Genomic DNA, 57,671 nt, shown 5'->3' with positions numbered 1-57,671 from the left:
GCTGATATCGGTCGACGCCGTCGCGGGCGCCGTGACGCATCTGTTGACCCGTCCCATGCCGCCGCGCCCAACCTACGTCCTGGGCGATGCTTCGCCGGTTGCCATGCCTGAAATCATCGCCGCCTTCCGGCGCGGATACGGCCGGCCGGCCCGGCTTCTCCCCACGCCGGCCTGGCCGTTCCGCCTGACGGCCACGCTGTTTGGCAAGCAAGCGTCCTGGCAAGCCTTGGTGGCGACGCAGACCTGTGACCCGACGCTGCTGGCCTCGGAAGGCTGGACGCCGGAAAGCGATACTCTCGGCCGGCTCGAGGAGCTGGCGCGGCGGGCCGGTTAGAGCAATTCCAGGAAAAGCGTAAGCGGTTTTCCATCCGGAATTGCGTCAAACAAGGAAAATAGAGCGGTTCGCCGTTCTGCGCGAACGGTGAGACGCTCTATGCGCGATAGAACGTGCCCAGCAGTATCTTGAGGTCCAGGCCGATGGAGGCGGCCTTGATGTAGGCCGCATCGGTCTCGGCGCAGAGTTTTGGATCCGACATGTCGATCCCCTTGATCTGCGCCAGGCCGGTGATGCCCGGCAGCACGGTGAGCACGCCCAATTCCCGGCGCCGTTCGATCAGTTCCGTCTGCGTCGGCAGGCATGGACGCGGCCCGACAAGGCTCATCTCGCCCTTGAGCACATTCCACAGCTGCGGCAACTCGTCGATCTTGGTTGCGCGCAGCGCCCTGCCGATTGCGGTGACCGAACCGGCCGGCGCCTCGTGGGTGGGCAATGACGGCGTTTCGCGACGCATCGTTCGCAATTTGTGGCAGGCAAAGAGGGCTCCTCCCCGGCCGACGCGGATTTGCGAGAAAATGGCCCGGCCGGGCGACGTCGCCCGGATTGCCAGCATCGCGACAAGCAGGACGGGAGCCGCCACCACCAGCATCGGGAGGGCGACCGCCAAGTCGAGCGCGCGCTTCGCCGTCACGGTTCAGATCCCAAGCGTAACAGGAGCGGCGCATCCCGCTTATATTCGGTTACGCTTGGGTGGCTGCGCTTATGCAAGACAGGCTAAGCCGTTTGCCCTGCCACTTTCGGCATGTCGCGCTCCGGAATGTTCTGGTCCTGATGCAGTTCCATCAGCACCGCGAGCGCCGCTGCCTTGTCCTGATCGCGGATGGCGGCCTGCAGCGCGGTCAGCCCGGCCTGGATTTTCGCCCAGCGCACGACCTCGGTCCTGAGGCCGAAAATCTTGGCGATATCGAGCTTGACCACTTCTTCGTTCTCGCCGTGCAGCGTCTCATGCAGCTTCTCGCCCGGCCTGACGCCGGTGAAGCGTATCTGAATGTCGGTATACGGGTTTTTGCCGGCCATGCGAATCATCGTTTCCGCGACTTCGAGAATCGGCACCGGCTTGCCCATGTCGAGCATATAGATCGCGTAGTCATCCGCGCCCTGGCGCTGCTCGGCATCGGCGGCGGACATGATGACCAGGTCGACGGCCTCGGCCACGGTCATGAAATAGCGGGTCATGCGCCGGTCGGTGATGGTGAGCGGGCCACCGGCCTCGATCTGTGCCTGGAAGATCGTCGCCACCGAGCCGTTGGAGCCGAAGACATTGCCGAAGCGCACGGCGATGAATTTGGTGCCTGGATGGCGGCTCGCGACGTCATGGCCGTTCAGCCCGCCGCCATTCGACATGGACGGGCGCGCGGCGTGCGTCTCATGCAGCGAGGCAACGATCTGCTCGGCCGCCCGCTTGGTGACGCCAAGCACCGATGTCGGATCCACCGCCTTGTCGCTGGAGATGAGCAGGAACTGCGGGACACCGCATTTGGCGGCGACCTCGGCGCAGGCAAGCGTGCCAAACACGTTGGTTTCGATCGCCGCCTCCCAGTTTTCTTCAAGGATCGGCACATGTTTCAGCGCCGCGGCGTGGAAAATGATCGCGGGCTCGAACTCCCTGACAAGGCGCATCATCTGGCGCCGGTCGGTGACGTCGGCGATGCGGCTGGTCAGACGATCGCGCTCCCTTTCCTCGACCAGCTGGTCGAGTTGGAAAATACCGAATTCGGAATTGTCGGCCACCAAAACCGCCTCGGCGCCCAGCTGCAGCGAGCGCTTGACGAGCACGCGGCCGATGGAGCCGGCGCCGCCTGTCACCAGGACGCGCTTGCCTTCGACAAAAGCCCCGATGCGCTCGATGTCCGTGGCGACGGCCGAACGGCGCATGATCGTTTCCATCTCGACCGCGTCGAGAACCAGCTTGCCGCCCTGCCCCAGTTCGGAGAGTCCGGAGAACTGGACGACGGTGATGCCGCTGTGACGGGCAACGCGCACCAGCTCCGCATAGTCCTCGATCTCGCGCTCGACACCCTTGCCGAAGATGACGAAGTCGAGATTCTTGGTGCCTCTGACATATTCTTCCAGAACGTCGACCAGGCGCGGGCGGACCGCCACCACGGGAACGCCTTGGATCTGCGTGCCGAGCGGCGCATCGCCTTCGGTCGCCATGATGCCGGCGATGGCATATTCCGCCGGCATTGCCGTGCGCGTAAAGCGGACGATCACGTCGGCTTCGCTCAGCCGGCCGATGAAGAGCGCCTGCCTGATCGGCGCGTCGCCGGCGGCACGGCGCAGGATGCGCCAGCTGGCGCCGTCGCGAAGAAAGCGGTAGTAAAGTCTCGGCGCCGAAATAATGGTGAAGGAGACGAGGAAGAAAACTATGAACTGGCGTTCGTTGAGACCGGCGACAGGCTGGAAAAACAAGCGGAAGGCGAGCGAGGTCAAGTAAAGGACCACTGTCAGTATTCCGCAACCCTTCAGGATGTTGAAGAAATCGGGCGTGGAAGCAAAGCGCCAGACGGTGTTGTAGAGACCGCAATATCTGAACAGAAGATGGGCGACGAGCACGATGACCAGCCAGCAGGCCAGTCCGGCATAGGACAGTGCATCGAACGAAAGTCGCGACTGCGACAGAATCAGGCTCAACGCCACGGCGACCAGGACCATAAGGAGATCCTGGATCATGATGATGGCGCGCCGCATCTTCGGCCGGAGTCCCGATACGGCTTCTACATAGGACGTCATAGGGTGGCACTGAACTCCAGGCACGGGACTCACCACCCGAATGGCACCGGATCAGATAGCATCCGCCGCCACTCTAGATTGCAAGTCCCTGACCCCTTACCCCGCTACCGCAATAGCGCGGAGTCGGGCGTATCGCCAGAAGTTTTTTCTTCCCATTGCATGGTAGAGCTGGCGAAGCGACAGGGCGCGGCCATCCGCCGGCTTCGTGTCCGCCTCGGAGATCGCGCATTCGGCGCCCTTCCTGGCTTGCTTATCTTTGACCTATTGCGCGTGAAGTCCCTGGCCAAGGCTTTCGACTAGCGTGCCGAGACGGGACTATCGGCGACAATACGACTTATGACAGTTCGGCTCGACTCCCGCCAATCCGGCGCGGTCCAGCCGAACGCAGCTGCGAATTTCGCGCTCGACAGCCGAGAGTTGGCCGGGCGCCTCGCTTTTGTCGGGTAGTCGGCGGTCGCGATATCGCGGATGCGGCCATGCGGACCGCCAAGCGCCCGGCTCGCATCCAGGATGTGACGAGCAAAGCCGCTCCAGTTGGTCTCGCCGCCGCCGGCCAGATGATAGACGCCGAAGGCGGTGCGCTTGTCCTGACCAAGGACAGCCGCCGCGTGCAGGATCGCGTCGGCTATGTCGAGCGCCGACGTCGGATTGCCCCATTGATCGGCGACGACCGAAATCTCGTCGCGGTCGCCAGCCAGCCTCAGCATGGTCTTGACGAAGTTCTTGCCGAAGGGGCTGTAGACCCAAGCGGTGCGCAGGATGAGGTGGCGCGGGTTGGCCACCGCCACCGCTTGTTCGCCGGCGAGCTTTGAGGCGCCGTAGACGCCGAGCGGCGCGGTCTGGTCGGTCTCGACATAGGCGCCGTCCTTGGCGCCGTCGAAGACATAGTCGGTCGACAGATGGATGACGGGAACGCCGAGCCGCGCCGCGGCCTCCGCCACCTTGCCGGCGCCGGTCTCGTTCACCGCGAAGGCCAGGTCCTTCTCGTCCTCGGCCTGGTCGACGGCGGTGTAGGCGGCGGCCGAGACGACGATGTCGGGCCTTGCCGCTGCCAGCGCCGAAAATACGGTCTGCGGCCGCGCCAGGTCGAGCGTCGGCCGGCCGGCGGCGACGACTTCGACATCGCCGCGGCCTCGCGCCACCTCGATGAGACTCAAGGCAACCTGGCCCTCGCGTCCGGTAACGACAAGCCTCACGTGGCCACCTTCGCGCTGTCGGCCCGCCGGCTTTCGGCCGGTTCGGCTTCGGTCTTTCCGGCGTGAGCAGGGCCATGGCCCAGCCGCTCGCCGGCGTAGCGCTGCTCGCGGATCGGCCCCCACCACCATTTGTTGTCGAGGTACCAGTCGACGGTCCTCGCCAGGCCGCTGTCGAAATTCTCGCGCGGCGCCCAGCCCAGGTCGCGCGCAATCTTGGAGGCGTCGATGGCGTAGCGGCGGTCATGTCCAGGGCGATCGGTGACGAAGGCGATCAGATCGCGGTAGCTTTTGCCGCCCGCGCGCGGCCGCCTCAAATCGAGAAGATCGCAAATCGTCTCGACGACTGCGAGATTGGTGCGCTCGGAACTGCCGCCGACATTGTAGCTCTCGCCCGGCTGTCCCTTGGTGGCCACCAGCTCAAGGGCCCGCGCGTGGTCCTCGACGAACAGCCAGTCGCGCACATTGGCGCCGGCGCCGTAGACCGGCAGCGGCTTCTCGTCGAGCGCGTTGAGGATGACCAGCGGGATCAGCTTTTCCGGGAAGTGGTACGGCCCGTAATTGTTCGAGCAGTTGGAAAGCACCACCGGCAGGCCGTAGGTCTCGTGCCAGGCGCGCACCAGATGGTCGGAGGCGGCCTTGGAGGCCGAATAGGGCGAGGACGGCGCATAGGGCGTCTCCTCGACGAACATGCCGCCGTCGAAGGGCAGGTCGCCGAACACCTCGTCGGTCGAGACATGGTGGAAGCGGAAGCGGCCTTGGCGAGCCTCGGGCAGCCCGCGCCAGTATTCCAGCGCGGCGTTGAGGATGCGGTAGGTGCCGACGATGTTGGTTTCGATGAAGGCGCCGGGGCCATCGATCGAACGGTCGACATGGCTTTCGGCGGCCAAGTTCATGACGATGTCGATGTCGTCGCGGCGCAATATGTCGAGCACTGCGCGCTCGTCGCGGATGTCGGCCTGCTCGAAGCGATAATTGTGGGCGTTCTCGATCGGCCGCAACGATGCGAGATTGCCGGCATAGGTCAGCTTGTCGAGATTGGTGACGCGGTAGGCGGGGTTGGTGCACAGATGCCGGCAGACCGCCGAGCCGATGAAGCCGGCGCCGCCGGTGACCAAGAAATTCAGCGCGCCCTCTTGCCTCACGCGAAAACCTCTGCACTGCCGAGCAGCGGCGCCTTGCGATCCTTGTCGGAAAGCTGGAAGGCGCCGGCGAGCGACGGCCAAGCGATGCCGACGGCGGGGTCGTCGAAACGGATCGACCGGTCGTGCTCCGGCGAATAGGTATCGGTGACCTTGTACAGAATCTCGGTGTCCGGCACGAGCGTGACAAAGCCGTGCGCATATCCCTTCGGCACCAGAATCTGGTTTCCCTTCTCGGCCGAGACCTCCAATGCCGACCATTTTCCGAAGGTCGGCGACGAACGGCGGATGTCGACGACGACATCGAAGACACTGCCCCGAACGACGCGTAGCAGCTTGTCCTGGGCGCGCGGCGGCAATTGGTAGTGCAGGCCGCGCAGGACGCCGGCGGCCGCAGAGTAGGAATGGTTGTCCTGCACGAAGGTCAGATCGATGCCGGCCTGCGCAAAGCGCTCCGCATTCCAGGTCTCGCAGAAATAGCCGCGGGCATCGCCGTGCCGCTTCGGCACGATCTCAAGCACACCCTCCAGATCGAGCGTCCTGACCTCAAGCACCCTGATCCTCCATCAGATCGGCGACGCGCCTGCGCAGATAGGCGGCATATTCATTCTTGCCGAGGCGCGCCGCGCGTTCCAGCACCTTGTCGGCGTCGAGCCAGCCCTGCTCGAAAGCGATTTCCTCGGGGCAGGCGACCTTGATGCCTTGGCGATGTTCGATGGTGCGCACAAAGAATGACGCTTCGTGCAGGCTGTCATGCGTGCCGGTATCGAGCCAGGCATAACCGCGGCCGAGGCGGTGGACCTGCAGTTCGCCGCGCTCGAGATAGGCGTTGTTGACCGCCGTAATTTCTAGCTCGCCGCGCGCCGAGGGCTGGATAGTGGAGGCGATGTCGACGACCCTGTTGTCATAGAAATAGAGTCCGGTGACGGCCCAGTTGGATTTCGGCTTGAGCGGCTTTTCCTCGATCGTCAGTGCCTTGCCGGTAGCCTTGTCGAACGAAACCACGCCGTAGCGCTCCGGGTCCTCGACATGGTAGGCGAAGACCGAAGCCCCGCTTGCGCGCGATGCCGCGGCCCGGCAGAGCTTGGACAGCCCATCGCCGAAATAGATATTGTCGCCGAGGATCATCGAAACATTGTCCCTGCCGATGAAATCGCGACCGATGATGAAAGCCTCGGCCAGGCCATTGGGCTGCGGTTGTTCGGCATAGGAAAGCTCTAAGCCGAATTCAGAGCCGTCGCCGAGCAGAGCCTGGAAGACCGGCAAGTCACGCGGCGTCGAGATGACCATGATCTGACGTATTCCCGCGAGCATCAGCACGCTCAGCGGGTAATAGATCATCGGTTTGTCGTAGATTGGCAGGATTTGCTTGGAAACCGCTATCGTGAGCGGATAGAGGCGTGTTCCACTCCCCCCGGCCAGGATTATTCCTTTCAACAGGCTCTCCGTCGAACTGCCGGGGCATGCCCGGATATCGAGCTGCCCGCGGGTCGAGTTTCGTGTGTCGGCTCGTTAGTTATATCCCCGCATGTACTAACATCGGATTTAATGGCGCCACTTGCAGCCTCGTCGGGCTGGAGGAACTGGCCAGGCGGCCGATTGCGCACACAGAAAGCCGGACACGAAAAAGCCGGCGGGTTTTCGGGCCGCCGGCCGTTTTCCATTTTGCTCGAGCTCAGCCGCGCTTGAGCAGCGCCCACACGGCCGGCACGAGGCTGGCGGCCAGAGCCACCTTGATCAGGTCGCCGGCGATGAAGGGCAGGACGCCGAACTGCCAGGACTTCTCCGGTCCGATGAGCATGGCCAGCCAGGCAAAGCCCATGGCCATCATCAAGACCTCGGCCGTCAGCATGGCGCCGAACAGCTTGAAGGGATTGCGGTCCCAGCCGCGATCGGCGGCCCAGCCGGCGATCGCCGCCATGACCACGAAGCCGGCGAGGTAGCCGCCGGTGGAGCCCAGCATATAGGCGATGCCGATGCCCTTTTCCGGCGTGCCCTGGAAGACGGGCAGGCCCGCGGCGCCCTCGGCGAGATAGAGAACGAGCGTCGCGACGGCCAGCCGCAGGCCGAACGCCGAGGCAATCAACAGCACGGCGAGCGTCTGCAGCGAAATGTCGACCGGGCCGAGCACCACTTTCGTCTTGGCCGAAAGCGTGAGCAGCAGGGTTCCGGCGAGCGCCAGAAAGAGCTGCGTGGCGAGCCGGGCAGCGCCCCGATCCGGCAGAGTGAGAGAAACAAGCGGACGCATCGTGGTTGCAGTTACCATGGTCTTCCCCGTTGTGGCTGATTTGCTGGCTCTGATTTTCCTATATTGGCTTCCGCATCGAGCGGCAATCGTTTTGCCGCATTGCAACGGAGCCGGGCATGGCCCTTGAATTCGACACCAGCTTCGACCCGGCCTATGGCCAGGCGGTCACGGTTGCGCCGGACGTGCTGCGCATCACCGCCAGAAATCCGAGCCCGTTCACCTTCCACGGCACCAACAGCTATATCGTCGGACGCGATGCGCTGGCGGTGATCGACCCAGGGCCGGAAGACGACGCCCAGCTCGAAACACTGCTGGCGGCGATCCGCGGCAGGCCGGTCAGCCACATCTTCGTCAGCCACACCCATCGCGACCATTCGCCTTTGGCGGCACGGCTGAAAGAGCGCACCGGCGCTCCTTTGCTTGCCGAAGGCCCGCATCGGCCGGCGCGCGCCTTGCGCATCGGCGAGGTCAATCCGCTCGACGCCAGCGCCGATCTGGGCTTCATTCCCGATGTCGCGCTGGCCGACAATGATCTCACCCAGGGCGATGGCTGGGCAATCCGCACCGTGCTTACGCCCGGTCACACCGCCAATCATGCGGTGTTCGCCCTCGAGGGAACCGGAACCCTGTTTTCAGCCGACCATGTCATGGCCTGGTCGACCTCTATCGTCGCGCCGCCGGACGGCGCCATGGCCGACTATATGAGTTCCCTCGACAAGCTCCTCGCGCGCGACGACCGTCTGCTGTTGCCGGGCCATGGCGGGCCCGTGACCAGGCCCGGCAGCTTCATGCGCGGCCTGAAGACCCACCGCAAGATGCGCGAAAGGGCGATCCTGGAGCGCGTCCGCGCCGGAGACAGGACGATCAAGGAGATGGTCGCGGCGATCTATCGCGACACCGATCCCCGCCTGCACGGCGCTGCGGCCCTGTCGGTGCTCGCCCATCTCGAGGACCTCGTCGCGCGCGGCCTGGTCGCGACCGAGGGCGAGCCCGCAATCGACGGCATTTTCACGCCCGCATAGCTATTGCGCGGGCGCCGGGCCTACCTGCCCCGCCACTTCCTGATCGAGCTCGCCCAGGAATTCGGTGATGCGCGCGGCATTGTCGCCGAGGTCATAGCGGCCGTAGCGCGAGGCCGAGCGCATGTCGACGGTCACCGATTCGCCGTCGTCGGTTACGCGGATAGCGACGTCGGCCGGCAGTCCGAGCACGAAACCTTTGGCCAGAGCATTGATCGTCGCCTCGCTTTGCCCGTTGATGTCGGGATAAGGCGCCGTCAGCTGCCAGTCGCGGCGGTCGAGCACGGTTTCGACAGCATCGACGACGGTCTCGAACGGCAGATTGTAGCTGCGCCCGCTGACCAACGGATAGGCATCGGCCTGCAGGCGCTGCTCACCCGGCGTCGGCGGCGACAACTCGTTCATGTCGCCGGTGCGGTCGCTGATGTCCAGCGCCGGCGGATCGTCGAGATCGGTCGAGATGTCGCGCAGCGGCGGATAGATCGTCGCCCAGTAGACGGCGACGCCGTAGGGCGCGAGCACCAGAAGCGCCAGCAGCGCGCCGACGCTGAGATCGCGGCCGCCGCGATCGCCAAAACTCCAGACCCGCGAAAGGCCAAGGCCAGCGAGCAGCAGGGCCTGCGCCGCAAGCAGCGCGACGAGCGCAAGCACCCACAGGAAAGGCAGTGTCTCGACAAGATCGAGCCGGTAAGCGGTCACAACAGTCAGCAAAAGGACGAGCGAAAATACCCCGATCCGCCGCGACCAGCCGGCCGCCCTCGACGTCTGTCGTTCAGGAATTGTCGCCATCGTGTGCCGCATTACCCCAGTCCGAACCGAGACTTAGAGGTTTTTGGCGCCGGCTTGAAGCCGAAAGATCGAACATTTTATCAATCGGTCGGCAGGCGATAGTCCCTGAACTGGTCGCGCAAGCTGGTCTTCTGGATCTTGCCGGTAGCCGTATGTGGAATTTCGCCGACGAAGGCGACGTCATCGGGCATCCACCACTTCGCAACCTTGCCGCTCATGAAGGTCAGGATGTCTCCCTTGCTCGGCTCTCGGCCGGGCTTGCGCACCACGACGAGCAAGGGCCGCTCGCCCCACTTGGAATGCGGGACGCCGATCGCAGCCGCCTCCGCAACGTCCGGATGGCTGACGGCCAGATTTTCGAGATCGATGGTCGAGATCCACTCGCCGCCTGACTTGATGACGTCCTTGGCGCGATCGGTGATCTGCATGTAGCCGCTGGCGTCGATATGGGCTACGTCGCCGGTGTCGAACCAACCATCGGCATCGAACTGATCGGCGCCGGCGCCCCCGTAATAGGCGCACGCCACCGCAGGGCCGCGCACCTTGAGATGCCCGAAGGTCTTGCCGTCCCAGGGCAGCGCGTTGTCGGCGTCGTCGGTCACTTTCATTTCGACGCCGAAGGGCGGAAAACCCTGCTTGCCCTGGATGTCCAGGCGCGCCTCGCCTGTCAGTGTCTCGTATTGCGGCTTCATGGTGCAGAGCGTGCCGAGCGGCGACATTTCGGTCATACCCCAGGCATGCACCACCTGGACATCGTAATTGTCATGGAACTTGGCGGTCATGGCGCGCGGGCAGGACGAGCCGCCGATGACGACCTTCTTCAGATAAGGCAGCTTCTTGCCCGTCTCCTCCAGATATTGCAGCAGCATCATCCAGACGGTCGGCACGGCGGCGCTGAAGCTCACCCGCTCGGTATCGAGCAGCTCATAGATCGAGGCGCCGTCCATCCTGCAACCCGGCATCACCAGCTTGGCGCCGATCATCGGGCCGCTCTGGCCGAGACCCCAGGCATTGGCGTGGAACATCGGCACCACGGGCAGGATCACATCCCGGGTCGACATGCCCATGGCATCGGGCATGGCGGCCATCATGGCATGAAGAACATTGGAGCGGTGGCTGTAAAGGACGCCCTTCGGGTCGCCTGTCGTGCCCGAGGTGTAACACATGCCGGCGGCGGTGTTCTCATCGAACGTCTTCCAGGCAAAGGCGCCATCGGCCTCGGCCAGCCATTCCTCATAGGCTACGGCATTTGCCAGCGACGTTTGCGGCATATGCGCCCGGTCGGTCAGCACGATCACCTGTCTCAGCGAGCGAACCGCGCCGGCGATCTTTTCCAGGATCGGCACGAAGGTCAGGTCGACGAAGATCGCCTTGTCCCCGGCATTGTTCATGATCCAGGCGATCTGCTCGGGAAAAAGCCGCGGGTTGAGCGTGTGGTAAATCGCGCCGATGCCCATGATGCCATACCAGGCCTCGATATGGCGGGCCGTGTTCCAGGCAAGCGTGGCTATGCGGTCGCCAAGCGCGAAGCCGTCACGCTCCAGCCGTTGCGCCACCTTGAGCGCCCTGCGATGAATTTCGGCATAGGTGGTGCGCACGATCGGCCCCTCGATCGAGCGCGAAACGATCTCGCGGCTACCATGTTGACGTTCGGCATGGTCGATCAGCTTGTGGCAAAGCAGCGGCCATGGCTGCATCAGTCCGAGCATCCGTTCCTCCCGTTGCGCTTTCGCGTCGTTGTTTCACGCATTGTGAAACGATCCGGCAGATTGTCCAGCGGCGATAAGTTCAAGACGGTGGATGGAATGAAGACCCTGCGAAAACCGCCATAATCCGGCCATCGTCGCCGTTAAGTTTCATTAACGGGCTGGGTGAGATTGGCGAATGGAGTAATTCGCATGGACGCGCAGCTCGACGAAAAGACCCTCGAAAGCACGCTTGCCGAAAGTCTGGACGATCTGACGCCGGACACCAAAACCGTTTCCGAAGATGAGTTTGCCGAAGTCGTTGGCGGCGCGCTTGAGGCCGTCGGCGGAACCTTGCTGTTCAAGATGCGCGTTGAAAACGGCGCCGAGGGCGAGCATGTCGCGGCCGCCTGCATTGGCGACGCCGGCAATCGCCAGTTCCTGCTGCTCACACTGCCGACCTCCGGCGGCGCGCTCAAGGTCGAAACCGCGGCGAGAAGCACCAATCCAGTCGCAGGCATTGCCGCCGCCTATGCCGGCCTCATGGATGCCTTCAAGACGGCCGCCTGACGGCTGGGCGACAGACGTTCAAGGAATGGTGATGAGGCCTCGCGCCGCGCGAGCTTGCGCGGTGCGCTTGCCCGACACATCTAAATCTCCCGCAAGGAGACCTTTCATGGACAAGCTCGCCAACCCCGCCCCCGGATTCCAGCGCAACCCGGACAAGGTAATCACCATCGAACCCTATCGCGGCACTGTCACGGTGCGCGCGGGCGACACCGTCATCGCCAGATCGACCCGGGCCAAGGTGCTGTCGGAACCGCCATATCCGGCAGCCTTCTATATCCCGTTCGACGACATCGATTTTAAAAGGCTCGTCGGCACCGAGCACTCGACGCATTGCCCGTACAAGGGCGATGCCAGCTACTGGAGCGTCCAGGCCGCCGGCGAGGCCGGCAAGGACGCGATGTGGGCTTACGAGCAGCCATTCGACGAAATGATCGAGATCCGCGACCACGGCGCGTTCTACACGAACAAGGTGACGGTCGAAGCCAAGCCCGACTGAGCGATAGGCTGGATTATTGCAGACGTTGAGATTGGCCGAAACGCCATTCGGTCGTCATTCCAGGGCGGAGCAGGAGCGAAGCTCCGTCGCGAAGACCCTGGAATGACGACGCTACGATCCTCGCGCGCCGCGTCGTCAATCCGTCGTGCCGTCGTTGCCCACGCCTTCCGCATCGTCCAGGCGAACGAAGGTCATGCCCTTCTGCTTCAAGGCGAGCAGCCCCTGAACCACCCCCTCGCCGGCCGCATGGGTCGGCTGGTTGATGTGAGCGATGATGACGTCGCCGTCCTTGGCGGCGGCGATGCGGTGTGCCGTCTCCTTCGCGCCGAGTAGCGAGCCGCCGTCGGCATTGACCGAGAAACCCGCGATCTTGAAGCCCAGCTTGCGGATCATGGCGATCGCCGAGGGGCTGTATTCGGCGGTGGCGCCGCGAAACCATTTGGGCGCCGGCCCGCCCGCGCTGGCCAGGGCGGCGGCGCCGGATTCAACCTCGGCCTGCACGGCGTCCGGACTGCCGGCACTGCGGATGCCGTAGATCTTCCGCGGCGTATCGACCGCCGGAATGTGGTGGCCACCATGGTTTTCCAATTCGAACAGATCAGGATGCGCCCGCATGATCTCGACGGCGGCGGCGTTGCGCTTGAGCCAAATGCCGGTGACGAAAATCGTCGCCGGTATTCCGTTGTCGACAAGTGCCGAAAGTATCCGTGTGTCGGTCTTGCCGCCGCAGGCGTCGAGCGTAAGGGCGACGCGGCCGGCGCCTTCAACGCCCTGCGGTTTCAGATGCAGCGTCGGCTCGACCAACGTCGCGGCATTGCCTGCCGACGCGGTGAACAGCGACAGCGCCATCGCGCAAAGAGCGTTTCTAAGCAAACCCATCATCCATTCCAAGCCGGGGCGCCCGGGCATTCGCCGCGACGCGCCAAGAACGCCTGCCCTACAAGACTTGTCTCAACAGACTGGCATCTAGGCAAAAATAGGGACGGCAAACAGCGCAAAAGGCAGCAGTCGCGAAAAATTGCTTAGGCCTTAGACCGCGGTTTGCTGGACCGTCTCCGTCCGCGCCAGCAATTCGAGCGCGGCGTCGACGACCGGATCCACCTCCAGGCGCCAGACGCAACAAGCCTTGTTGGGGTCGGGCCGTTCGCACAGGTCACCGCCAACGCAGTCGCAAGGCATGGCCGGGCTCATCGAGATGCTGGGGGCGCCGACCGGTCCCCAGCGGGTCGGGCTCTGCAGGCCGAACAGGCCGACGACAGGAGTGCCGGCCGCGGCTGCCATGTGCATGGGCCCACTGTCGTTGCCGAGAAACAGCCGCGCCTGCTTGAACAGCGCCGGCAAGGTTTCGAGCGGGAGCGCTCCAACCAGATTGACGATCGGCGTCTTCGCGGTCGCCATGATCGTTCCGGCCACATCTTTCTCATCCGGACCGCCGACAAGAGCGACGTCCAGGCCGGTTTCGGCCGATATACGGTCGATTGCGGCGGCAAAGCGGTCGGGCTGCCAACGGCGCCCGGGGAAGCTTGCCCCAGCGTGCACCGCGACGAAAGCGTTCGGCCGAAGTTGGAACTTGTCCATCAGCGCCAAGGCTTTCGTCGTCTCAAACGGCGGCGGCTGGATGGCTGGAACCGGCAGGCGCAGGTCTATGCCAAGCGCCTCCAGCGGCGAAAGATAACGGTACAGAAAGTGCCGCTCGCCATAGCCGAACGGCTTTGCCGTGACATTGGCCGGTCGGAGCTGGAGCCAACGCATCAGTCCATCGGGCGGCTGATATCCCACGCGGACCCGTGCACCGACCACCCCTGAGATGAACCGCGACGTCTTCGTATCGGTGATGTCGATGGCCATGTCGAAATGGTAGCCGCGCAATCTAAACAGCGTGAGAACGAGTTCCTGCGCGCGTCGCAGCGGCGTGCCGCGCATATGGGAACGGCGGAAGGTCACGACCTCCGAGGCGATGTCGTTGGCCGTAAGGAGACCGGCGAAGCGGCCGTCGCAGAGGAAGACGATGCGGGCGCCGGGATATTCGAGTTGCAGATTGCTCGCCAGCGCAGAGGCAAGAACGAGATCGCCAATCTGTTTCGTCTGCAGGATCAGGATCGAGCGGACGGGACCGGAGCGAACCGGCAACATCTTTGCCTGGGCGCCGGCCGGAGCGGAGTCCACCAAACTGGGCTGAGACGTCGACATGTGGGACCACCGCGCTTATGTGCACGCGATCGTATATACAGGACGATCAGGCCCTGGACCATAACGACACTCGCGTGCCGCCAAAAGGCGCGAGGCGGCCGACGGGCGGCACGGAATTTCAGACCGCGGCTTCCAGGACCATCTCGGTGCGCGCCAGGAGTTCCAGCGCCGCGTCTACCACCGGATCGACCTCCAGTCGCCAGACACAGCATGCCTTGCTCGGGTCGGTCCGCCGGCACAAGTCGCCGCCGACGCAGTCGCAAGGCATGGATGGCCGCAACGAGATGCTTGGCACGCCGACCGGTGCCCAGCGAACCGGATTGGTCAGTCCGAACAGGCCGACGACCGGCGTTCCCGCCGCGGCCGCCATATGCATCGGGCCGCTTTCGTTGCCGAGAAACAGCCGCGCCTCCTTGAGCAATGCTAGCAGCGTTTCCAGCCGCAGCGTACCCGCCAGGTTGACGATAGGCGTCTTCGCGGCGGCAACGATCCTGTCAGCCGCTTCGCTTTCATCGGGGCCGCCGACCAGAACCACGCGCAGGCCGGTCCCGCCGGCGATCCTGTCGATCGCCTCGGCAAAGCGCTCCGGCTGCCAGCGGCGCCCGGCGAAACTTGCTCCGGCGTGAATAGCGAAGAAGGCGTTTGGCTGGATGCGGTGCCTGGCGAGCAAAGCCAGCGCGTGCGCCGTCTCGAAGGGCAGCGGTCGGATGGCCGGCACTTTGACGCGCAGGTCGACGCCGAGCGCCTCCAGCGGCGACAAATAGCGGTAGAGATAATGTCTTTTGCCAAATCCGAAGGGCTTCATCCTGACATTGGCGGGCTGGCGTTCATGCCAGCGCAGAGGCCGGTCCGTCGGGAAATACCCGACCCTGACCGGAGCGTTGACCAGTCCGGAAATGATCCGCGAGGTTTTCGAGTCCGTGATGTCGATGGTCATATCGAAGCGATGGCGCCGCAATGTGCGTACCATGCGGAAAAGCTCGCGTCCCCGCTCGAGCGGCGAGCCGCGCATCTTGGCGCGGCTGAAGGCAACGACATCGGAAGCTATCCCGTGAGCGGTCAGGAAGCCAGCGAAATGCGCCTCGCAGAGAAACACGAGCCTGACGCCCGGATACTGAAGCTGCAGGTTCTTCGCCAGCGCCGAGGCAAGCACGATGTCGCCGATGAACTTGGTCTGCAGGATCAGGATCGACCGGAATGCGGTTGGGGAAATCTGCAACATGGGTATCCGACACCAATAAATTCGGTGTCGGATACTTCCTTGGAACGATGTCGAGATTCAGGGCCGTCACGCGCACGTTCACGTGACATTCCATACAAAATCGTAAGATAGCCCGAGCCGCTCTCGGAATGACCTCAGGCGCGTTTTGCGGAGCTCTTCGCCGCCGCCACTGCCGCCTGCGCGGCCGCCAGCCTGGCGATCGGCACACGGTAGGGCGAGCACGAGACGTAGTCGAGGCCGACCTCCTCGCAGAAGCGGATCGATGCCGGATCGCCGCCATGCTCGCCGCAGATGCCAAGCTTGATACCCGGCCGCGCCGCCTTGCCTTTTTCGGCCGCGATCCGCACCAGCTCGCCGACGCCGTCGACATCGAGCGACACGAACGGGTCCTGCTCGATGATGCCCTTCTGCCGATAGGTTTCGAGGAAGGAGGCGGCGTCGTCGCGCGAGATGCCAAAAGTCGTCTGGGTCAGGTCGTTGGTGCCGAAGGAGAAGAATTCCGCAGCTTCGGCAATGACATGGGCGCGGATGGCCGCGCGGGGCAGCTCGATCATCGTGCCAGTCAGATAATCGATCTTGGTGCCGGTCTCCTGCATGACGCTTTGCGCCACCGTATCGATGCGCGCCTTGACGTATTCGAGCTCCTTCACGAGGCCGACCAGCGGCACCATGATTTCCGGCACGACCAGCGCGCCCGCCTTGCGGCCGGCCTCGACGGCCGCCTCGAAGATGGCGCGCGCCTGCATCTCGGCAATCTCGGGATAGGAGACGGCAAGCCGGCAGCCGCGATGGCCGAGCATCGGGTTGAACTCGTGCAGCGCTTCGGTGCGCTGCCGGAGCTTATCGGCCGAAACGTTCATGGCCGTCGCGACCTCGGCAAGTTCGGCTTCGGTCTTGGGCAGGAATTCGTGCAGCGGCGGGTCGAGCAGGCGGATCGTCACCGGCAGGCCGGCCATGATCTCGAACAGCTCGAGGAAATCCGAGCGCTGCATCGGCAGGAGCTTGTCGAGCGCGGTGCGCCTGTCCTTCTCGGTGTCGGCCAGGATCATCTCGCGCATGGCGACGATACGGTCGCCGTCGAAGAACATGTGCTCGGTGCGGCAGAGCCCTATGCCTTCGGCGCCGAAGGAGCGCGCCATGCGCGCGTCGAGCGGGGTTTCGGCATTGGTGCGCACCTTCATGCGGCGTGCCGCGTCCGCCCATTCCATGATAGCGGCGAAGTCGCCGGAGAGCTCGGGCTGCAGCATGGCGACCGCACCCTTGAGCACCTGGCCGTTGCCGCCATCGATGGTGATGATGTCGCCCTTGCGAAACGTCTGGCCCATCGAAAGCAGCGTGCCGGCCTTGTAGTCGACGCGCAAAGAGCCGGCGCCCGACACACAGGGCTTGCCCATGCCGCGCGCCACCACGGCGGCATGGCTGGTCATGCCGCCGCGCGTGGTGAGGATGCCCTCGGCGGCATGCATGCCGTGGATGTCCTCCGGGCTGGTCTCGATGCGCACCAGGATCGCTTTGCGTCCCTGCGCCCTGGCGTCCTCGGCATCGGCGGACGAAAAGACGATCTCGCCAGTGGCGGCGCCAGGCGAGGCCGGCAGGCCCATGCCTATGACATCCCGCGCGGCCTTCGGATCGATGGTCGGATGCAGCAGCTGGTCGAGCGACGCCGGATCGATGCGGGCGACCGCCTCCTCCTTGGTGATCAGCCCATCCTTGGCCATGTCGACGGCGATCTTCAGCGCCGCCTTGGCCGTGCGCTTGCCGGAGCGCGTCTGCAGCATCCACAATTTGCCGCGCTCGATGGTGAATTCGAGGTCCTGCATGTCGCGATAGTGCTTTTCCAGCCGGTCGGAGATGTCGACGAAAGCCTGGAAGGCGTCGGGCATGAGCTTCTGCAGCGACGGCTTGTCGGAGCCGGCGGCGATGCGCGCCGACTCGGTGATGTTCTGCGGCGTGCGGATGCCGGCCACCACGTCCTCGCCCTGCGCATTGACCAGGAATTCGCCGTAGAGCTGCCTGTCGCCGGTCGAGGGATTGCGGGTGAAGGCGACGCCGGTGGCCGAGGTATCGCCCATATTGCCGAACACCATGGCTTGGACATTGACGGCCGTGCCCCAGCTTTCGGGAATGTCGTGCAGGCGGCGATAGGTGATGGCGCGGCTGTTCATCCAGCTCGAGAACACGGCGCCGATCGCGCCCCAGAGCTGCTCGCGCGGATCCTGCGGGAACGGCTTGCCTAGCTCTTCCTCGACCTTGGCCTTGTAGAGCGAAATCACGCCTTGCCATTCCTCGGCCGTCAGCTCGGTGTCGAGCTCGTGACCGAGGCTCGCCTTCTGGTCCTCGAGGATTTCCTCGAACACTTCATGGTCGAGGCCCATCACGACGTCGGAATACATCTGGATGAAGCGGCGGTAGCTGTCATAGGCAAAACGCGCATCGCCGGAATCGGCGGCCAAAGCCTCGACAGTCTCGTCGTTGAGGCCGAGATTGAGCACCGTGTCCATCATGCCGGGCATCGAGGCGCGGCCGCCGGAACGCACGGAGACCAGAAGCAGCTTCGAGGGATCGCCGAAGCGGCGGCCGGTGATCCGGCCGATATGGTCAAGCGCGGAGACGACATCGGCTTCGAGCGCGGCAGGATAGGTGCGGCCATTGGCGTAGTAGGCGTTGCAGACCTCGGTGGTGATGGTGAAACCTGGCGGCACCGGCAACCCGAGGCTGCACATCTCGGCCAGATTGGCACCCTTGCCGCCGAGAAGGTTGCGGTCGCCGGCACGGCCTTCAGCGGCGCCGTCGCCGAAGGTGTAAACCCACTTGGTCATGCTTGCCCTCCAATTCGTGGAAGATGGAAAACATCCGGACCATGGCCCGGTTCCCGCCGTCCCCGACCGAGCGATAGGGTGCTGCAGTGCGAAAGGCAAGGCACCGGCAAAGCAAGCGCGGCCGCTACAATCGATTAAGCAAAAGCTGCGTCAAAAAGACTTGCCGGAGGGTGCGGCGCCGTTCTAGAACATAACGGGAACATAGTGGAGTATCGCGATGAAACTCAACGGAAAACTCGACTATCTGGAACTGCCGGCGACCGGCGGCACGCTGGACAGCGTCAAATCCTTCTACAGCGCTGCCTTTTCATGGTCGTTCACCGATTACGGCCCGACCTACTCGGCCTTCGCCGAAGGGCTCGACGGCGGTTTCCAGGCCGATGCCGGCGAAGCGCCGGCCAAGCCACTTCCCGTGCTCTACTGCGAAAATCTCGAGGAAACGCTGGACGCGGTCGAAAGTGCCGGCGGCACCATCGTCAAGCCGATTTTCGCCTTTCCCGGCGGCAGGCGGTTTCATTTCACCGATCCGGCCGGCAACGAGCTGGCTGTCTGGGGATATTAGATCTGGGGATATTAGAAAAGACGCGGATTTCGAGGTATTTTTTTGCTGTTGACAGTCGGGCTCACTCCAATAAGTAGCGGCGATCTTCCAACGGCAAAGCAGACTGATGAAATTCGGGTCAAGCGGCGTTCGAGGTTTGGCTTCCGAATTGGTTGGAAGGCCAAGCGGACTTTACAGCGAGGGTTTTGCCCGGCGCTTGCGGGCGACCGGATTTGAGCAAGGCAAGATCTTCGTCGGGCGCGACTTGCGCGACAGCAGTCAGAGGATTGCCGAGGATTGCATGGCCGCAGTGGCCGCAGCCGGCTTCCAGCCGGTCGATTGCGGTCCTATCCCGACACCCGCGCTTGCCTTTTACGCCCGCCAGCACGGCGCCGCGGCCCTGATGGTGACCGGATCGCATATTCCGGCCGACCGCAACGGCATCAAGTTCTATGCGCCGAAGGGCGAGATCGACAAGGCCGATGAAGCCGCGATCACCTTTTATGTCGATGAACTGTCGCCCCGATATCCCTGGCCGCCGGCCCGTGCGGATTGGCAGGCCGGCCATGAACAGGCGCTCGCGGCCTTTCGGGACCGGGTCGGCTCCATTCTTCCGCCGCGCGCCCTTTCCGGGCTGAGGCTCGGCGTCTACCAGCACAGTTCCGTGGCGGCGGAGCCGCTGGTCGAGGCGCTGCGATCCTATGGCGCCGACGTTATCCCCGTCGGGAAGACAGAAACCTTCGTGCCGGTCGACACGGAGGCGGTCGGCCAGGAAACCATGGCGAAGGCGAAAGACTGGGTGCGCGAGTTCGATTTCGACGCCGTGTTGTCGACGGATGCCGATGCCGACCGCCCTCTCGTCATCGACGAAAACGGCGAGCTGTTTCGCGGCGACCTGATCGGGCTGGCCACGGCCCTGTTTGTGCGCGCCGACGTCGTGGTGACGCCGGTCACCTCCAACTCGGGCATCTCCGAGGCTTTCGGATTCAGCGTCAAGAGAACGAAGGTTGGATCGCCTTTCGTCATAGAAGGAATGGAGGCCGCGCGGCAGGCAGGTGGCATCGTTGTCGGCTTCGAGGCCAATGGCGGGGTGCTGCTCGGATCGGACTGCCTTTTGAACGGCAAGACATTGTCGGCGCTGCCGACGCGGGATTCGTTTCTGCCGATCCTGGCGGTGCTGGGCACGGTCGCATCGACGGGAAGATCGCTGTCCAGCCTGCGCGAAACCTGGAACCTTCCGGTCTGCGCCAGCGAGCGGCTCGAAAACTTCCCGGTCGAGAAATCGCACGGCCTGATGCGCAAGCTCACCGACCGCGACACATTGCAGAAATTCCTTGCGCCCTTCGGCGCCGTCGCGGACGTTGATGAGACAGACGGCCTCAGGGCGCGAATGACCAGCGGCGAGATCATCCATCTGCGGCCTTCCGGCAACGCTCCCGAATTTCGTTGCTACGCCGAGGCTGGCAGCCATGACAGGGCAACCGAAATTGTGGCAATAGCCCTCGAACGGGCGCGGGACACCGGACTGGCAGACGAGCGAGAGGTCGTTGAATGAAAGTGGTTCCCGTCATCATCAGCGGTGGCGCCGGGTCGCGGCTGTGGCCGGCGTCCAGGCAATCGCACCCGAAACCCTTCCTCAAGGTTGCGGATGGGCGCTCGCTGATCCAGCACACCGTGCTGCGGGCGGCCTCGCTGAAGGACGTCGCGGCGCTCGTCGCGGTAACGTCGAAGGATCATCTTTTCCTGACAAAAGACGACTTCGACGAACTTTCTCCGGCGGTTCCGCCGCATACTTTCCTGCTCGAACCGGAAGGGCGGGACACCGCCGCCGCGGTTGCCGCGGCCGTCATCCATGCCAACGCAACGCAGGGTCCGGACGCAATTCTGTGCGTTTTCCCGGCGGACCATATGATCGGCGACCTACCCGCCTTCACGAACGTCATGGACCGGGCCATCGAGCATGCGCGGCAGGGGCTGATCGCCACTCTTGGCATAAGGCCCAGCCGTCCGGACACCGCCTTCGGCTATATCGAGGCCGATGGCGAGAAGGTCATCCGTTTCGTGGAGAAGCCGAACCTCGACACGGCCAAGGCTTACCTGGCATCGGGGCGTTTCTTCTGGAACGCCGGCATCTTCTGCTTCAAGGCGCGGACCATGCTCGATGCCATGGCCGCGCACTGTCCAGCCGTTCTCGAGGCGGTTGCAGCAAGCTATGAGCACGGCCAGTTCAACAACAATGGGGATACCGACAGGATCGATCTTTCGCCTGAGCATTTCGCGCTGGCGCCCCGCATCTCGCTCGATCACGCGGTGATGGAGAAGACGCGCAACCTTGCGGTGGTTCCCTGCGAGATGGAGTGGAACGACATCGGGTCGTGGAATGCGATGGCGGAACTGACCCCGGCGGACGGCCGCGGGAACAGGATACGCGGGGACGTCCACACGGTCGACACGGCCGGCAGCTACATCAGCTCGGACAAGCGCGTCATCGGCACCGTCGGCGTCAGCGACCTGGTGATCGTGGATTCGCCGGACGCGTTGCTGGTGGCATCCCGCGACCGGGTCCAGGACGTCAAGAAACTGTTCGAAGGGCTGAAGGCTTCGGGGCATGAGGCGCATCTGCTTCACTCGACCGTGCACCGGCCATGGGGCACCTACACGGTTCTGGAGGAAGGCGACCGCTTCAAGATCAAGCGCATCGAAGTCAAGCCCGGGCGGCGGCTCAGCCTGCAGATGCACCACCATCGTTCGGAGCACTGGGTCGTGGTCAGCGGTACGGCGAAGGTTGTCAATGGCGACCAGGAACTGTTCCTGGCGACAAACCAGTCGACCTACATTCCTTGCGGCCACAGGCACCGGCTGGAAAACCCGGGCAAGATCGACCTGGTGATCATCGAGGTTCAGAGCGGCGACTATCTCGGCGAGGATGACATCGTGCGCTTCGACGACGTATATGGTCGCGCATAGCGGTTCATTGGTCCGCATGGCTGGGGCGGGCAAGCACAGAAGCAGGGCTTGGGGAGACATTATCAAAACATACTGAGAGCATTTGATGACAAAGACAGCATTGATAACCGGCGTTACCGGGCAGGACGGCGCATATCTGGCCGAGCTTCTGCTCGCGAAGGGTTACGAGGTCCACGGACTTGCTCGACGGTCGAGCACGGCCGACGTCAACACCACGCGCCTGAAATGGCTGGGCATCGAGAAGGACGTGCGGATCGTGGACGGCAACCTGACGGACCTGTCGGGCCTGGCTCGAACCATGCGCGACATCAGGCCGGACGAGGTCTACAACCTTGCCGCACAGTCGTTCGTCAAATCCTCATGGCAGCAGCCGATCCTGACGGGCAACGTCACCGGCATCGGCGTCACCAATGTCCTGGAGGCGCTGCGTCTCGAAATCCCCTCGGCGCGTTTCTACCAGGCGTCGTCGTCGGAAATGTACGGCCTGATCCAGGAGCCGATGCAGTCGGAAACCACGCCTTTCTACCCTCGCTCGCCTTACGCGGTGGCGAAGCTTTACGGTCACTGGATCACCGTCAATTACCGCGAAAGCTTCGGCCTGCACGCTTCGAGCGGCATCCTGTTCAACCACGAATCGCCGCTTCGCGGCATCGAGTTCGTGACCCGCAAAGTCACGGATGCGGTCGCGCGCATCAAGAAGGGCCTGGCCAAGGAACTGCGGCTGGGCAACATCGACGCCAAGCGCGACTGGGGCCACTCGAAAGACTATGTCCGCGCCATGTGGCTGATGCTGCAGCAGGACAAGGCCGACGACTATGTGGTCGCCACCGGCAGGACGACGACGGTGCGCGACATGTGCCGCATCGCCTTCGAGCATGTCGGGCTGAAGATGGACGACCACCTGGTTATCGATCCCGACCTGTTCAGGCCGGCGGAAGTCGAGATCCTGCTCGGCAACCCTGCCAAGGCGAAGGCGAAGCTTGGATGGGAGGCGACGATCTCGCTGGAAAAGATGATCTGCGAAATGGTGGATGCGGATCTCGAGCGGCACACCCTCCCGCCGAAACGCGGGTGATCGGAAGCCCTTTTGCCAACATGGTCAGTACGTTGACGCATCGCATCTTGATAACCGGGGCCAGTGGGTTTGTCGGCACGGCACTGTTGCAGCTGCTGGAGCGGGAGCACGCTGGCTGCAAGGTGTTCGCGCTCGGCAATGGCGAAGGGCGGCGAAACCCAATCGATTTGCGGGACCGGGAGGCGATCGATGATGCCGTTCGCGAAATCCAACCTACCGCGCTTGTCCATTTGGCCGCGGTCGCCGCTCCTTCCGATGCACGCAACGCGCCACGGCATGCCTGGGACGTGAATGTAACGGGAACGATGAACCTGGCCGAATCGGTGATGCGCCATGCTCCGGAGGCCAGGTTCGTATACGTTGGCAGCTCGGAGGCCTATGGGGCCTCGTTCAAAAGCGCGACTGCTCCTGTGACGGAAAACGCACCGCTCCGGCCGGTGAACGTCTACGGCGCCACCAAAGCTGCCGCGGACCTTATGATCGGTCAGATGTCCTATGATGGCTTGCGCGCCATTCGCTTTCGGCCATTCAACCACACCGGCCCAGGCCAATCCAACACCTATGTGGTCTCAGATTTCGCCCGCCAGGTCGCGGAAATCCGGTCGGGCAAGGGCGAGCCGGTCATTCATGTCGGAAACCTCGAAGCCGAACGCGACTTCCTCGACGTTCGCGACGTCGTGCGCGCCTATGCGATCGCCGCGATCCAAGACTCTGAGACCGGGCCTGATTGTGTCTACAACATCGCGTCCGGGCGGCCGCGCAGAATTCGAGATGTCCTGGACGCACTTATTGCACAGTCCGGCATCGACATCGAAGTCCGCACGGACACGCAAAGGCTCCGTTCGAACGAGATCCCCGTCGCCTGCGGCGATGCATCAAAAGCGCGCGAAAGGCTGAACTGGACACCTTTGGTGCCATTCGAGCAAACAATAGCCGATGTTTTAGAATATTGGCGTCGGATATGCAGCAGGCAATGAACTACCTTCGCTAAGCCAATTGTATGGGATTTTTCCTCGTGAAACTTGCGATCATCTCAAGTTACCAGCGTGACTGCGGCATCGCCCAATATGTAGAACACCTTGAAGGTCCGCTACGCGAATTGCTAGGCGGTAATCTTTCGATAGCCCCTCTGCCCGTTGACCTGCTGCGATCGTCGGGGCCGATGGCTCATTCTATGGCGCAAAGTGCGCTAGCAGAATCGCTGGCCGTAATCTCAAAGGCAGACGTTGTGGTGATAGAACTTGAGCCCGGGCTGTTCGGCCGCTCTCAGAGGCAGATATGGGCGACACTGAAATCAATAATTGAAGTCAGCAAACGGATAGTTATTACTTATCATACTGTACCCACACCTCCCCCATCGCTCCCGAAAAGCCTTCGGTCTCTAGTGCATTTGGCAAGGCACACTTATGGCCAAACTGTTTTTCGTCGATTATTGCGAGCAATTCGATCAAACCAGAAAAAGTTCGCCCATATCGTCCAGACTCGCCGCGAAAAAACTCGTCTTACGCTTCTGGGCGTCGATCCGGAGCGCATTTTTGACATGCCACTGTCCTATTTTACGCGAGCGGAGAAGGCAGAGTTCGATCACGAGCATTATCGCCAAAAGTTGGACGATATATATGGAACATCCGGGCAGAAGGTGCTCGGCGTCTTCGGATTTCTTGGTGGAATTAAGGGTACTAAAGTCGCCTTGCGCGCGCTCGACCACCTGCCGGTAGACTATCATATTCTCATTGTAGGAGGTCTTCACCCTGAAACGGTGGTGCATGCGACTAGCGAGCAGCCCCCTATCCAAGACATAGCCAAGCTTCTCGAGCCAACTTTTAACGCCGGAGAACGAGATGGAGCCGATGCCAAGCGCTCCGCATTGCTAAAGCGCGTTCACTTTGCCGGCGCAGTCGATAATCGCACCTTCGCCGAGCTTATGGTGGGCTGCGACGCTATTCTTCTGCCTTACGAGGAAGTCGGCCAGACATCGTCCGGCCCAGCCTCACAAGCACTCGATTTGAAGCGTCCTATCTATTGCACCAGAACCGGTGCGTTTCGTGAACTAGGAAAATACGCCAAAGACGCCCTCAGCTTTTTCGAGATAGGCAACCACCTCGAATTGGCGCAGAAAATATACCGCCAAGACGCAATGCTGCCTATGCGCGCACAAGCACGGGCGCGCTATGCTGATACTGTAACCGTCGAAGTGCGGGCGCAGATGTATGTTGAGGCGGCCAAGTGTACGCAACAAAACTAGTGTCGCTCTGAAGGCCTGCTTCCCAACTTACCCCACTATCTGGCCATGCTCAAGCATGATTCTGCGGTTGCAGAACTGATCAAGAATATCGCTCGAATGGGATGCTAGTATTACGATGCTCGCCCGCTCAACGAACTCGGCCATTCTCTTTCGTGCCTTGGTTTGGAATCCGACATCGCCGGCCCCAAACACTTCGTCGACAACCAGCACCTCCGGGTGAACGGCCGTTGCGACAGCAAAAAGCAAGCGGGTGGTCATGCCTGCGGAATAAGTCCTAATCGGAACATTCAAAAAATTGCCCAGCTCCGTGAAAGCCTCAATGTCTGGTATCGATGCTTCTGCTTCCTCGAAGGTGGCTCCGAGGAGCATGGACATACGACGAATGTTTTCATAGCCACTCAAATCAGGTAGCGCGCCCGTACCGAGGCCGAAGACAGTTGCTATACGCCCGGTAACTGTGATTTTCCCCAGGGTAGGCTCGAAAATTCGGGCAATTGTCTTGAGCAGTGTCGTCTTACCGGACCCGTTGTGTCCGACGAGTCCGAGCCGGTCTCCGTTCGTCAGCCTAAGTGAAACATCCCTAAGAGCAGTCACCTCGACGGTCGTTCGCCCCTCTCGGGACAGCAGACCTCCAGTGCCGACGTTGATCAACTGATTTCGAAGGGACGTCGCACCCACACCATAGATTGGGTACCTGACCGTCACATTTTCAAGTAAGACTTCAGCCATCACATCCAATACGGCAAGCGTGCGCCCTTGGCGCCGGTTATCCAAAGAGCGGCGATCCAGAGTGCGATTCCAGTACCGACGACAACCAAATAGCTTATGAGACTCGGGACATCGCCCATCATCGGATCCCTGATAATGGTTATCCAGTGGGCTAAGGGATTGAAAAGCATCACTTCCTTTATAGGACCCAACTGCCTGGACTCATAGAGAACAGGCGTCAGGAAAAATAACATTGGCATGATAGCGGCCACCAGCGGCTCAACGTCTCGATACCTCGCCCCTATGAAGCCTATGACTTGTGCTGCCGCAAATAAGTTGCCGACAACGAGGACAAGAGCCGGCAATGCGAGTAGCATTGTCCAACTCCAGTGAGAGGGGATTATGATCCAAACAGCTGCCAGAACAATCGTGTTGTGGCCGAGCATTACAAGTTGCCTCAAAAGCAGCTCGCTCGAAAATGAAAAACGGGGCGCATAGATACTTGTCAGAGTGGCAGCGTTTCGCTGAAAAACGCCGCTGGCCTCCGTGATCGTGCCAGCAATAAATTGCCAAGTTATAAGTCCTACCGTGAGCATTGGCACAAAGCGCTGGACAGGCATCTCCAAAAGGACACTCCAGACCAGACCTAGTCCGACGACACCAACCGCAGTCCCCAGGACCAACCACAACGGGCCGAGCACGCTCCTTCGGTATCGCGCAACGGTGTCTGTCCATGCGAAGTACAGCGCGGTCTGTCTTCGTGACCAAGCGCCACGAAGATCGCCAGTACCACCCAATACCGCTTCAGAGAATGATTTTCCTGGCCTGCTAGCCCGAGACATTCCTACATCCAAATTTGTGTTCCTAGCAGCGCGCCGTTTGCGGTCGTACCTATAGGTACGTTCAGATGGTGAGTCGAGCCAGCATATCACCGCTCAATACGGCGCGAGTTGGGCAGTTGCACGAAAGAGATCGGCGTTCGCCCATGGCCTGACGCTGGCTCGTTGCGGATGGAGGGAAATGAGTGCTACGAACCAACCCACTCAATTCTGGGGCAGTAATATGCGCGTAATGGACGAGCAAATTGTCGACGACTTCATGCGGGAACTCGACCGGATTGAAAAGTATGCGCCGATGCTTGGATCCTATTCTCGGGTCGATCCTGAAGTAGTCGAACATGAGCAGGCAGGGCACCACTTTCGTTTCGTCACATTTCATCGAGAATCTAAGAACTGGTATCCAGCGGGATTGAAGGAATGGTCCCTCATACAGATGGACTCAACGAACTTCGTTTGCCCGAACGACGTGGTCTTCGACTTAGGCTGCAACGCGGGTTATCTAACTACATGGTTTGCCCTTCGCGCACTGCGCGGTCATGTCCACGCCTTTGATCCTTATCCTTGGAACGCGGCATCCACGCGCACCCAAACGAGATTAAACAGCCTCTCCAACGTCACGGTCCATGCAGTCGGCATTGGTCCGGAACGGAAGACGATCAGAGCGCCAGTGCTTTCATCAACGACTGTCAATGTCCGAAGCGCCGAAGAAGTCCCGCAGATCGACCTGCAAATAGAGCCTCTAGAGGCTTTCATTAGCGCAGGACCAACTTTCGCTAAGATTGATATCGAGGGCGCCGAGCACGAACTAGGCGATTCGATTGTCCAAAGCGGCGTCAAGCGAGGGTATGTTGAAATGCATCCGCCTATGATTGAAGCTGGTGGCGGGCGACCGGCGGTGCTGTTGGAGCAACTGTTGGCGGCCGGCTATGCCATCGCCTCGCACGGACCTGGCCTAAGACAGTGGGCCATAGGGACAGTGGTTCAACCGACCGGATACTATTTCGAGCGGCTGCAGGAGCGGTAATGATCGCCGTCCGACTCTCGCCGCGTGTCAAAAGCCACTTGGTCGACCCTCGCCGAGCTAAGCATCTAAAGAGTCTCTCACTAGCTTATGGCGCTCTTCTGTACCGAAAATTTCCGAGATAGAACTCTGGCAAACTAGGAGCATTTGGATAGTCGAGCTTTGTTGGGAATATCTCAGTTGATTCTTCTATTTTATACATAAACCGGTTGGCAAACGTAATCTCAATAACGCTTGGGAACGGCACCCCACTGATAATCATCCATGGACCGCTATTATTTGCGTGAACATGAATTACGTCAAATACTGTATGCAATTTTGTCAAGGCTTTTTCGATCATAACATAGGATCTTTCATCATTTATTGAGCCAAAACCGTGAAACTCGCAAACTATTTGAGAGAATTTTTTTAGCGTGTTACTGTCAACCGACGCAAAAGCTCCCCACTCAGATCCTTCTATGTCGCATTTAAGGACAAGTTTTTTACCACCTATGCGATCGGTCGCGTCATCTATCGATACTCCTCTCGAATTCCCCGATGATATTTCTTCCTTAAAGAATGTGAACTTATCGTTTGAAGTTGGTGATTTATCTATCGTATTGTCATATTGATGAACAATAATATCTCGCCTTGCAATGTCCACGTCCCAACTGTCGTCGTCGTTTATTCCAAGCGACAACGCACCGTCAACCCCAGCGAAGTCATCAAGCATTACATATCCGCCGTCTGTCTGACTACCTATTCTTATCTTATCTAAACCTGATACAGCCATCGGGGATAGTAGTGAGCCAATCGTAAGGATCCTCTCCCTAAGCTGTTCGCGAGGTGTCTCCGCAACCCAGGAATTTATTAAAAGCTGCGTCTGTATTCTTACAAGTGAACCTTTTATATCATCCAATTCACTCTTTATATCTTCACGATTACAAATAAATTTTTCTATTCCACCACACACAGCCAGGCAATTTCTTGAGAAATCAAGGAAAACGGCCTTATCCACTCTAAAATCTGAACCACCAATTATTGATAGTAGGTCAACGCCAGCCTTTTTTGAGAAGTATTCTATATGCTTCCTGAGCTCAACAAATGAATGAACGTCATTCGAGGCCTCTGCCCTGTACATTCTTTCAATAATAAAGGCAGCGAAGCCCGCAATCGATTTTGCTCCCCAAGACGACAGTGCCTCCACAATTTCGGAATCGTTCTCTAATGTCTTCCGATTTAGCATGTGTTCTTCCATAGTCTCTCAGAGTAACTATTTTTTGGTGCCAGGCTTCGCTAACGCATCCGTGACGGTTGTGTCTGCACAACGATAAGGTCGCCGCCATGGACGGGTTCCGTCTGGATCTATCACAGATTTGAGTTTTGAGAGCTTAATCCACCAGCTTCATGCGCAACGGCCTTCACTGTCGGGTTTTGACGCCTTAAGGTCGGAGATTGCCCGAGTTGACGCGAGAATCTGGCGATAGAGACAGCGCGCCGCCTTGGCAGATTTCATCAGATCTGTATGGCGCTGGCGGATCTGCCGTGTGTGTGCCGACGTTAAGCATGGGGGGCCTTGCTGTTGTTTTCTGGCGGCTTCAGAAAGATCTTTCATTTTCACCTAAAGAAGTGCGGTGGAACGTCGCTGAACAGTTGGCTGAACTGGCATCAACCGGACGATCGAGTTTGGAACGAAGCAGAAACGTTGAAGCTATTGAGGCGGGTCGAACTGTTCAACCAACCCATGAAGAGCGCGGCTCTGACCGCATTCTCCACCTCGTACGCGTTCGGCACCCATCTGCCAATTCGCGTGTTCGCCTCAGATGACGTTTTTTGCTCTACGGTTTTGAGGGATCCGAGACAGCGCATCCTCTCTCAGATCGCCGATTGGCGCCGCGAAGCGAGATTAAAAAGCCATTACGTGGGGTCGCCAGAAGATGAAGCTCTCAGCGACTCTGTCAATCTCCCTCTGGCTGCATTCTTGGGAAAGCATTGTCGATCTGGGGTGCGGTTTCTCCTTGATAACTATATGACCAGGGCGCTTGCAGCTGGATACACCACTGAAATCGTCGAAAATATTGAGGACACAGGTCCATTGCTGCCCACAGCACTCAGTGCGCTCGAACAGCGCTATCACGTAGTTGGAGTTAGCTCGCGATTATCCGAGACGAAAGCAGCAATAGCATCCAAGCTCGGGTTGGTTCATGACGCGGGCCAGGCAGTTGCCTTGAACGTCACGGAATCCAGCCGATTCCTCGCCTCAGAGGTAGACAAAGACGTCGACCACCTTCTCGAACGTCTCACGGTTCACGACAAAATTCTCTACGACCGCGCAAGCGAGTTGTTCGAAATGCGCCACAGTGGTGGGGCGGCCGGATACAATGAGGCGGAATTCGAGGCTCGGCACGCCGCCCTTGCTACGAAGCGCTTGCGGCCATTTGCACGCGACGGTTTCTCGGTCGTTTCCGTCAGAGACACGATCCTAGGCTCGGGCCATTGGGGCCGGGACGCTGCCGGCACGCCTCAATGTTGCGTATGGACGGGACCTTATACTCGGACAACTTTGTATCTTCCGTGTCCGGCTCACGTCGACCTGTCGATTAGGATATGGATACGCGGTTATGCCTCTGCACGTCTACGAAGCCAGCTTCGTTTCGAGGTTGATGATGTGCCGCTCGCGCACTCATTGCAGCCTGCGGAAGGTTGGTTGGAGACAGCGACTATTCGTGCACGATCGAGGAGAGTTTTCTTAAAGATTACGATGTTGCTTAATGAAACTGAAGCAGATGAAAGAATCGGCGAAGATAGGAGACGGGGCGTAGCTTTTGACTCCTACGGTTGGGCTGTTGACCCGAGTTGAGGCCGTGCTACCGGCGCGCCTAGCCACATCGCCGTCATCCCTCGAAAGTTGACGTTATCCATTTGAACATGCGGAATCCCCTGACCTGCCTCCGGAGAACCCATTGAAAATCGGCATCGACGGCAGGAATCTTCAGTCGGCCACCGACGGAATCGGCCGGTTCGTCCATAAGTCGATCAAGGCGCTGTCGGCGCTTGGCGCCGAGGTTCGCGTTTACGCTCCCGCTCCGATCAACGCCGGTTACGAGTTGCCGCGCGGCGTTGCCTTGCGGACGGGCGGATACCGGTCGCTTCCTGCGCGGGCATTGTGGGGGCAAGCCGTGCTGCCCTCCCTGGCCGCGCGCGATCATGTCGAGGTTTTCTGGGGGCCGTCGCACCGCCTGCCGCTCGCGCTGGACGGCCGGATCGCGCGGGTGGTGACCATCCACGATCTCGTCTGGGTGCACGCGCCGCAAACCATGCGGACGCGGACCTTGCTGGGCGAGCGCCTGTTGATGAAGCCGGCGTTGCGAAGCGCCGATGTGGTCGCGGCCGATTCCAGCGCCACGGCGAGCGCGTTGAAGGCAGAGTTTCCGTGGCTCAAGGCGCCGATCCGCACGATCGCTCCCGGCACGACCCCCCTTCCCGCGCCGGGCGGGTTTGCCAGCCTGGACCCCCTCGGCATTGAGAGGCCCTACGCGCTTTTCGTCGGCACGCTTGAGCCCAGAAAGAATCTCGGCAACCTCATCAAGGCCTATGGGCTGCTGCCTGAAAGCGTCCGCTCGGGCTGCGATCTCGTCATCGTCGGCGGCAGCGGCTGGAAACAGACGGGCCTGGCGGACGAGGTGCGCCGCGGCGGGCTCGAGGGGAAAATCATCTTCACCGGCTTCGTCGACGACGGGATGCTGGCCACGCTCTATGCGAACTGCATGTTTCTGGCCATGCCATCGCTCTACGAGGGCTTCGGCTTCCCGATCGTGGAGGCGCAATCGTTCGGCAAACCGGTGCTGACATCGAATACATCGTCGATGCCGGAAGTGGCCGGCGAAAGTGCCGTCCTGGTCGACCCGCGCGATGCGGAGGCGATCGCCGGGGGGTTTCGCCATCTTTGCCTCGACGCGCAATTGCGCGACAAGCTTGCCTCCGGCTCCCGCCGCAACGCGGAGCGCTTCACCTGGGAGAACCACGCCGAGGGCATGCTGCAGATCTTTGAGCAGGCCATCCGGCTAAGACGAAAGACGCCTGTTTGAAAGTCCTGCATTTCTTCAAGACATACTGGCCGGACAGCTTCGGCGGGGTGGAGCGGACCATCCATGCCATCGCCGAAAGCACGGCCAGCCACGGGGTCGAAACGCAGGTCCTGTCGCTGAGCCGCGCGCCCGACGAAAACACCAGGCGCATCGGCAGCCACATGGCCGTGAAAGCCAGGCTGGATTTCGAGCTCGCCTCGACAGGGTTTTCGCGCGAGGTTTTCCGCAAATTCGATACGCTCGCCCGGCAGTCCGACCTGGTGCACTACCATTTTCCCTGGCCGGTCATGGACATCGCGCATCTCAGATCCCGCCACGGCAAGCCGGCCGTCGTCACCTATCATTCCGACATCGTCAAGCAGCGCCTGCTGCTGCCGTTCTACAATCCGCTCTTGATGCGCTTCCTGAGCGATGTCGACGCGATCGCCGCGACGTCGCCCGACTATCTGCGGTCGAGCGTCACGCTGAGAAAATTCAAGGACAAATCGCGAGTCATCCCTATCGGCATAGACGAGGACGCCTATCCCGCGCCGACGGCGGCGGACAACTCCTGGCGGCAATCGATCGTGTCGGAGCCTTTCGTGCTCTTCGTCGGCGTGCTGCGTTACTACAAGGGGCTGGATATCCTTATCCAGGCCGCGGACCGGGTGCGGTGCAAGATCGTCATTGCCGGATCGGGACCGACCGAGCAGCACCTGAAACGTCAGGCCGCAGGGCTCAAGCTCGACAATGTCATCTTCCTCGGTGAGGTTTCCGAACGGCAGAAGATGGCCCTGCTTCATGGCTGCAGCGGCTTCGTCTTCCCCTCGAATCAGCGGTCCGAGGCCTATGGCGTCTCGCTCGTGGAGGCGGCGATGTGCGGCAAGCCGATGATCTCATGCGAGATCGGAACCGGAACGTCCTATGTGAACAAGGCCGGCGCAACCGGCCTGGTCGTCCCGCCTTCCGACCCGCTTCGACTGGCCGAGGCCGTCAACCGTCTTGTCGATTCGCCCGCAGAAGCGGAAAAATGGGGGCGGGCGGCGCGCGAACGGTTTTGCGCCCTCTTCACCGCCGAAAACATGGGGCAGGCCTATGCCGATCTCTACGTCCGGCTGCGCGATCGCGCCGCTTAGCCGGCGACTGCAAGATTTGCCGTCGCGTTTCGTGCACGGCCGGCATTGAGCTTTGCGCCGCCTCGTCCTATAAGGCCGCGCGCAGCGGGCATGTCCCGCCTGCTGGGGCGTCGCCAAGTGGTAAGGCATCGGTTTTTGGTACCGACATTCCCAGGTTCGAATCCTGGCGCCCCAGCCATCCTCTAAGAAAAGGCCAGCCTCGACCAGACGACCGGCCACGCCCGTGGAGGCCTCGCATCGGTTGATTTGGAAACCCCGCGGACAAAAAACCTTGCCGCATCAGGCACCATGGATGGCGATTGAGGTGGTCAGCAGGATCAGGCTCAGCACCGCGAACGCCGCGCGGACGACGTGCGAGAGCTCCCACCGGTTACGAAGCGCCGTCCATTCTTGGGTTTGCGGGAGCGGGCTCCCCGCGCTGCCCTCGGTTGCGAAGAAGCGCTTCGCCGGCGCGGTCAACTCCACATCCTGCAGCCAGTGTCTGTTGACCGGCTGGGTCATGACCCAGAAGACAAGCTGCATGAGGATGAGCCCAGCCAAGGCGCCGGCGACCAGCCAGAAGCGGACGGAACTCGATGTCAGCATCAGCACGAACGTCGCAACGATCCCGCCGACCTCGGCGACGCCGCCCCCGATCGTGAAACCCGGGTAGTAGATCCGCTGGACGACAAAATACTCTTGCCTGCCGAGCCGCAATTTGCCCGGCAACTCCAGCGCGTGGGCGAGAGCCATGGCCATCGCACTCGCCACGAGAGCAACGGTCAGCACCTCCAGGAAAACATGCATCGGATCGGCCTCTCATTTGCGGCCTCGTTCCAGATCGAACGTGAGCGTCCCGACCGAGTTCCATCAGCAGGAAAAATGAAGCGATGGCCGCATCCCGAGGAGTTCGGCACCGACCGCATGGTGCTCGCGCCAGGCGAAAGTCGGCCGGCATGAGTCCGTCCGTCCGAGACGATGGAACAATCTCCGGGCTGTTCCGACGCCGGCGTCGCGGTGGCGAGGGAGCCGGGCGCGGTGCCGAGCTGCGCGATGCCCTGGACAAGGCAGGTGGCGGCGGCGGCAACGATGAGCCACCGGCTCCAGCGTATGAAATGCACGTCGCTGATGGCATCGAGGGCGCGCCGCGAGAGCTGCGTTCCAACGGCCGCAAGCGCGATCGCCAGGGCCACCGCTGCCGGCGCCAGGACATTGGCGCCGGTGACGAGCAGTTGCCCGAAATAGACGACCTTAAGGAAGTGGCCGAGCGCCTGGATGGCGGCCTTGGTCGCCACAGTCTGCCGGCGGTCGAGCCCGGAGCGGACGAAAAAGACATCGAGTATCGGCCCGGAAACCCCCGCGGTGAGCTGCAGCGCCGTGCAGAGGAAGCCGCAACAGAGACCATGGCCGCCGCGGCGGATATCGGGCGCGATTGCACGCGGCACGCACAGGCCGGCGAAAGAGAGCAGCGCCAGCGAAATCAGCGCGACCGGCTTGCTGGGGACCAGCTCGATTGCCGCAAGCAACAGCGCGGCGCCGAGCGCCCGGGCCGCATAGAAGCTGGCGATGCGCCAGAGGATCGCGTTCCACCAGAGCCAGGCCCGCCAGCTGTTGGCGGTGAGCTGGGTGATGCCGTGCAGCACCATTGCCACAGTCAGCGGCATGATCGCCATGAGCACCGCGATCAGGATCATTCCCCCGGCCATGCCGAAAATGCCGGAAATGAAGGAAGTGGCGAGCACGGCGGCGGCAAGTTCGGCAGCAAACAGCAGGGTGATCATGGCGACCTCGCAGGGTCCTCGAGCGGTTGATCAGGCGATCGCGGTTCAGCGGTAGCGACCCCGGCGAACGACAAGGGCAATCTCGCTTCGCACCAGTCCCATGTCGGTCAGCATGTGATCGTCGAGCTCGCTAAGCGCATGGATTGCCCTGCGCGACTTGAGTTCTTGCAGGATTGCTCCGAGCCCAATCCATATCGGCTGCGAGAGCTGAAGCAGTGGATTGCGGCTCCTCACGACACTTCCAATCGGGGTCATATCCATCTCCTTGTCCGTGCGGCCATTTGGGCTAAAGCCACGCGTGCGCGTGCCTTTCGGCACGCCGCTCAAGGCCGCTCCGCGGCCGGTTAAGCACATTCGCTTATCAGCGGGGCATCGCCGCATCGACCGCGAGTCGCGTCTACACCGAGTTGCTGAAGCGCGGACTGGTCGTCGGCGAGGTCGGCCGCGGCACCTATGTCTCAGGGCAATCGCGCCGTGGCGCCGCCGCCACCACCGATCCCGGCGACCCGCGGATCGACCTTGAATTCAATTTCCCCATCCTGCCGGGACAATCGCAGTTGATGGCGAAGAGCCTCGCCGGGCTTTCCGATGCCGACGCCCTGCAGGTCGCCCTGAGGCCGGCGGCCACCGGCGGCACGCCGGCCGCGCGCGAGCTCAGTGCCGGTTTTCTCGCCCGCGGCGGTTGGTCGCCCCGGCCCGACGGACTCGCCTTTACCGGCGGCGGCCGTCAGGCGATCGCCACGGCCATCGCCACACTGGTTCCGACCGGCGCGCGCTGCGGCGTCGAGGCTGTGACGTATCCGCTGGTCAAGGGCATCGCGGCGCGGCTCGGCGTCATCCTCGTTCCGCTTTCCATGGACGAGCACGGGGTGCGCCCGGAAGCAATCGAAAAGGCGCATCACGAGGCGCGGCTCTCCGCTCTCTATATCCAGCCCGTTCTGCACAACCCGCTCGGCGTCACCATGCCCAATGCGCGGCGAGACGAACTCGCCCGGCTCGCACAAACGCTCGACATCGTCATAATCGAGGACGCGATCTACGGCTTCCTCGCCGATGAGGCGCCTCTCGCGGCGCTGGCGCCGGAGCATTGCGTGGTACTGGACAGCCTGTCGAAGCGCGTGGCGCCTGGGTTGACGCTGGGCTTCGTCAGCGCGCCTTCGCGGCTCAGGGAGAGCATCATGGCGTCGATCCGCTCGGGCGGCTGGGGGGCCGGCGGCTTCGCCTTCGATGCAGCGCAGCGGCTGATCGCCGACGGCGTCGTCGACCAGCTCGTGGCCCATAAGCGCGAGGACGCAAAACGCCGCCAGCGCCTTGCTGCCGACTGCCTGTCAGGTTTCGAGGTACAGGCGGATCCGCGCGCCTACCATCTTTGGCTTAATCTGCCGGAGCATTGGCGCTCGCAGGCTTTCGTCGCGGTGGCGGCGCGACGCGGTATCGCAATCACGCCATCCAGCGCCTTTGCGGTGGTTCCGGGACACGCGCCGAACGCCGTGCGCCTTGCTCTCGCCGCACCGCCCATCGAGCGGCTGGAGGAGGCCCTGCGCACGCTGGTCAGCATGCTTCACGCCCGCGAACAGGACTTTGCCTTCGTCGAATGAGCAAGGTGTCCATCAATCTTTCCGCAGCGTGTCTTCAATCATTGTGTCGAGGCTGCTGGCCGATACGCCGAGCAGGCGCTCGGTATCGGACGCATCGACGATGCAGGGCCGCCGGTAAAGATAAGCCATTTCCGGAAGCTCGCGCATGAGTTCGTCCTCGCGTCCAAGCGCCTCGAGATCCTCTTCGCTCAACACACGCAGATCCGGAGCCGCAATGCCGGCGAGCTTCGCGAAGCGAACCGACAGGCTGCGGACCGAAGCATGCTGGGAGGGGACGAGAAAGGCGCGGCCCCATTCGCCCGAATAGCGTGAGGCAGCGACCAGTGTTCGGGCGACGTCCTTGGTGAAGGTCCAGGCATGCAATGCATCAAGATCGCCTGACACCGTCGCAGGCATTCCGGCGAGCAATGACGGAAGCGTCATGAGCGTGAAGATCGAGCCGGCGCCGTTTCCCAGATAGTCGCTGGCGCGGACTTCCAGCGCCGGAACCTTCGCCGCAAGGGCACGCTCCCACATCGCGGTCCTGACGCGGCCCTTGATGCTCGTCGGAGCCAGCGGGACGGCGGCCGTCAAAGGTGACGGCGCCTCGCTGCCATAGCCATACACATTGCCCAGCACGATGAGGCGCGCGCGCAGCTTTTCCGCCGCTTCGGCAACGCCCTCCATGATCGGCGGAAAATCCGTCGGCCATTTTGTGTAAGGCGCCATGGCACACATGAAGACCGCTTCCGCGCCGATGCTGACCCCGGCAAGGCCGTCTCCGTCGCGGGCATCGAGCGCGACGGGGATGACAGATCCGTCCGCCGCCGTCCCACTTCGGCTGACCAGCCGGACCTCGTGACCATCGGCAGCAAGAAGACGGGCGGTCTCGCGCCCGACCGGCCCGGCGCCGACCACAACAAACACAGACATTGAAAGCCTCATCGATGTTGAACATGGAGAGGCAATCTCTGTGCGCAGGCATTGAAAGTCGCGCAGCAAGCGCCGATCTTTGAGCACGTTCTGCCTTGAATTCGGAGCGCCTCGTGAGCGACCGGTCTGAACTGTCCCCGGCGAATGTCAGCATCTCGCGCAACCGCCACGGCGCAGGCGCGATCGTGCTGCCGCCGATCGGCGACCACCGCATCGTCGTGCACGCCAGCCCGAGGACCTGGTCGTTTTGCAAGGAGACCGGAACGCGCCATCTGCGCCGGCAGGGCGACATCGATCTTGTGCCCGCCGGCCAGGAAGGCGGCTACCGGGCCGAATCCGCTTGCGAAACGCTGGAGATCCGGCTTGCCCCGCAGGCCATGGAACGAACCGCTTTCGAGATGGGGACCGGCAGGCGATCAGGCCTCGATACACGCCACATCATGCGGAACGATCGCATCGTCCATCTCGGCCGGGCATTGGAAAGCGAGCAGCAGGCGGGCGCTCCGGGCGGCGCGCTTTACGCCCAGATGATCAGCGTGGCGCTGGCCACCCAACTCGTCGGCCTGGCGAAACCCCTCGCGGACCGCGCGCGTGGCCTCTCGGCCGCCCAGCTGAAGCGCTTGCGCGATTTCGTCGAAGCGCATATCGACCGGTCTTTGACGATCGAGGTGCTGGCGCGCGAGGCAGGCGCCAGCAGCTCGCATCTGCGCCAGGCGTTCAGGCAGGCCACCGGCACCACCGTGCACCGCTACGTCGTGAGCCGGCGGATCGAGCGGGCAAGGCTGCTGCTCGCTGACGGCGGGATGAGTGCCGCCGAAGTGGCTTTAGCCGCGGGTTTCTCGCATCAATCGCACATGGCGCGCTGGATGCGCCGCGAGCTGGGCGAAACGCCGCGCTCGCTGCTGCGGAAGCAACCGGCCTAAACCTTTTGCTTCCCCGCGCGTTGTGGTTTCGCGCTGTCGGCCTTCTCCGGCGGCTCGCAAAACAACCGGCGGAGAGGCTCAACCGATGTATTTCATGGCACTGGCCACCGACTATGACGGCACGCTGGCGCATGACGGGCTGGTCAACGCAAGCACGGTTTCCGCACTGGAAAAGCTGAAGAAATCCGGCCGCAAGCTCATTCTCGTCACGGGCCGTGAACTGCCTGATCTCAAGCAAGTGTTTCCCGAGATCAACCTGTTCGACAAGGTCGTGGCGGAGAACGGCGCGTTGATCTACACGCCGGCCAGCGAGGAAGAGCGCACGATGTCGCCCTCGCCTTCCGCTGACCTGGTCGACAGGCTCAAGAAGCGCGGCGTGAAGCCGCTGTCGATCGGCCAGGCGATCGTCGCCACCTGGGAGCCGCACCAGGTGACAGTGCTCGATGTCATCAAGCAGCTAGGGCTGGAGCTGGAGATCATCTTCAACAAGGGCGCGGTGATGATCCTGCCTTCCGGCATCAACAAGGCGACCGGGCTGGCGGCCGCGCTCGAAGACCTGAAGCTGTCGACGCACAATGTGGTGGCCGTCGGCGACGCCGAGAACGATCACGCCTTTCTCAGGGCAGCGGGCTGCGGCGTCGCGGTCGCCAACGCACTGCCTGCAGTGAAGGAAACCGCCGACCTCGTCACCAAGGAGACACGCGGCAAGGGCGTCGAGGAACTGATCCGCAAACTGGTCAAACGCGATCATCTGATCGCCAAGAAGCGCTCGCGCGGCGTTCTGCTCGGAACCTCGCGCGGCAAGGATATCCATCTGTCGCCGACCGAGACGGTCCTGATCGCCGGAAGCTCGGGCATCGGCAAATCGACTCTAGCGACGGCGCTCACCGAGCGGTTCGTCGAGAAGGGGCTGCAATTCTGCATTTTCGATCCCGAAGGCGACTATGACGGGCTGAAGGGCGCGGTGCCGCTCGGCAACGGCTCGACCGCGCCGAACAGAGAGCAATTGCTGGAGCTGATCGAGAAGCCGGGCACCAATGTTGTGGTCAACGGCCTGGCGCTGAAGGTCGATGAGCGTCCCGACTTCTTCGCCGAGTTGCTGCCCGGCCTGGGTCATATCCGCTACCGCACGGCAAGGCCGCACTGGCTGATCATCGACGAGGCGCATCATTTGATGCCCAAGCGGCGCGGCGATACGCGATCCGTGCTTTCGATCGAACTGCCCGGCACGGTGCTGATCACCGTGCATCCCGAAGCGATCTCCAACGACGCGTTGCGCCTGGTGACGGCGGTGATCGCGCTCGGGCCCAAGGCAAGAGGCGTGATCAAGACCTTCTGCAAGGAAACAGAACTCGAGACGCCAAAGGATATCCCGCAGCCCAAGGGCGACCGGGTGCTGTTCTGGCGGCCGCGCGAGGACAAGAAGCCATTCACGGTCAAGGCGGTCGAAGCCGACCAGTCGCTGAAGCGGCACAGCCGCAAATATGCCGAAGGCGAGCTCGACGAGGCGGGCAGCTTCTACTTCACCGGCCCGAAGAAGACCATGAATCTGCGGGCCCACAATCTCATCATCTTCGCCCGGATGGCGGAAGGCATCGACGACAAGACCTGGGAGTACCACCTTCGTGCCGGCGACTATTCAAAATGGTTCCGGCATCAGATCAGGGACAAGGACCTCGCCCGCGAAACGGCAGCGGCGGAAAAGGACAAGACATTGTCGGCCGAGGAAAGCCGCAAGCTGGTGATCGACGCGGTTCGCCGCCGCTATACGGCGCCTGCCTCGGCGCCGGAGAAGTAGGTGGTAACGTCTGGTTGTTTTGACGCAATTCCGGACGGAAAACCGTTTCACACTTTTCCTGGAATTGCTCTGGCCTGACCGGTCCGAGTTCTCAGCTCGCCTCGCGCATCGCCTCGGCGGCCTGCAGGTCGACCGAGACCAACTGGCTGACGCCCTGTTCGGCCATGGTGACGCCGAACAGCCGGTCCATGCGCGCCATGGTGATCGGGTTGTGGGTGATGATGACGAAGCGCGTCTCGGTCGTCTTCGACATCTCGTCCATCAGGTTGCAGAAGCGTTCGACATTGTGGTCGTCGAGCGGGGCGTCGACCTCGTCGAGCACGCAGATCGGCGCCGGATTGGTGAGGAAGACAGCGAAGATCAGCGACATCGCGGTTAGCGCCTGCTCGCCGCCGGACAGCAGCGTCATGGTCTGCGGTTTCTTGCCCGGCGGCCGGGCGAGGATTTCGAGGCCGGCCTCCAGCGGATCTTCGGACTCGATGAGCTGCAATTCGGCCGTGCCGCCGCCGAACAGATGCGAGAAGAGCCGCTGGAAGTGGCCGTTGACGACCTCGAAGGCCGATAGCAGCCGCTCGCGGCCCTCGCGGTTGAGGCTCTGGATCGCCTGGCGCAGCTTGCGGATCGCCTCGATGATGTCCTCGCGCTCGGACACGATGGTCTCCAGGCGCTCGGAGAGTTCCTTCTGCTCTTCCTCGGCGCGCAGATTGACGGCGCCGAGCCGCTCGCGCTCGATCTTCAGCCGATCGAGCTGACGTTCGATCTCGGCCATGTCCGGCATCGGATCGTCGGCTTCGAGACCGGTATGCTTGATGACCAGATGCGGCGGCGTGTTCAGCGCTTCCTGGATACGCGCCTCGACCTCGGCGCGGCGTTCATCGGCCGCGGTGAGCCGCTCCTCGGCGCGGACGCGGGTCTCGCGCGCCTCGGCGAGCGACTGGATGGCCGCGGTCGCGGCCTTGTCGAGCTCGGCCTGCTTGTTCTCCGCCTCCTGCAGGCGGTCGCCGGCGGCCTGCCGCAGTGCCTCGGCCTCGGAAAGCTGCGTCAACAGCGCACGGCGCTTGGCGTCGATCTCGTCGGGCGCATCGGCCAGCCTCTCGCGCTCGGCTTCTGCCTCGGCCTTGCGCTCGCCGAGGGCGGCGATCTGCGTCGAGGCGTTCTCGGCGCGCTCCAGCCAGTTCTTGCGCTCGGCGCCGATGGCGCCGAGCCGGCGCATGCGCGCCTCGGCCTCGCGCCGCAACCCTTCATGCACGGCGCGCGCATCGGCGAGCGTGGCGCGATCGCGCGAAACGTTGGCGGAGGCCTGTTCGAGCTGGAGCTGCAGGTCGCCGAGATCGGGCGCGTCCTTCAGCATCTCCTCCGCTTCGAGGAAGGCGGCCTGCGTTTCCTCATGGCTGTCGACGATGCGCGCGCGGGCGTCATCCAAAGCGGCGCGTCGGCTCACCAGCTCGCCGCCGGCCTTCTCGGCCTCGGCCAGCGCGTTGCGGGCGGCGTCCAGCGCATGCTGGGCGTCGCGGCCGGCCTGGCGCGCATTGCGCTCGGCCTCGCTCGCCTGGCGCATCGCCTGCTCGGCGCGCGCCAGCGCTTCCTCGGCATCGCGCACGACGCGGGTGGCCTGCACCGCCTCGGCATCGAGCTCGGCCAGTCGGTTCTTCTGCGCCAGCCGCTGCGCGGCGGCGGTCGGGGCGTCGGCGCTGGCCGTCAGTCCGTCCCAGCGCCACAGCGCGCCGTCGCGGCTGACAAGCCGCTGGCCTGGCGCCAGCAGCGCCTGCAGCCGGTTGCCGTCGGCGGCGTCGACAATGCCGATCTGTGCCAGACGGCGCGCAAGCTGCGCCGGCGCACGCACGACGCTCGCCAGGCTCTTCACGCCCTCGGGCAATGCGGCATCGCCGGGCTGGACCGCGCATTCGCCCCAATGCACCGGGGCGCTGCGGTCGAGCGGGACATCGAGGTCCTCGCCGAGCGCGGCACCCAATGCAGTCTCGTAGCCGCGCTCGACGCTGATCTGCTCCAGCACCGAAGGGAAGAGATCGCCGCTTGCGGCGTTGAGGATTTTCGCCAGCGTGCGCGCTTCGGTCTCGATGCGCGCGAGTTCCGCCCTGGCATCCTGCAGCGGAGGCCGTGCGGCGCTTTCGGCGGCGCGGGCCTCGGCGACCGCCTGCTCGGCGGCGATGGCGCCGGCCTCGCTCTCTTCCAGCCGGGCCAGCGCATCCTCGACCAGAAGCCGCTTCTCGGCGGGATCCGGCAGGCCGGAAATGCGGGCGACGATGTCGGAGAGCTCGCGGTCGACGTCGGCGAGCTGGCGGGTGAAACGGTCGCGGCGTTCGGCGGTTTCGCGCAGCGTGCGCTCGATCTGGTTGCGCGAAGCGGCCGCCTCGGCGCGTTCGGCTGTCAGCGCGGCAAGTTTTGCCTCGCTTTGCGAAAGCGTCGCGCCAGCCTGCTCGAAAGCCGCGCGCGTGGTAGCCTCACGTTCGGCCGCACCGGCGTTTTCCGAATTGAGCTCGGCCTCTTCGGTGCGCAGACGCTCGAGGATGTCGGCGTTGTCGCGCACCATCCGCTCCTCGCGGGCGATGTCGGCATCGAGCTGCTGCAGCCGGCGTTCGAGCTCGGTCTGGCGGGCGCGGATGCGGCCGGCCTCTTCCTCGATTTGCGTCTTGGCGATCGACAGGCGCTGGAAGGCCGCCGCAGCGGCGGCTTCCGCGTCGCGCAGGTCCGGCAGCCGGTGCGCGGCAATGCCTTGCTCCCTGGCGGCCGCCATCTGGGCGGCGGCGCGGTCGCCGACCAGCGTGGTGGCGACGGCAAGCGCCGAACGAGCCTCGCCTTCCTGGGTTTTCGCCAGGGTCCAGCGCAGATGCAACAGCGTCGCTTCGGCTTTGCGGATGTCGGCCGACAGGTTCTTGAAGCGCGAAGCCTGGCGCGCCTGGCGCTTCAGGCTCTCGATCTGGCCTTCCAGCTCGCCGACGACATCGTCCAGCCGCTCGAGGTTCTGCTCGGCCGCCTTGAGCCTCAGCTCGGCTTCATGCCGGCGCGTGTGCAGGCCGGAAATGCCCGCCGCCTCTTCCAGCAACGCGCGGCGGGCCTGGGGCTTGGCCTGGATCAGCTCGCCGATGCGGCCCTGGCCGACCATGGAGGGCGAGCGGGCGCCGGTCGACTGGTCGGCGAACAGAAGCTGCACGTCCTTGGCGCGGGCCTCCTTGCCGTTGATGCGGTAGAGCGAGCCGGCCTCGCGCTCGATGCGGCGCGAGACCTGCAATTCGTCGGCGTCGTTGAAGGCGGCGGGCGCCGTGCGGTCGGCATTGTCGAGGAAGAGCGTGACTTCGGCGGTGTTGCGCGCCGGACGCGCGCCCGAGCCCGAGAAGATCACGTCGTCCATGCCGGACGCGCGCATGTTCTTGTAGGAGCTTTCGCCCATCACCCAGCGCAGCGCTTCGACGAGGTTCGACTTGCCGCAGCCGTTCGGCCCGACAATGCCGGTCAGGCCGCGTTCGATGACGAACTCGCCGGGCTCGACGAAAGACTTAAAACCGAGGAGGCGAAGGCGCGAAAACTTCATTCGCGCCGCCCTACACTATAGGCCGAGGCGCCGAAGCCGGACCGCTTCGGCGCGGCCTGGATGTCAGAGCAGAGGGTCGATGATGGCCGACATTTCCTCAATCGACATCGCCCCTTTGTAGGTCTTTCCGTTGATGAAGAAGGTCGGCGTCGAGTCGACCTTGAACTCGTCCGCTCCGCGTTTCTGGACTGCTCTCACATCGTCCAGAAGTTTCTGGTCCGTCAAGCAGGACTCAAAGGACTCCTGTGTAAAACCGGCCAGCTTGGAGATCTGCAGCAGCGCTTCCTTGGTGTTGTTGACACCAACCCAGCTGGGCTGCTGCTTGAACAGCACGTCGACCATGGCGAAGTAGTTGTCCTTGGAGCAGCGCGCCAGCATGAAACCGGCCTCGGCGCTCGGATCGAACGGGAATTCGCGCAGGATGTAGCGGACCTTGCCGGTGTCGATATATTTGGTCTTCAACTCAGGGAATGTGGTCATGGCGAAATGCGCGCAATGCGGGCAGGTCATCGACGCATATTCGACAATGGTGACCTTGGCGTCGTCCTTGCCAAGCTGCTTGTCGGGCAACGCGCCGGGCTTCAGCAATTCCGCCATGTCGACGGTGCCCTGCGCCTCGGGCACCTGTGCCGCCGCAGGCGTGGCGGCCGGCTTGGCAGGCGTCGACGGATCAGCGGGCTTCACGTTGGCGGCTTTCGCCTCTTCGCCGGAGTCGCTGCATGCAGCAAGCAGCGCCACCGCAGGAACAGCGGCCAGCGTGGTCAGAAGGTTTCTGCGGGACAAGCTTTTGCCAAACGGGGCACGGTTCATGCGAATCACCTGATATCGGTTGAATTTTGCAATGCAAGGGCTAGAAAAGGCTAGAGTTGGCGCGAATTAAGGCATCGCGATCCCCAATCCAATCGCGAAACTTGATCATCAGCATCACGAATGCGCGAGATTGGTGACGCATTCATGACGCTTCTTACGAGCCTTTGGGCTTCCTTTCACTCATAATCGTGGCGCCGAGCCGCTCCAGCGAAGCGCGCAGGCCGTCGTCCTCGATCTTGCCGACTATATGCGAAAGCTTCGATTTCTCCGCCTCGCTCAACGGTCGCGGCGCCGGCTTCGGCCGCGCCTTTTGCGAAAGCACCGGTTTCTGCAGGATCTTGATGCGGCCGATCGCGTTGAAGCCCAGAAAAGCGTTGACGCGGTTGATGACCTCGCCGGCCTCATGCTGCAGGTGCAGCGCCGCCATGCCTTCGCAGGCGATGACCAGTGTCGCCGGCTCGAACGGGTCGTCCTCATGCAGGCGGCGCGGCCACTGGATTTTCTCGGGGCGTGAATGGTTGGCCAGGCGCGGCCCGGCAATCTCTTCCCACGACTGCACCAGCCCAATCGAGATGCCGGCGCGCTTCTTCAGCACCGGATCGAGGATCTCGGTGGCGAGATCGCTCACCGGAACGGGATTGCCGAAGGGCCTTTTCCCTGCCATGTGCGTTCTCCAGTCCGAAGCGATCAATGGCACCGCAAGATCAGACCCGCAAGACCGAACCGGAAGATGGCGTGTCGGGAGAAACCAGCAACACTGGATCCCGCCACATCGCAGCGCGGCTGCTTGCCTGGTACGATGCGCATCACCGCGACCTGCCCTGGCGCGTCACGCCGGGAGCGTTTGCGCGCGGTGCAAGGGCCGATCCCTACCGCGTCTGGCTGTCGGAGGTGATGCTGCAGCAGACAACGGTCGAGGCGGTGAAGGCTTATTTTCGCAATTTCGTCGAGAAGTGGCCGACGGTCGAGGCGCTGGCGGCGGCATCCGCCGAGGACGTGATGAAGGCCTGGGCCGGGCTCGGCTATTATTCCAGGGCGCGCAACCTCAAAGCCTGCGCGGACCTGGTGGCGCGGCAAGGCGGCCAATTTCCCGACACAGAGGCCGGCCTGCGGACATTGCCTGGTATCGGCCTCTATACCGCGGCGGCGATCGCCGCGATCGCCTTCGACCGGCCGGCTGCGGTCGTCGACGGCAATGTCGAGCGCGTCATGACCCGGCTCCATTCGATCGAAACGCCGCTCGGCGAGGCCAAGCCCGAAATCCGCACGCTGGTCGAAAAACTGGTGCCGCAGGCTCGGCCCGGCGATTTTGCCCAGGCGATGATGGACCTCGGCGCGACGATCTGCACGCCAAAGCGGCCGCGCTGCATGCTTTGCCCGGTGCGCGAGGATTGCAGCGCCCTCCTCTCGGACGATCCGGAAAGATTTCCGGTTCGCCTGCCGAAGGACAACAAGCCGCTGCGCAAGGGTGCGGCCTTCGTCGCCGAACGCGACGACGGCGCCATCCTTTTGCGCAAGCGGCCGGAGAAGGGACTGCTCGGCGGCATGACCGAGGTGCCGACGACCGGCTGGACGGCGCGGATCGACGGGGCCACGACCACCGACGCCGCGCCTTTTCCCGCCGACTGGCGTCGCGCCGGGCAAATCGGGCATGTCTTCACCCATTTCGCGCTCGAGCTGGACGTCTTCCATGCCCGCATCAAAGGCGATGCGCCGGCGGGGTATTTCTGGTCGCTGGCCCATGACATTTCCGGGGAAGCTCTGCCCACCGTCATGAAAAAGGTAATCGAGGCGGCGATACCGGGCGCGATCAAGGCGCGTCGTGCGTGACGTGATCACGCCGCAACGCGCTTTGGATCGTTTGTTTTGTGCAGGTCGTTATCCCAAGACGGCTGCGCACTTTTGGGCGGCATGCGCCAAAATGCAACGCCCGCATTGAAAGGACCGCAATGACCGAAATCCGCCACATCGTGTTCGACATCGGCCGGGTGCTGATCCACTACGATCCCAATATCCCGTTCAGCCGCCTCATTCCGGACGCCGAAGAGCGAAGGTGGTTCTTCGACAATGTCTGCACGCATGATTGGAACATCGAACAGGACCGCGGCCGACCATGGCAGGAGGCGGAAGCGCTGTTGATCGCCGAACATCCCGATCACGCGGAAAACATCCGCAATTTCCGCCGCCATTGGCATGAGATGGTGCCGCATGCCTATGAGGACAGCGTCGCCATCATGGTTGGCCTGATCGAGAGCGGCCACGATGTAACCATGCTGACCAACTTTGCCGCCGACACGCTTGCCGAAGCGCGGCAACGTTTCGACTTCCTCAACCGACCGCGCGGCGTGACGGTGTCGGCCGACATCCACCAGATCAAGCCCGACCGCGCCATCTACGACCATCACGTGGCCGCATTCGGCCTCGAGCCATCAGCCACATTGTTCATCGACGACAGCCAGAAGAATGTCGACGGCGCCAAGGCCGCCGGCTGGCAGGCGGTGCTGTTCACCGACGCCAAGACGCTTAAAGCGGACCTTGAATGGTTCGGGATTACGGCTTGATCTGAATCGCTTGCAGCGATCCGTTGAAGTCTTGATTCAAGAGCGGTTCGGCGAGTCCATGGAAGCGCCGAACCGCCTGTTCCGAATTCCAGACGGAAAGCCGCCGCGCAGTTTTCCTGTAATTGATCAGGCCCCTGCCCGCTCCATGCCGAGGCGGGCGATGCGGCGCAGTTCGTCGATCGGGGTGAGGCCACCGCTGCGCTCATAGTGCCAGAAGGTCCAGCCATTGCAGGCGTCGAGACCCTGCACTTCGGCACCGATCTTGTGGATCGAGCCGGCACTGTCGCCGATCGCCAGCGTGCCGTCGGCGCGCACCTTGGCCGCCCAGCGCTTCTTGGCGTCGTAGAGCGTGGCGCCAGGCGTCATGAGGCCGGTGTCGATCAGGCTTATGAAGGCGACGCGCGGCTCGGCGCGCTTGCCTGAAAGCACGGTCAGATCGGCGTTCTCCAGGGGTCGCACCGCCGCGATGCGCTCATTGGCGGCGTCGATATAGGCCTGCTCGCGTTCGATGCCGACGAAATGACGGCCGAGCCGCTTGGCGACCGCGCCGGTGGTGCCTGAGCCGAAGAAGGGATCGAGCACGACGTCGCCCGGCCTGGTCGAGGCCATCATGATGCGGGCAAGCAGCGCCTCCGGCTTCTGCGTCGGATGCAGCTTGTTGCCGTTCTCATCCTTCAGGCGCTCGCCGCCGGTGCAGATCGGGAACAGCCAGTCGGAGCGCATCTGCAAGTCGTCGTTAGAAGCCTTCAGCGCCTCGTAGTTGAAGGTGTAGCCCTTGGCCTTCTGGTCGCGCGAGGCCCAGATCATCGTCTCATGCGCGTTCTGGAAGCGGCGGCCACGGAAGTTCGGCATCGGGTTGGTCTTGCGCCAGACGATGTCGTTGAGGATCCAGAAGCCGAGATCCTGCATGCGGGCGCCAACGCGAAAAATATTGTGGTAGGAGCCGATGACCCAGATGGTGCCGCTGGGCTTCAGCACGCGGCGGGCCGCGAGCAGCCAGGCGCGGGTAAAGGCGTCATAGGCCTCGAAACTCTCGAACTGGTCCCAGTCGTCGTCGACGGCGTCGACCTTGGATTGGTCGGGGCGGTGCAGGTCGCCGTCGAGCTGTAGATTGTAGGGCGGGTCGGCGAAGATGACGTCGATCGACTTTTCCGGCAGCCGGTCGAGGGCGGCGACGCAATCGCCCTTCAGGATCGTGTCCAGCCATTCGGACTGCCGGGGGGCGTGGGAAAGCTCGTCGAGAAGACGCACAGCAGACATCAAAACACCCAAAGGAACGCGTTACGGTTTACTGGCTGTTATGGTTACCGATCAGCGTAAACATTCGGTGAAGGCCGGCTGCCGGGTTCACGCGGTTTGCGAAGGCCGGCCCATTGGTGTATGCCGCCCCGCTTGAGCCGCCACGCCTTCCCAGTGTTTTTTCGGATTGCCATGCCCCAGCCAGACCTTGTCATTTTCGATTGCGACGGCGTGCTCGTCGATTCCGAAATCGTCGCCGCGCGCGTCGAGTCCGAGCTGCTGACGTCGGCGGGGTTCGAAATCTCGGCCGAAGAGCTTGCCGAGACCTATGCCGGGCTGACCTTCAAGGACATTCTGATGCGGGTCGAGGAGAAGTCGCAAATCCCGTTCCAAGCCTCGCTGATCGACCGCGCCGAGGAACTGGTCGACCGCAAGCTGCGCGCAGACGTGCGCATCATCGACGGCGCCCGCGAGGCGGTCGCCGCCGTCACCGCGCCGCGCGCAGTCTGCTCCAATTCGCGCACCGATCGGGTCGAATTCATGCTGGAGAAGGTGCGCCTGCTGCCATTTTTCGCCGGCCGCATCTTTTCCGGCCTCGATATCCCCAGCAAGAAGACCAAGCCGGCGCCGGACGTGTTCCTCTACGCCGCCGAAAAGTTGGGCGCCAATCCGAAGAACACTTTCGTCATCGAGGATTCCGTACACGGCGTCCACGGCGCGAGGGCGGCCGGCATGCGCGTCATCGGCTTCACCGGCGCCGCCCACAGCTATCCGGGCCATGCCGACGCGTTGACCGAGGCCGGTGCCGAAACGGTCATCCGGCGCTGGGCGGAACTCAACAGCACGATCGCGGCGCTTTCGGAGTGGTCGGAAGACGCTTAGAGCCCAAGGACCTGGCTAAGAGCGCGTTGTCAGCGTCGACAGCTGGTCGGTGTCGTAGCGGTTTCGCAGATCGGCGAGCGCTTTAGGATCCGGCGCACCCTGCGCCGCAAGTTTGGCGAGCTCCTCGAAATAATGCTCGTGGCCAGGTGGAGAAACGGTCATCAGCACGCGCGCAGGCTTCTCGCTGACATTCGTGATGTTGTGCGGCACTCCCGGCGGGATGAACAGAAAGGTCCCCGGCGTAGCCCGGATCGTCTTCGCGCCGACATGCCATTCACACTCGCCCTCGAGCAGGTAAAAGGTTTCCTCCTGCACCCGGTGAACATGCCGCCCGGTGGCGAACTCCGGCGGTATCGTCCAGTCGAACATGCTCGTATGCCTGGTATTTTCATCGGTGACGAGGAAAGCCATTGGATGGCCGCGCAGCATGACGCCTTTCTTCTCGTCAGGCATGCGGATGACGGCATCAGCGCTCATATGATCCTCCTCTGACAGGCGCTTGTTTCCGGCAAGCGTTCGCGCAACATCGATCCGTCCATGCCGGAAAGTCGTGAATCCGTTCCCAAAAATTTGCTAAAAGACGCGAATGACAGTCAGGGGCGGCCTCTACCAGTTCGGCCCGTTCCGCCTCGAACCGGAGGTGGGCATTCTCTTTTACGGCACCGAGCCGACCATGCTTGGGCAGCGTGCCGTCGCACTGCTGCGGCTGCTGATCCAGAACGCCGGCGTACCAGTGTCCAAGGACGCGTTGATCGAGGCCGGCTGGGGCGGGCTTGCGGTTGCCGATAACAATCTGACGGTTCAGATCGCAGCCCTGCGCCGGGTGCTGGCCGAGGCGGCGAACGTCGCGAACTGGATCGAGACGTTGCCGCGCCGCGGCTATCGCTATGTCGGACCGGCCGTCGCCACGGACGTTCCCGATGCCTCGGCCGCCGCCCGCACCGCGTCGGCGCCGAGCTTGCCTGAGAAACCCTCCGTCGCGGTCCTGCCCTTCTCGAACCTAAGCGGCGATCCGCAGCAGGACTACTTTGCCGACGGGATGGTCGACGACATCATCACAGGCCTGGCACGTATCAAATGGCTGTTCGTCATCGCCCGACACTCGACCTTCGCCTACAGGGGTCGCGCCGTCGACGTAAAGCAGATCGGCCGCGAGCTTGGCGTTCGCTATGTCCTCGAAGGCAGTGTGCGCAAGGCCGGCGGTCGCGTACGTGTCACCACGCAGATGATCGACGCGTCTACCGGCGCGCATGTCTGGGCCGAGCGCTACGACCGCAGTTCCGACGACATCTTTGCGCTTCAAGACGAGATCGCGCTGGCAGCAGTGGGCGCGATTGCGCCAAGCGTGCGGAAAGCCGAGATCGAACGTGTCAGGCGCAAGCGCCCCGACAGTCTCGATGCCTACGATCTCGTGCTGCAGGCCCAGCCTGACGTGGATTCTGGGATGCCGGCGCAAGTAGCCAGGGCGCTGGCGCTTCTCGACCGCGCGATCACACTCGAACCAGCCTATGCGCTGGCGCATGGCAATGCCGCGATGTGCCACCATTGCCTGTTCCTTCGGGCCGGCCTGCAAGAGATCAACCGTGCGTCTTCGATCCGCCATGCCAGGTCGGCCCTCGTCCATGGACAAGATGATGCGCTCGCCCTGACATGGGCCGGCTTTTCCATCGGAATGGATGCGCATGATCGCGCCGCTGCGTTCGCGGCATTGGAAGCCGCCCTCGCCATCAGTCCGTCATCGGCGCTGACCTACATTCTCGGCAGCGTCATGCTCGGATGGAGCGGCGAAGCGGAGCGCGCCATAGAATGGAGCGAGCAAGGCATCCGGCTAAGCCCCTTCGATTCCTGGGCCTGGGCCGCATTTGATGCGCAAGCGATGAGCCATTTGCTGCGCGGCCGTTACGAAGAAGCCTGCCGTGCTGCCTACAAGTCCGTCCAGGCCAATCCGGCGCATAGTATCACCTATGTACAATTGGCCGCCGCGCTCGCCAAGCTTGGCAGATTGGACGAAGCCAGGGCGGCCGCCGCTCGCGTGATCGAGCTTCAGCCTGCCTTTCGCTACAGCCGCCAGTTTGCAGGCGTGAATTGCGCGCCCGCGCTCGCGGAGGCTCTTGGCAGCGCGCTGCAACGCGCCGGGTTGCTGGAATAGCCCGACGAACTGCAGGGTTCGCCGGTGATATGCGGATGTTTCCCGGGCGTGCTCAGTTCGTAGCCGGAGCGCGCTTCTTCCTCTTGCCTTTCGACTTGTCCGCCGAAGCGGCGGGCGTGTTCTCGTCATAGCCGGCATAGGCCTGGTAGTCCTTCGCGGTCGGCTCCGGCACCACGACATTGGCATCGGTGAAGACGAACTGGGTTGCGGCCGAGGGATCGGTGACCTGCACCTGGTATTGATGGAGTTGCGAATAGAGCACGTCGTTGCCATGTTGAACCGCAATGCGGATCGGCATGGTGACGGTTCCGGGCGCAAACATCGGACCTGGCACGACCTTGCCGGCAACGGCGATCTTCATCGACAATTGGCCGTTGGCATGGGTGCAATCGCGCGTCACGTCCGAAATCGAGGCCTGGTAGATGATCTTGGACGGATCGTGATCGGGATCGACGGGCTGGCCGTTGGGCCCGGTCTGGGCGGCCGCGGCCTCGGCCGTAGCTTGCGCGTCCGCCGCGGCGTCGCCCTTCTTTTTCTTGGGCTTCGCGCCCCTGGCATAGGTGTTGAAGTAGGCGGTGCCGTCGCGCAGCGTCACTTTCGGACAATAGGCCTGCAACTGGCTGGCGAGGATCTTGGGATCCTGCGGCGGAGGCGGCGCGGTAGGATCCTTCTTGCCGAAACCGAGGTTCAGGATGCCATTGTCGCTCGATTGGCAACCGGCGACGGCAAGCATAAAGCCGGCGAGCGCCAGACCCGCGACAAAACGACGGTCGACCGAATAAAACGCCATGAAACTGCACTTCCCTCTCACAAAGCCGGTGACGTATAGCAACCGCGCGGCAAAAATGCGACTGAGCCAACTGGGAAAATTAACCAATTGCCGTGGATGACGCGACCGGCAGCAATGGGCCTTTTACGATGCAATATGTGAGTACCCGCGGGGATGCGCCCGTGCTTGGATTTTCCGACGCGGTGCTGGCCGGGCTGGCGCGCGACGGCGGGCTTTACGTGCCGCGCGAATGGCCGCAGTTCTCGGCCGCCGACATCCGCGCCATGCGCGGCCTCGCCTATCCGGACCTCGCCATTCGCGTGCTGACGCCGTTCCTGGGCGGCGAGATCGCGGCGCCCGTCTTCGAGCGGCTGGCGCGCCAAGCCTACGCAACGTTCCGGCACGAGGCCGTCTGCCCGCTGGTGCAGACGGGGAAGAACACTTTCATCCTCGAGCTCTTCCACGGCCCGACGCTGGCCTTCAAGGACGTGGCGATGCAGTTGCTCGCGCGGCTGATGGACCATACGCTCGCCGAGCGCGGCCAGCGAGCCACCATCGTCGGCGCCACTTCCGGCGACACCGGCGGGGCTGCGATCGACGCTTTTGCCGGCCGCGACCGCACCGACATCTTCATCCTATTCCCGCACGGCAAGGTCTCGCCGGTGCAGCAGCGACAGATGACGACATCGAAGGGCACCAACGTCCATGCGCTGGCGATCGAAGGCAATTTCGACGATTGCCAGGGCCTGGTGAAGGACATGTTCAACGATCACGGCTTCCGCGACCGTGTGTCGCTGTCGGGCGTCAATTCGATCAACTGGGCCCGCATCATGGCCCAGATCGTCTATTATTTCTCGTCGGCGCTGTCGCTCGGCGCGCCGGACCGGCCGGTCTCCTTCACCGTGCCGACCGGCAATTTCGGCGATATTTTCGCCGGTTACGCCGCCAAACGCATGGGTTTGCCGATCGAGCGGCTGATCATCGCCACCAATGACAACGATATCCTGGCACGCACGCTTGCGAGCGGCGAATATCGCACCAAGGGCGTGTTCGCGACCACCTCGCCATCGATGGATATCCAGGTCTCGTCGAATTTCGAGCGGCTGCTGTTCGAAGCGTCCGGCCGCAACGCGGAGACGGTGAGGCGCTACATGAACGGGCTGAAGCAGTCCGGCGCCTTCACCATCGACGCCGATCAACTGGCGCGCATCCGCGCCGAATTCGACGCCGGCCGCGCGACCGTCGGCAACGTCACCTCGACCATCCGCGCGACGTACGAAGCGAGCAACTACCTGCTCGACCCGCATACGGCCGCTGCCGTGCGCGTCGCGGCCGCCCACGCTTCCGGCGCGGTTCCCATGGTGGTGCTCGGCACCGCGCATCCGGCGAAGTTCCCGGCCGCGGTGGAAGCCGCCAGCGGCATCGCTCCCGTCCTACCCGCATGGCTAGGCGGCTTGATGACAGCCGACGAAAAATACACGATACTTCCATCCGACTTGAAAATGGTGGAAGATTACGTGAACCGCCACTCGCGGGCGGCGCGCTAGGGAGTACTTGCCATATGGGTGTTGAGGTAAGCCGTCTGTCGAACGGCCTGACAGTCGCCACCGAAACCCTTCCAAGTATCGAATCGGTTGCCCTTGGTGCCTGGGTGAAGTCGGGAGCCCGCAACGAACGTGACGAAGAGCATGGCATGGCCCATCTGCTCGAGCACATGGCGTTCAAGGGCACGAAGCGCCGCAGCGCCTTCGAGATCGCCTCGGAAATCGAGAATGTCGGCGGCGAGATCAACGCCGCCACCAGCGTCGAGACGACCTCCTACTATGCCAGGGTGCTCTCCGACGACGTGCCGCTGGCGGTCGATATCCTGGCCGACATCCTCCAGGAGTCGGAGTTCGACCCCGACGAGCTCGAGCGCGAGCAGCATGTGATCCTGCAAGAGATCGGCGCCGCTCACGACACGCCCGACGACGTCGTCTTCGACCGCTTCACCGAAACAGCCTTCCGCCATCAGACCATCGGCCGCTCGATCCTGGGCACGCCGGAGACGGTCAAATCCTTCACCTCCAAACAGCTGCACAGCTTCATCGAGCGGCAATACGACGCAGAGCGGATGGTGATCGTGGCCGCGGGCGACGTCAAGCACGACAATTTCGTGCGCGAGGTCGAGAAGCAGCTCGGCGGCTTCCGCGCCAAGGCGGCGGGCAACATCCCGCAATATGCGCAATATGTCGGCGGCGACTTCCGCGAGAACCGCGACCTGATGGACGCGCAGATCGTGCTCGGCTTCGAGGGCCGCGCCTACCATGTGCGCGATTTCTATGCCTCGCAGGTGCTGTCGATGATTCTCGGCGGCGGCATGTCGTCGAGGCTGTTCCAGGAAGTGCGCGAGAAGCGCGGCCTCTGTTACTCGGTCTATGCCTTCCACTGGGGTTTTTCCGACACCGGCATCTTCGGCGTACACGCCGCGACCGGGCAGAGCGACATCGCCAAGCTGGTGCCGGTGATCATCGACGAATTGCAGAAGGCCGGCGAGAGCATCCAACAGGATGAGCTCGACCGGGCGCGGGCGCAGTACCGCGCCGGCCTCATCATGTCGGCCGAAAGCCCGGCCAGCCGCGCCTCGCAGATTGCCCGGCAGCTGCTGTTGTTCGGGCGGCCGATCGCCAAGGAGGAATTGATGGAGCGGCTTTCGGCGCTGACTATCGAGCGGCTGACCGACCTTTCCTCGCGGCTGTTCTCGACCAAGCCGACGCTTACCGCGGTCGGCCCCGTGGGCACGCTTGCACCCTACGAGGCGATCCTCGAATCGCTTGCGGGCCCGCAGACCACTGCCCGCCGGCTCGCCGTCTGACCCTAAGCAGGTTCCGCAAAAGTGTCCCACGGTTTTGCGATCCGAACCTGCGAGAAACCAGGGAATCTAGGCAGATATTCGTGGGGCATCCCACGAATATCTGGTTAGAACAAGCGCCGTGTTCGCGCTCCCTTTCTTTCGCCGCGACCTGCCGGCGCTGAAAGGTGACAAGGTCACGCTGCGCGTGCCCTTGACCAACGACTACCGCGAATGGTCGGCGGTGCGCGGCGAAAGCCGCGCCTTCCTGGAGCCCTGGGAGCCGCGCTGGCAGCCGGACGAGCTCGACCGCACAGCCTGGCGTCTGCGCATCAGCCGCTACCGCGAGGATTACGCGCAAGGCACGGCCATCGCCTTCTTCATCTTCGAAAAATCGAGCGGCAAGCTTGCCGGCGGCATCACGCTCGGCAACATCCGCCACGGCGTCGCGCAGAGCGGGCATCTCGGCTACTGGATCGGCGAACGCTTCGGCGGCCGCGGCCTGATGACCGAGGCGGTCAAGCTGGTGTCGCGCTTTGCCTTCGATACGCTGCGGTTGCACCGGATCGAAGCTGCCTGTATTCCCGAAAACGCCCGGTCGATCCGCGTGCTTGAAAAAGCCGGATTCCGGCGCGAAGGACTGCTGCGATCCTATCTCAGGATCAATGGCATCTGGCAGGATCACTACCTCTACGCCCGGATCGCGGACGATCCGCCGGGCGATGGAACGAAGGGCTGACTGTGACGAATTTTCCGCGAATCGCGTCGCTATTCGCCCTCATCATGACGATCATCGTCACGTTTTTCGCGGCCATGCCGGCTTTTGCGGTCGAGCCGATCAAGATCGCGCGCGACGACAAGGCGCTCAACCTTTCGGAAGCCGTCGAGATCTACCGGAACCAGGGCGAGAATTTCCAGGTCTCGACCGCGCCTGGGCCCGACGGCATCGTGCGGCGCATCGAGGTGGAAGCCAATGACGCGCGCTCGAGCGGCGACTGGGCCGTCTTCGCGCTCGCCAACACCACCGACCAGCAGCTCGACCGGCTGATCGTCGCGCCGCATTTCCGCCTGGTGAATTCCGGCATCTTCTGGCCCGACCTAGGCTCGACGCGCATCGCTGCGATCACGCCGAGCGAGGGCTTCGCGCTCGACCGTCAGACAAGCCCCGACGCCGACGTGTTCCGCGTCACGCTCAATCCCGGAACGGTGGTGACCTTCATCGCCGAGCTCGCCTCGCCAAAGCTGCCGCAGGTCTATCTTTGGGAGCCGGATTCCTACAAGGACTCGGTCAACTCCTACACGCTGTTTCGCGGCATCGTCATCGGCATTTCCGGGCTTCTGGCGCTGTTCCTGACGATCCTGTTCGTGGTCAAGGGAACCTCGATGTTTCCGGCGACCGCGGCGCTTGCCTGGGCGGTGCTGGCCTATATCTGCGTCGACTTCGGCTTCCTCAACAAGATCATCGCGATATCGCCGGGCAACGAGCAGATATGGCGGGCCGGCACGGAGGTAGCGCTTGCCGGAACCTTCGTGGTTTTCCTGTTTGCCTATCTCAACCTCAACCGGTGGCATGGCCATTTCAGCTATGGCGCCCTGGTCTGGATCCTCGGACTGCTGTTGATCGCGGGCGTGGCCATCGTCGATCCGGCGGTCGCCGCCGGTATTGCCCGCATCTCGTTTGCCGCCACCGCGCTCACCGGCCTCGGCCTCATCATCTTCCTCGGCATCCGCGGTTATGACCGCGCGATCATGCTGGTGCCGAGCTGGGTGATGGTGCTGTTGTGGCTATGCGGGTCATGGATGGCGATCACCGGCATGCTCGACAACGACATCGCGCAGCCGGCGCTGGGCGGCGGGCTGATCCTGATCATCCTGCTGATCGGTTTCACGGTCATGCAGCATGCCTTTGCCGGCGGCGCGCTGCACCAGGGCCTGTTCTCCGACCTCGAACGGCAGGCGCTCGCCGTCGCCGGCTCGGGCGACATCGTCTGGGACTGGGACGTGCTGCGCGACCGCGTGGTGACCAAGCCGGACATCAGCCTGCAGCTCGGCCTTGCGCCGAACAGCCTTGGCGGCGCGGCCCGCAACTGGCTGCCGGTGCTGCATAGCGACGATCGCGATACGTTCCGCACCACGCTCGACGTGGTGCTGGAGCATCGCCGCGGCAAAGTGGCGCAGAACTTCCGCCTGCGCGGCGCCGACGGCCATTACCACTGGTTCTCGCTGCGCGCCCGCCCGGTGATCGGCTCCGATGGCGAGGTGATCCGCTGCGTCGGCACCATGGTCGACGTCACCGAGCAGAAGAAATCCGAGGAAAGGCTGCTGCACGATGCGGTGCACGACAACCTGACCGGCCTGCCGAACCGCGAATTGTTCATGAACCGGCTGGAGGCGATCATCTCGATCGCCCGCACCGAGGACAATGTGCGCCCGACGGTCTTCATCATCGACATCGACCGCTTCAAGCAGGTCAATGACGGGCTCGGCATTTCCGCCGGCGACACAATTCTGCTCACCGTCGCGCGCCGGCTGCACCGGCTGCTCAAGCCGAAGGATTCGCTCTCGCGCTTTGCCGGCGACCAGTTCGCGCTGATGCTGCTTTCGGAGCAGGACCCCGCCCGCATCGCCGCTATGGCCGACGCCATCAAGCACGCGATCAACAATCCGATCACCTTCGCCAAGCGCGAGATCGTGCTGACCGCCTCGATAGGCCTGATCACCTGGACGACGGCGCAGACCTCGGCCGAGGACATGGTCAAGGACGCCGAGCTTGCGATGCACCAGGCCAAGCGCTTCGGCGGCGACAGGATCGAGCCGTTCCGGCCCGCCTTCCGCACCGTCGGTACCGACCGGCTGCAATTCGAATCCG

Annotated in this window: 50 protein-coding genes, 1 tRNA gene and 1 pseudogene (2 of these 52 only partly in view); 26 read left to right on the top strand and 26 right to left on the bottom strand. The window is 62.9% G+C overall.

From position 1 onward, the window contains the following. Nucleotides 1-334: the end of an NAD-dependent epimerase/dehydratase family protein gene (locus F3H96_RS17995; RefSeq protein ID WP_149803065.1), read on the top strand. It extends 599 nt beyond the left edge of the window; the window shows 334 of its 933 coding nt (coding positions 600-933); its start codon lies off the left edge, out of view; its stop codon occupies nt 332-334. A 97-nt stretch (nt 335-431) separates the two neighbouring features. Here the strand turns inward: F3H96_RS17995 and F3H96_RS17990 are convergent, their stop codons facing one another. The 7 genes from F3H96_RS17990 to F3H96_RS17960 all read right to left on the bottom strand — a co-directional run bounded on the left by F3H96_RS17990 (nt 432) and on the right by F3H96_RS17960 (nt 7,671). Next, nucleotides 432-968, bottom strand: a complete 537-nt coding sequence (locus tag F3H96_RS17990) for a sugar transferase (RefSeq protein WP_280177780.1) — start codon at nt 966-968, stop codon at nt 432-434. Nucleotides 969-1,051: 83 nt separating this feature from the next. After that, nucleotides 1,052-3,070, bottom strand: a complete 2,019-nt coding sequence (locus tag F3H96_RS17985; protein ID WP_188131442.1) for a nucleoside-diphosphate sugar epimerase/dehydratase — start codon at nt 3,068-3,070, stop codon at nt 1,052-1,054. 296 nt (nt 3,071-3,366) lie between these two features. Next, on the bottom strand, nt 3,367-4,266 hold the full coding sequence (gene rfbD, locus F3H96_RS17980; RefSeq protein WP_149803064.1) for a dTDP-4-dehydrorhamnose reductase: 900 nt from the start codon (nt 4,264-4,266) through the stop codon (nt 3,367-3,369). Next, a complete protein-coding gene (gene rfbB / locus F3H96_RS17975) occupies nt 4,263-5,390 on the bottom strand; it encodes a dTDP-glucose 4,6-dehydratase (protein ID WP_244620057.1) in 1,128 nt (375 codons plus the stop codon). Before rfbB ends, rfbD begins: the two co-directional genes overlap by 4 nt. Before the next feature lie 14 nt (nt 5,391-5,404). Further along, the gene (gene rfbC, locus F3H96_RS17970; protein ID WP_149803063.1) at nt 5,405-5,959 is read right to left on the bottom strand and encodes a dTDP-4-dehydrorhamnose 3,5-epimerase; all 555 of its coding nucleotides are present in this window, start codon (nt 5,957-5,959) and stop codon (nt 5,405-5,407) included. Next, entirely contained in the window at nt 5,952-6,842 is an 891-nt protein-coding gene (gene rfbA, locus F3H96_RS17965) for a glucose-1-phosphate thymidylyltransferase RfbA (RefSeq protein ID WP_149803062.1), read from the bottom strand. The genes rfbC and rfbA overlap by 8 nt, the downstream gene beginning before the upstream one ends. 238 nt (nt 6,843-7,080) lie before the next feature. After that, complete coding sequence (locus F3H96_RS17960; RefSeq protein ID WP_149803061.1) at nt 7,081-7,671, bottom strand: biotin transporter BioY; 591 nt, start codon at nt 7,669-7,671, stop codon at nt 7,081-7,083. Between the two features lie 98 nt (nt 7,672-7,769). On the opposite strand from F3H96_RS17960, the gene F3H96_RS17955 reads away from it, so the two are divergent. Continuing rightward, nucleotides 7,770-8,675 (top strand): MBL fold metallo-hydrolase, encoded by a 906-nt coding sequence (locus F3H96_RS17955; RefSeq protein ID WP_149803060.1) that lies wholly within the window; start codon nt 7,770-7,772, stop codon nt 8,673-8,675. Here F3H96_RS17955 and F3H96_RS17950 read toward each other — a convergent pair whose 3' ends face one another. Both F3H96_RS17950 and F3H96_RS17945 read right to left on the bottom strand, forming a co-directional pair. Further along, entirely contained in the window at nt 8,676-9,461 is a 786-nt protein-coding gene (locus tag F3H96_RS17950; protein ID WP_149803059.1) for a DUF1499 domain-containing protein, read from the bottom strand. 80 nt (nt 9,462-9,541) lie between these two features. Next, nucleotides 9,542-11,170 (bottom strand): fatty-acid--CoA ligase, encoded by a 1,629-nt coding sequence (locus tag F3H96_RS17945; RefSeq protein WP_149803058.1) that lies wholly within the window; start codon nt 11,168-11,170, stop codon nt 9,542-9,544. A 189-nt stretch (nt 11,171-11,359) separates the two neighbouring features. Here F3H96_RS17945 and F3H96_RS17940 point away from each other — a divergent pair, with 189 nt between their 5' ends. Both F3H96_RS17940 and F3H96_RS17935 read left to right on the top strand, forming a co-directional pair. Then, nucleotides 11,360-11,716 (top strand): hypothetical protein, encoded by a 357-nt coding sequence (locus F3H96_RS17940; protein WP_149803057.1) that lies wholly within the window; start codon nt 11,360-11,362, stop codon nt 11,714-11,716. Between the two features lie 106 nt (nt 11,717-11,822). After that, nucleotides 11,823-12,212 carry a DUF427 domain-containing protein gene (locus F3H96_RS17935; RefSeq protein WP_149803056.1) on the top strand — a complete coding sequence of 130 codons (390 nt, stop codon included), beginning with the start codon at nt 11,823-11,825 and terminating at the stop codon, nt 12,210-12,212. A 135-nt stretch (nt 12,213-12,347) separates the two neighbouring features. Here F3H96_RS17935 and F3H96_RS17930 read toward each other — a convergent pair whose 3' ends face one another. The 4 genes from F3H96_RS17930 to ppdK all read right to left on the bottom strand — a co-directional run bounded on the left by F3H96_RS17930 (nt 12,348) and on the right by ppdK (nt 18,443). Then, nucleotides 12,348-13,091, bottom strand: a complete 744-nt coding sequence (locus F3H96_RS17930) for a polysaccharide deacetylase family protein (RefSeq protein ID WP_149803055.1) — start codon at nt 13,089-13,091, stop codon at nt 12,348-12,350. A 150-nt stretch (nt 13,092-13,241) separates the two neighbouring features. Then, nucleotides 13,242-14,378: a glycosyltransferase family 9 protein gene (locus F3H96_RS17925; protein WP_244620055.1), complete on the bottom strand. Its 1,137-nt coding sequence runs from the start codon at nt 14,376-14,378 to the stop codon at nt 13,242-13,244. Between the two features lie 142 nt (nt 14,379-14,520). Then, nucleotides 14,521-15,624 (bottom strand): glycosyltransferase family 9 protein, encoded by a 1,104-nt coding sequence (locus F3H96_RS17920; protein ID WP_149803054.1) that lies wholly within the window; start codon nt 15,622-15,624, stop codon nt 14,521-14,523. Between the two features lie 134 nt (nt 15,625-15,758). Continuing rightward, nucleotides 15,759-18,443: a pyruvate, phosphate dikinase gene (gene ppdK / locus F3H96_RS17915; protein ID WP_149803053.1), complete on the bottom strand. Its 2,685-nt coding sequence runs from the start codon at nt 18,441-18,443 to the stop codon at nt 15,759-15,761. Between the two features lie 217 nt (nt 18,444-18,660). Here ppdK and F3H96_RS17910 point away from each other — a divergent pair, with 217 nt between their 5' ends. The 6 genes from F3H96_RS17910 (at nt 18,661) to F3H96_RS17885 (ending at nt 25,271) form a co-directional block, all read left to right on the top strand. Then, a complete protein-coding gene (locus F3H96_RS17910; RefSeq protein ID WP_149803052.1) occupies nt 18,661-19,005 on the top strand; it encodes a VOC family protein in 345 nt (114 codons plus the stop codon). A 106-nt stretch (nt 19,006-19,111) separates the two neighbouring features. Next, complete coding sequence (locus tag F3H96_RS17905; protein WP_149803051.1) at nt 19,112-20,539, top strand: phosphomannomutase; 1,428 nt, start codon at nt 19,112-19,114, stop codon at nt 20,537-20,539. Continuing rightward, nucleotides 20,536-21,951: a mannose-1-phosphate guanylyltransferase/mannose-6-phosphate isomerase gene (locus tag F3H96_RS17900; RefSeq protein ID WP_149803050.1), complete on the top strand. Its 1,416-nt coding sequence runs from the start codon at nt 20,536-20,538 to the stop codon at nt 21,949-21,951. Before F3H96_RS17905 ends, F3H96_RS17900 begins: the two co-directional genes overlap by 4 nt. Nucleotides 21,952-22,036: 85 nt before the next feature. Then, the gene (gene gmd, locus F3H96_RS17895; protein WP_149803049.1) at nt 22,037-23,026 is read left to right on the top strand and encodes a GDP-mannose 4,6-dehydratase; all 990 of its coding nucleotides are present in this window, start codon (nt 22,037-22,039) and stop codon (nt 23,024-23,026) included. Nucleotides 23,027-23,058: 32 nt separating this feature from the next. Further along, complete coding sequence (locus F3H96_RS17890; RefSeq protein ID WP_244620054.1) at nt 23,059-24,003, top strand: GDP-mannose 4,6-dehydratase; 945 nt, start codon at nt 23,059-23,061, stop codon at nt 24,001-24,003. Nucleotides 24,004-24,041: 38 nt separating this feature from the next. Continuing rightward, nucleotides 24,042-25,271: a hypothetical protein gene (locus tag F3H96_RS17885; RefSeq protein WP_149803047.1), complete on the top strand. Its 1,230-nt coding sequence runs from the start codon at nt 24,042-24,044 to the stop codon at nt 25,269-25,271. Nucleotides 25,272-25,298: 27 nt separating this feature from the next. Here the strand turns inward: F3H96_RS17885 and F3H96_RS17880 are convergent, their stop codons facing one another. Together F3H96_RS17880 and F3H96_RS17875 are read right to left on the bottom strand one after the other, a co-directional pair. Next, the gene (locus F3H96_RS17880) at nt 25,299-26,000 is read right to left on the bottom strand and encodes an ABC transporter ATP-binding protein (RefSeq protein ID WP_149803046.1); all 702 of its coding nucleotides are present in this window, start codon (nt 25,998-26,000) and stop codon (nt 25,299-25,301) included. Further along, nucleotides 26,000-26,821: an ABC transporter permease gene (locus F3H96_RS17875; protein WP_244620053.1), complete on the bottom strand. Its 822-nt coding sequence runs from the start codon at nt 26,819-26,821 to the stop codon at nt 26,000-26,002. Before F3H96_RS17875 ends, F3H96_RS17880 begins: the two co-directional genes overlap by 1 nt. 178 nt (nt 26,822-26,999) lie before the next feature. Here F3H96_RS17875 and F3H96_RS17870 point away from each other — a divergent pair, with 178 nt between their 5' ends. Beyond that, on the top strand, nt 27,000-27,842 hold the full coding sequence (locus tag F3H96_RS17870) for an FkbM family methyltransferase (protein ID WP_149803044.1): 843 nt from the start codon (nt 27,000-27,002) through the stop codon (nt 27,840-27,842). A gap of 85 nt (nt 27,843-27,927) precedes the next feature. Here F3H96_RS17870 and F3H96_RS17865 read toward each other — a convergent pair whose 3' ends face one another. Continuing rightward, nucleotides 27,928-29,076, bottom strand: a complete 1,149-nt coding sequence (locus F3H96_RS17865; RefSeq protein WP_149803043.1) for an FkbM family methyltransferase — start codon at nt 29,074-29,076, stop codon at nt 27,928-27,930. Between the two features lie 318 nt (nt 29,077-29,394). Here F3H96_RS17865 and F3H96_RS17860 point away from each other — a divergent pair, with 318 nt between their 5' ends. The 4 genes from F3H96_RS17860 to F3H96_RS17845 all read left to right on the top strand — a co-directional run bounded on the left by F3H96_RS17860 (nt 29,395) and on the right by F3H96_RS17845 (nt 33,199). Then, nucleotides 29,395-30,678, top strand: a complete 1,284-nt coding sequence (locus F3H96_RS17860) for a hypothetical protein (protein WP_149803042.1) — start codon at nt 29,395-29,397, stop codon at nt 30,676-30,678. Nucleotides 30,679-30,781: 103 nt separating this feature from the next. Continuing rightward, nucleotides 30,782-31,906 carry a glycosyltransferase family 1 protein gene (locus tag F3H96_RS17855; RefSeq protein WP_149803041.1) on the top strand — a complete coding sequence of 375 codons (1,125 nt, stop codon included), beginning with the start codon at nt 30,782-30,784 and terminating at the stop codon, nt 31,904-31,906. Next, on the top strand, nt 31,903-33,021 hold the full coding sequence (locus F3H96_RS17850) for a glycosyltransferase (RefSeq protein ID WP_149803040.1): 1,119 nt from the start codon (nt 31,903-31,905) through the stop codon (nt 33,019-33,021). Before F3H96_RS17855 ends, F3H96_RS17850 begins: the two co-directional genes overlap by 4 nt. Before the next feature lie 103 nt (nt 33,022-33,124). Next, nucleotides 33,125-33,199 (top strand) — tRNA-Gln (locus F3H96_RS17845). 101 nt (nt 33,200-33,300) lie between these two features. Here F3H96_RS17845 and F3H96_RS17840 read toward each other — a convergent pair. Genes F3H96_RS17840 through F3H96_RS17830 form a run of 3 tightly spaced genes read right to left on the bottom strand, consistent with a single transcriptional unit; the run spans nt 33,301 to nt 35,036 of the window. Further along, nucleotides 33,301-33,807: an anthrone oxygenase family protein gene (locus tag F3H96_RS17840; protein WP_149803039.1), complete on the bottom strand. Its 507-nt coding sequence runs from the start codon at nt 33,805-33,807 to the stop codon at nt 33,301-33,303. After that, the gene (locus tag F3H96_RS17835; RefSeq protein ID WP_149803038.1) at nt 33,783-34,781 is read right to left on the bottom strand and encodes a TSUP family transporter; all 999 of its coding nucleotides are present in this window, start codon (nt 34,779-34,781) and stop codon (nt 33,783-33,785) included. The genes F3H96_RS17840 and F3H96_RS17835 overlap by 25 nt, the downstream gene beginning before the upstream one ends. Before the next feature lie 45 nt (nt 34,782-34,826). Then, entirely contained in the window at nt 34,827-35,036 is a 210-nt protein-coding gene (locus F3H96_RS17830; protein ID WP_149803037.1) for a DUF1127 domain-containing protein, read from the bottom strand. A 98-nt stretch (nt 35,037-35,134) separates the two neighbouring features. Here F3H96_RS17830 and F3H96_RS17825 point away from each other — a divergent pair. Beyond that, a pseudogene (locus tag F3H96_RS17825) lies at nt 35,135-36,379 on the top strand (PLP-dependent aminotransferase family protein); the annotation flags it as partial. 12 nt (nt 36,380-36,391) lie between these two features. Here the strand turns inward: F3H96_RS17825 and F3H96_RS17820 are convergent. Then, nucleotides 36,392-37,360, bottom strand: coding sequence for an NAD-dependent epimerase/dehydratase family protein (locus F3H96_RS17820; protein ID WP_348530067.1), 969 nt, complete (start codon nt 37,358-37,360; stop codon nt 36,392-36,394). Between the two features lie 44 nt (nt 37,361-37,404). On the opposite strand from F3H96_RS17820, the gene F3H96_RS17815 reads away from it, so the two are divergent. Both F3H96_RS17815 and F3H96_RS17810 read left to right on the top strand, forming a co-directional pair. Continuing rightward, nucleotides 37,405-38,214 (top strand): AraC family transcriptional regulator, encoded by an 810-nt coding sequence (locus tag F3H96_RS17815; RefSeq protein WP_149803034.1) that lies wholly within the window; start codon nt 37,405-37,407, stop codon nt 38,212-38,214. 85 nt (nt 38,215-38,299) lie between these two features. Continuing rightward, nucleotides 38,300-40,012 (top strand): HAD family hydrolase, encoded by a 1,713-nt coding sequence (locus F3H96_RS17810; RefSeq protein WP_149803033.1) that lies wholly within the window; start codon nt 38,300-38,302, stop codon nt 40,010-40,012. Between the two features lie 91 nt (nt 40,013-40,103). On the opposite strand, the gene smc is transcribed toward F3H96_RS17810, so the two are convergent. From smc to F3H96_RS17795, 3 genes are all read right to left on the bottom strand, one after another. Next, nucleotides 40,104-43,562: a chromosome segregation protein SMC gene (gene smc, locus F3H96_RS17805; RefSeq protein WP_149803032.1), complete on the bottom strand. Its 3,459-nt coding sequence runs from the start codon at nt 43,560-43,562 to the stop codon at nt 40,104-40,106. A gap of 63 nt (nt 43,563-43,625) precedes the next feature. Further along, nucleotides 43,626-44,372 carry a DsbA family protein gene (locus F3H96_RS17800; RefSeq protein WP_149803031.1) on the bottom strand — a complete coding sequence of 249 codons (747 nt, stop codon included), beginning with the start codon at nt 44,370-44,372 and terminating at the stop codon, nt 43,626-43,628. Nucleotides 44,373-44,526: 154 nt separating this feature from the next. After that, nucleotides 44,527-45,036, bottom strand: a complete 510-nt coding sequence (locus tag F3H96_RS17795) for a DUF721 domain-containing protein (RefSeq protein ID WP_149803030.1) — start codon at nt 45,034-45,036, stop codon at nt 44,527-44,529. 26 nt (nt 45,037-45,062) lie between these two features. Between F3H96_RS17795 and mutY the strand changes: the two genes are divergently transcribed. Both mutY and F3H96_RS17785 read left to right on the top strand, forming a co-directional pair. Beyond that, nucleotides 45,063-46,202 carry an A/G-specific adenine glycosylase gene (gene mutY / locus F3H96_RS17790; RefSeq protein ID WP_149803029.1) on the top strand — a complete coding sequence of 380 codons (1,140 nt, stop codon included), beginning with the start codon at nt 45,063-45,065 and terminating at the stop codon, nt 46,200-46,202. 119 nt (nt 46,203-46,321) lie between these two features. After that, nucleotides 46,322-46,933, top strand: a complete 612-nt coding sequence (locus F3H96_RS17785; protein WP_149803028.1) for an HAD family phosphatase — start codon at nt 46,322-46,324, stop codon at nt 46,931-46,933. A 126-nt stretch (nt 46,934-47,059) separates the two neighbouring features. Here F3H96_RS17785 and F3H96_RS17780 read toward each other — a convergent pair whose 3' ends face one another. After that, nucleotides 47,060-48,193: a site-specific DNA-methyltransferase gene (locus F3H96_RS17780; protein WP_149803027.1), complete on the bottom strand. Its 1,134-nt coding sequence runs from the start codon at nt 48,191-48,193 to the stop codon at nt 47,060-47,062. 171 nt (nt 48,194-48,364) lie between these two features. Between F3H96_RS17780 and F3H96_RS17775 the strand changes: the two genes are divergently transcribed. After that, a complete protein-coding gene (locus F3H96_RS17775) occupies nt 48,365-49,054 on the top strand; it encodes an HAD family phosphatase (RefSeq protein ID WP_149803026.1) in 690 nt (229 codons plus the stop codon). A gap of 15 nt (nt 49,055-49,069) precedes the next feature. Here the strand turns inward: F3H96_RS17775 and F3H96_RS17770 are convergent, their stop codons facing one another. Beyond that, nucleotides 49,070-49,531, bottom strand: a complete 462-nt coding sequence (locus F3H96_RS17770; protein ID WP_149803025.1) for a cupin domain-containing protein — start codon at nt 49,529-49,531, stop codon at nt 49,070-49,072. 109 nt (nt 49,532-49,640) lie between these two features. Here F3H96_RS17770 and F3H96_RS17765 point away from each other — a divergent pair, with 109 nt between their 5' ends. Further along, the gene (locus tag F3H96_RS17765) at nt 49,641-51,203 is read left to right on the top strand and encodes a winged helix-turn-helix domain-containing protein (protein ID WP_149803024.1); all 1,563 of its coding nucleotides are present in this window, start codon (nt 49,641-49,643) and stop codon (nt 51,201-51,203) included. Between the two features lie 52 nt (nt 51,204-51,255). Here the strand turns inward: F3H96_RS17765 and F3H96_RS17760 are convergent, their stop codons facing one another. Next, entirely contained in the window at nt 51,256-51,993 is a 738-nt protein-coding gene (locus tag F3H96_RS17760; RefSeq protein ID WP_149803023.1) for a hypothetical protein, read from the bottom strand. A gap of 128 nt (nt 51,994-52,121) precedes the next feature. Here F3H96_RS17760 and thrC point away from each other — a divergent pair, with 128 nt between their 5' ends. From thrC to F3H96_RS17740, 4 genes are all read left to right on the top strand, one after another. Then, complete coding sequence (thrC, locus tag F3H96_RS17755) at nt 52,122-53,519, top strand: threonine synthase (protein WP_149803022.1); 1,398 nt, start codon at nt 52,122-52,124, stop codon at nt 53,517-53,519. Nucleotides 53,520-53,533: 14 nt separating this feature from the next. After that, nucleotides 53,534-54,826 carry a pitrilysin family protein gene (locus tag F3H96_RS17750; protein WP_149803021.1) on the top strand — a complete coding sequence of 431 codons (1,293 nt, stop codon included), beginning with the start codon at nt 53,534-53,536 and terminating at the stop codon, nt 54,824-54,826. A 118-nt stretch (nt 54,827-54,944) separates the two neighbouring features. Next, the gene (locus tag F3H96_RS17745; protein ID WP_149803020.1) at nt 54,945-55,541 is read left to right on the top strand and encodes a GNAT family protein; all 597 of its coding nucleotides are present in this window, start codon (nt 54,945-54,947) and stop codon (nt 55,539-55,541) included. 2 nt (nt 55,542-55,543) lie between these two features. Next, nucleotides 55,544-57,671, top strand: the 5' portion of a protein-coding gene (locus tag F3H96_RS17740) for an EAL domain-containing protein (RefSeq protein WP_188131440.1). It continues 761 nt past the right edge of the window; the window shows 2,128 of its 2,889 coding nt (coding positions 1-2,128); its start codon is at nt 55,544-55,546; its stop codon lies beyond the right edge, outside the window.

This window comes from Mesorhizobium sp. NFR06, from assembly GCF_900115245.1.
Taxonomy (GTDB): domain Bacteria; phylum Pseudomonadota; class Alphaproteobacteria; order Rhizobiales; family Rhizobiaceae; genus Mesorhizobium.
This window is presented reverse-complemented; position numbering and strand designations above follow the sequence as displayed.

Bases quoted from the DNA above. Each gene is read 5' to 3' on its own strand.
- F3H96_RS17985 (WP_188131442.1), bottom strand. From the start codon at position 3,070: ATGACGTCCTATGTAGAAGCCGTATCGGGACTCCGGCCGAAGATGCGG.
- F3H96_RS17960 (WP_149803061.1), bottom strand. From the start codon at position 7,671: ATGGTAACTGCAACCACGATGCGTCCGCTTGTTTCTCTCACTCTGCCG.
- F3H96_RS17955 (WP_149803060.1), top strand. From the start codon at position 7,770: ATGGCCCTTGAATTCGACACCAGCTTCGACCCGGCCTATGGCCAGGCG.
- F3H96_RS17950 (WP_149803059.1), bottom strand. From the start codon at position 9,461: ATGGCGACAATTCCTGAACGACAGACGTCGAGGGCGGCCGGCTGGTCG.
- F3H96_RS17945 (WP_149803058.1), bottom strand. From the start codon at position 11,170: ATGCTCGGACTGATGCAGCCATGGCCGCTGCTTTGCCACAAGCTGATC.
- F3H96_RS17940 (WP_149803057.1), top strand. From the start codon at position 11,360: ATGGACGCGCAGCTCGACGAAAAGACCCTCGAAAGCACGCTTGCCGAA.
- F3H96_RS17935 (WP_149803056.1), top strand. From the start codon at position 11,823: ATGGACAAGCTCGCCAACCCCGCCCCCGGATTCCAGCGCAACCCGGAC.
- F3H96_RS17930 (WP_149803055.1), bottom strand. From the start codon at position 13,091: ATGGGTTTGCTTAGAAACGCTCTTTGCGCGATGGCGCTGTCGCTGTTC.
- F3H96_RS17920 (WP_149803054.1), bottom strand. From the start codon at position 15,624: ATGTTGCAGATTTCCCCAACCGCATTCCGGTCGATCCTGATCCTGCAG.
- ppdK (WP_149803053.1), bottom strand. From the start codon at position 18,443: ATGACCAAGTGGGTTTACACCTTCGGCGACGGCGCCGCTGAAGGCCGT.
- F3H96_RS17910 (WP_149803052.1), top strand. From the start codon at position 18,661: ATGAAACTCAACGGAAAACTCGACTATCTGGAACTGCCGGCGACCGGC.
- F3H96_RS17905 (WP_149803051.1), top strand. From the start codon at position 19,112: ATGAAATTCGGGTCAAGCGGCGTTCGAGGTTTGGCTTCCGAATTGGTT.
- F3H96_RS17900 (WP_149803050.1), top strand. From the start codon at position 20,536: ATGAAAGTGGTTCCCGTCATCATCAGCGGTGGCGCCGGGTCGCGGCTG.
- gmd (WP_149803049.1), top strand. From the start codon at position 22,037: ATGACAAAGACAGCATTGATAACCGGCGTTACCGGGCAGGACGGCGCA.
- F3H96_RS17880 (WP_149803046.1), bottom strand. From the start codon at position 26,000: ATGGCTGAAGTCTTACTTGAAAATGTGACGGTCAGGTACCCAATCTAT.
- F3H96_RS17875 (WP_244620053.1), bottom strand. From the start codon at position 26,821: ATGTCTCGGGCTAGCAGGCCAGGAAAATCATTCTCTGAAGCGGTATTG.
- F3H96_RS17870 (WP_149803044.1), top strand. From the start codon at position 27,000: ATGAGTGCTACGAACCAACCCACTCAATTCTGGGGCAGTAATATGCGC.
- F3H96_RS17865 (WP_149803043.1), bottom strand. From the start codon at position 29,076: ATGGAAGAACACATGCTAAATCGGAAGACATTAGAGAACGATTCCGAA.
- F3H96_RS17840 (WP_149803039.1), bottom strand. From the start codon at position 33,807: ATGCATGTTTTCCTGGAGGTGCTGACCGTTGCTCTCGTGGCGAGTGCG.
- F3H96_RS17835 (WP_149803038.1), bottom strand. From the start codon at position 34,781: ATGATCACCCTGCTGTTTGCTGCCGAACTTGCCGCCGCCGTGCTCGCC.
- F3H96_RS17830 (WP_149803037.1), bottom strand. From the start codon at position 35,036: ATGACCCCGATTGGAAGTGTCGTGAGGAGCCGCAATCCACTGCTTCAG.
- F3H96_RS17810 (WP_149803033.1), top strand. From the start codon at position 38,300: ATGTATTTCATGGCACTGGCCACCGACTATGACGGCACGCTGGCGCAT.
- smc (WP_149803032.1), bottom strand. From the start codon at position 43,562: ATGAAGTTTTCGCGCCTTCGCCTCCTCGGTTTTAAGTCTTTCGTCGAG.
- F3H96_RS17800 (WP_149803031.1), bottom strand. From the start codon at position 44,372: ATGAACCGTGCCCCGTTTGGCAAAAGCTTGTCCCGCAGAAACCTTCTG.
- F3H96_RS17795 (WP_149803030.1), bottom strand. From the start codon at position 45,036: ATGGCAGGGAAAAGGCCCTTCGGCAATCCCGTTCCGGTGAGCGATCTC.
- mutY (WP_149803029.1), top strand. From the start codon at position 45,063: ATGGCACCGCAAGATCAGACCCGCAAGACCGAACCGGAAGATGGCGTG.
- F3H96_RS17785 (WP_149803028.1), top strand. From the start codon at position 46,322: ATGACCGAAATCCGCCACATCGTGTTCGACATCGGCCGGGTGCTGATC.
- F3H96_RS17780 (WP_149803027.1), bottom strand. From the start codon at position 48,193: ATGTCTGCTGTGCGTCTTCTCGACGAGCTTTCCCACGCCCCCCGGCAG.
- F3H96_RS17775 (WP_149803026.1), top strand. From the start codon at position 48,365: ATGCCCCAGCCAGACCTTGTCATTTTCGATTGCGACGGCGTGCTCGTC.
- F3H96_RS17770 (WP_149803025.1), bottom strand. From the start codon at position 49,531: ATGAGCGCTGATGCCGTCATCCGCATGCCTGACGAGAAGAAAGGCGTC.
- F3H96_RS17765 (WP_149803024.1), top strand. From the start codon at position 49,641: ATGACAGTCAGGGGCGGCCTCTACCAGTTCGGCCCGTTCCGCCTCGAA.
- F3H96_RS17760 (WP_149803023.1), bottom strand. From the start codon at position 51,993: ATGGCGTTTTATTCGGTCGACCGTCGTTTTGTCGCGGGTCTGGCGCTC.
- thrC (WP_149803022.1), top strand. From the start codon at position 52,122: ATGCAATATGTGAGTACCCGCGGGGATGCGCCCGTGCTTGGATTTTCC.
- F3H96_RS17750 (WP_149803021.1), top strand. From the start codon at position 53,534: ATGGGTGTTGAGGTAAGCCGTCTGTCGAACGGCCTGACAGTCGCCACC.